Source organism: Aeromonas sp. HMWF017 (assembly GCF_003061465.1).
Taxonomy (GTDB): domain Bacteria; phylum Pseudomonadota; class Gammaproteobacteria; order Enterobacterales; family Aeromonadaceae; genus Aeromonas; species Aeromonas veronii.
Genome location: NZ_QAJD01000030.1, coordinates 15107 through 61470, shown reverse-complemented (window position 1 = coordinate 61470; position 46364 = coordinate 15107). Strand labels below are relative to the sequence as shown.

Sequence of the window (46364 nt, the reverse complement as noted above, 5' to 3'; positions counted from 1 at the left end):
GCACTTTGTTGCAGCGGGTCAGCAACAACCCGATGGCGAGCCCTGAGCTGCTGGGGGTGAGCGGCGGCACTTTTATGGGGGTGATAGCGACGGCGCTGTTGCTGCCTGCATTGCCCCTGCCGCTGATGCTGGTCGGTGGCCTGCTCGGTGCCTTCGCTTGTCTCTTGCTGCTGGTGCTGGTCAATCGCAAGCACGGCTTCCAGCCGGAGCGGATCTTGCTCTCAGGTATCGCCATCACAGCGTTGTTTGAGCCGCTGCAGGCCATCGCGCTGGCCAACGGCGACATGCGGGTGCAGCAACTGCTCTCCTGGATGTCCGGCTCCACCTATTACGTCACCCTGCCGGTGGCTTATGGGTTGGTGGGGCTGGCGCTGTTGATGCTGTCCGCCTGCCTGTTGGTGAGCCGCTGGCTCGATCTGATGCCGATGGGGAGTGCTGTAGCGACTGCGCTTGGCATTCGCCTCAACCGTGCCCAGCTTGCCATCCTGCTGCTGGTGGCCGTGCTCACTGCCAGCGCCACCCTGGTGGTCGGGCCGCTCTCATTCGTCGGTCTTCTGGCGCCACATATGGCCAAGCTGATGGGGTTGGTGCGGGCACGCTGGCACCTGCTTGGGGCCGCCACTTCCGGCGCCCTGTTGATGGTGTCGGCGGACTGGGTCGGCCAGCAGATCCTCTTCCCGCAGGAGGTGCCGGTCGGGCTGGTATCCACCTTGTTAGGGGGCGCTTACTTCATGTGGTGCCTGCGTCGCCTCTAGGTTTGCGGACAAAAAACGCACAACAAAAAGCCCGGGATGAACCCGGGCTTTTTGTTGCCTGCTGTGCGGAGAGTTACTTGCCGATGCAGAAGCTGGAGAAGATGCGGCCCAGCAGATCGTCGGAGCTGAATTCGCCGGTGATCTCGGAGAGAGACTCCTGCGCCAGGCGCAACTCTTCGGCTACCAGCTCGCCGGCCACGAACACTTCCAGCTGCTCTTTGGCCACCAGCAGGCGCTCGGCGGCGCGCTCCAGCGCATCCAGATGGCGGCGACGGGCCATAAAGCCCCCTTCGGTGTTGCCCTGGAAGCCCATGCAGGCTTTTAGGTGCTCGCGCAGGGCAGGCAGCCCCAGCTCGGTCTTGGCGGAGATGCGGTAGACGGCGTGGCCCTGCTCCTGACTCGGTGCCAGATCTTCGCCAGTCAGGTCAGCTTTGTTGCGAATGACGGTGAGACCGATGTTTTTTGGCAACCGATCAACAAATTCCGGCCAGATCTCCCGCGGGTCAACCGCGTCTGTGGTGGTGCCATCCACCATAAACAGCACCCGGTCGGCCTGTTCGATCTCGGCCCAGGCGCGTTCGATACCGATCTGCTCCACCTTGTCCTGAGTGTCGCGCAGACCGGCGGTGTCGATGATGTGCAGCGGCATGCCATCGAGATGGATGTGCTCGCGCAGTACGTCGCGGGTGGTACCGGCAATCTCGGTGACGATGGCCGACTCGCGCCCAGCCAGGGCGTTGAGCAGGCTCGATTTGCCGGCGTTGGGACGACCGGCGATAACCACCTTCATCCCTTCCCGCAGCAGGGCGCCCTGTTTGGCTTCCCCGCGCACGTCGTCCAGATCGGACATGATGGCGTAGAGGTCGCCCGCCACCTTGCCGTCGGAGAGGAAGTCGATCTCCTCGTCCGGGAAGTCTATGGCCGCTTCCACATAGATGCGCAGCCGGATCAGGCTCTCCACCAGTTGCTGAATTTTGCTGGAGAACTGCCCCTGCAGGGAGTGCATGGCGCTGCGGGCGGCCTGTTCGCTGGAGGCTTCAATAAGGTCAGCGATAGCTTCGGCCTGGGCCAGATCCAGCTTGTCGTTGATGAAGGCGCGCTCGCTGAACTCGCCGGGGCGGGCAGGACGAATGCCGTCGATTTTCAGAATGCGGCGGATCAGCATGTCCATGATGACGGGGCCGCCGTGGCCCTGCAGCTCCAGCACATCCTCGCCGGTGAAGCTGTTGGGAGCTTTGAACAGCAGGGCGATGCCCTGATCCAGTACCTGGCCTTGCTCATCCTTGAACGGCAGATATTCGGCGTAGCGCACCCGCGGGAGCTTGCCGAGCACTATCCCGGCGACCTGTTCGGCGGCGGGGCCGGAGACCCGGACTATGCCGACGCCACCACGGCCTGGCGCGGTGGCCTGGGCCACGATCGTATCTGTTGTCATCTTGCTTGGCTCGTTTGTTCGCTGATAGGAAAACGTAGTGGGGACATTGTAATAAAAAAGGCGGCCCGAAGGCCGCCTCTTTTGTCATCACGGGAAGATTAGCTGCGTGAATGCAGTCCTTTCTTCTCCAGCTGACGATAGATGATGGTCTGCTGGATGATGGAGATGACGTTGCTCACCAGCCAGTAGAGAGTCAGGCCAGCCGGGAACCAGAGGAACATGAAAGTGAAGATGATCGGCATGAACTGCATCACTTTCTGCTGCATCGGGTCGGTTACGGTGGTCGGGCTCATCTTCTGCAGATACCACATGGAGGCACCCATGAGGATTGGCAGCACGAAGAAGGGGTCCTTCACTGACAGGTCAGTGATCCACAGGGCAAACGGCGCGTGACGCAGTTCAACGGACTCCATCAGTGCCCAGTAAAGGGCGATGAAGATCGGCATCTGAACCAGGATCGGCAGGCAGCCACCCAGCGGGTTGACCTTCTCCTTCTTGTACAGCTCCATCATGCCCTGAGACATCTTCTGGCGGTCATCGCCGAAGCGCTCGCGTAGGGCCGCAATCTTGGGTTGCAGCATGCGCATCTTGGCCATGGAGGTGTACTGGGCCTTGGTCAGCGGGAACATGATGCCGCGCACCAGCAGGGTCAGCATGATGATGGCCAGACCCCAGTTCTGGACGAAACCGTGGAACACGGTCAGCAGCCAGTGCAGCGGTTGGGCGATGAACCACAGCCAGCCGTAGTCGACGGTCAGGTCGAGGTGGTTAGCCACCTTGGCCATCTGGTCTTGCAGCTTGGGACCGACCCACAGCTTGCTGGTCACTTCAGCCTGTTGGCCGGCAGCCACGTCAACCAGCGGCGCCTTGTAACCGATGATGGCCTGGCCTTTGCCCGGGATCACACGGCTGTAGAAGCTGTTGGTATCGTCGGCATTCGGTGCCCAGGCAGAGACGAAGTAGTGTTGCAGCATGGCGACCCAACCACCCTTGGTGGTCTTGTTCAGGTCGGCATCCTTCATCTCGTCGAAGGTGTACTTCTTGTAGCGGGTATCTTCAGTGGAGAAGGCACCACCACGGTAAGCGCTGGCTACCATGGCATGACCTTCCTGATCCTTCGGCGTTGCTACGGTCTGCTTCAGCTGACCATAGAACTGCACCTGAACCGGCTCGGCAGATTTGTTGTCGATCTTGTAATCAACGCCAACGGCATAGTCGCCACGCTTGAGGATGAACTCCTTGGTGAAGACAACGCCCTTGCTGTCGGTCCAGGTCATCGGAACGACGACTTGATCCTGACCATCGGCCAGCTGATAGCTGGTCTGGGCGGCTTCATAGGTAGGACGACCTTCGGCCTGGCTGTCCGGACCGTTGCGACCCACCAGACCGCTCTGGGCGATATAGAGGTGCTCAGGCTTGCTGGTCAGCAGCACGAACGGTTGGTCCTTGCCCTCTTCCAGTTTGTGAGACAGCAGTTCGGCAGACACGACGTCACCACCCTGGGTATCCAGGGTCAGCTTGAGCACGTCAGAGGAGACGGTGATCAGCTTGCGTGCGGCAGTCGCGTTGGCTTGCTCGGAAACCTGAGGAATATCACCGGTCTGACCGGCTTCAGGTACGAAATGTTCGGTTTGGGCCACGGTAGTCGGGGCCGGCTTCGGAGCCTTGTCGGACTCCCACTGTTGCCAGAGCAGAAAGCTCACGAACAGCAAACCGATCAGGAGTAGATTGCGTTGTGATTCCATAGTCTTCAGTTTCTTCGCTTTGGTTGCGGAACCGGGTCATAACCACCCTCGGATAAGGGATGGCATTTTAATAGACGTTTGCTAGCTAACCAAACGCCTTTTATGAAACCGTGAAGTCGGATGGCTTCTATCGCAAATTGGGAACAAGTTGGAGTAAAACGGCAGCGCGGCCCGAGCAGAGGGCTAATGATTAGCTGATACAGGCGTATCAGTTTGATAGCTACCCATTGCAACGGCGTGACAGAGTGCGCCATAGCTTTTCCAGTAACTTGAACAGTTCCTCGTTATCCATCTCTTTCACACCTGCCTTGGCGATCACCACGATGTCGATAGCGGGCAGCTGATGTTGTTTGAGGCGGAAACTTTCCCGGACCACCCGTTTGACACGGTTACGCCAGACGGCACGCTTGAGTGCTTTTTTGGGCACAGCGAGACCAAGACGAGAGTGTTCGAGTGAATTGGGGCAGGCGAGAAGCGTAATTTGCGGGGAAGCAGCCCGGACAGGCTCGGCGAAAACGCGTTTGAAGTGTTCGGGAGTTAACAGACGTAACTCCCGAGAGAAGGTGTGCTGGGTAGGCATTAAACTACCAGACGGGCACGACCCTTGGCACGACGAGCGGCCAGAACTTTACGACCGTTGGCAGTTGCCATGCGGGCGCGGAAACCGTGAGAGCGCTTGCGCTTCAGGTTGGACGGTTGAAAAGTACGTTTCATGATTCGATTCCGTATTTCTGTACAGTTTTGATTGTCACACTTAGCCGACGCGCCAGCTATAGCGTGTGACGACTAGCAAAAGAGGCCGAATTCTAAACAGAGTTCGGCTTTTAGTCAATCCGCCGTTCCCTCTCATCCTGCCATGGTCTTGAAAAGGCCACTGCCGAGCGTGAGGATCCAGAGGATCAAGGGCTCCGGATTATACTGGCAACCCGGGGTTAAACAAGGGATCCCTCAATAAAAAAGGCGGCCAGGCCGCCAAAGAGAGAGCTATTTAAGGACTTTCCGCAAGAACTCCCGGGTACGGGGATCCTTGGGATCGACCAATATCTGATCCGGCGGGCCCTGCTCGACGATCCGCCCTCCTTCCATGAAGATCACCCGATCGGCAACATCACGAGCAAATTCAATCTCATGAGTCACCACCACCATAGTCTGGTGCTGGCGGGCCAACTCCTTCATCAACCCCAAAACCTCGTCGACCCACTCGGGATCGAGGGCCGAGGTGGGCTCATCAAACAGGATCACCTTGGAGTGGGCCGCCATGGCGCGGCCAATGCCGACTCGTTGTTGTTGGCCGCCGGAGAGGGAGGCCGGATAGGCATCCTGCTTGTCGGCAAGACCTATATCCTTGAGGATGCCGAGCGCTGTGGCTCGGGCCTCCGCTTTTGGCTGCTTCCAGACGGTGATCAGCCCTTCGGCGATGTTGTCGAGCGCCGTCTTGTTGGCAAACAGGGCGTAATTCTGGAACACGAAGGAGGCCCGTTTGCGCAGCTCGATCGCCTGCTGTTCGCTGGCCTTGGCCAGATTCAGCTCGAGATCGTCGATGGCAAGGGTGCCCGCATCCGGGGTCTCCAGCAGGTTCAGGCAGCGCAACAGGGTCGACTTGCCGGTGCCGGAGGGGCCGATGATGACGACAATTTCCCCCTTTTTGACCTCCAGATCGATACCGTTGAGCACCTGATTGCCGTGATATGCCTTGGAGAGGCCGGTTAGCTTGATCATGAGAGCCCTCCTTTAATAGGCACGGTTGAGACGGACTTCCAGCAGATGCTGCAAGCGGGTAAAGAAGATCACCACTACCCAGTAGATCAGCGCCACCGCCATAAAGCTCTCGAAGAACTTGAAGGAGGAGGAGGCTTCCATCTGCGCCTTGCCCATGATCTCGGCCACTCCCAGGGTGAACGCCAGCGAGGTGCTCTTGATCATGTCGATGAAGTAGTTCATCAGCGACGGGGTGGCGATGCGGGCCGCCTGCGGCAGGATGATCCGCTGCATCGCCTGATAACGGCTCATGCCGATACTGAGCGCCGCTTCCATCTGGCTTTTGTGAATGCCGAGGATGGCTGCGCGGATCGACTCGGCCATATAGGCGGCGAAGTGCAGGGTCAGACCGACGATGGCGGCGGTAAAGGCATCCATTCCCACGAAGATCGGGAACAGTTGCGGCAATCCGTAGTAGAGCAGGAACAGCTGAACGAGTAGCGGTGTACCCCGAAAGAACGAGATATAGAGCATCGCCAGCCAGTGAATCGCAGGGACGCGAAACACCCGTACTATCGCCAGGGCCAGCGAGAGTACGAGTGCCAGCACGAATCCCCACAGGGCCATTTCCATCGTGGTGCCCAGGTATTTGAGCAGGATGGGAAACAGCCCCAGCGTGTATTCGAGGTCAAATTCCATCATTTATTTGTCGGTGATGTCGGAAGCGAACCATTTCTCGGAGATCTGACGCAGGGAGCCATCCTTGCGCATGGCAGTCAGGGCCTCGTCGACCTTCTTCAGCAGCGCCTGTTTCTCCGGGGTCTTCAGGAAGGGCAGGGCGTTCTCGATAGTCTCGAAAGGTGCGCCAGCCTGTTGCAGTGGCAGCTTGGACTCTTTGATCAGCTGGGCGGTGGAGACGCGGTCCATCACGAAGGCATCGATGCGACCCAGGGCGACATCCTGCTCGAAGGCGGAGTCATAGGTGCGGATGTCGATCTTCTTGTTCGGGTCATTCTTGCGCAGCAGCTCTTCAAAGTTTGAACCCAGGTTCACGGCCACCTTCTTGCCTTCCAGATCCTTGATGCCATGAATGGTGCTGTTGCCCTTGCGTACTACGATCTGGGCGCCGTCATAGACGTAAGGCTGGGAGAAGTCGTACTTCGCCTTGCGCTCGTCGGTGATGGTGATCTGGTTGGAGATGGTATCGATGCGGCCGGTTTCCAGCATGCCGAACAGGCCGGAGAAGCTGGCGGTCACGAATTCGACCTTGTAGCCGGTGCGCTCGCCGATCTGGTTCCACATATCCACTTCAAAGCCCTGCAGCTTGTCCTGCTTGACGAAAGTGAACGGGAAATATTTGCCAGACATGCCGACCTTGATGGTCTCCTGGGCGATGGCCTGACCGGACAGGGTGGCGAGCAGGATGGCTGCGCCGGAAATCAGTTTGATGGATGTTTTCATGGTGTTTCTCTCTCTCAATGTCTTGTATTTGTAGTTGTAATAACTGGTTTGGCCCTGATGTTATTGGAATAAAATTTAAAAAATAAATGACATTTGGTTATATGAAATAACAGGAGAGAAGCACGGGATCGACCAATCCGGACGGTGGATCAAGCTGTGGGTAACTTTGGGGATGAAATCCGATCCAAAGGCGCTGGATCCTTGAAAGTCAAGGATCTTATTTGCTGGATCCACCGGGCGATGGCTGGAGATCCGGCGGCTAAAAACGTAGAATAGCCGGTCTTTAGTTAATCAATCGACAGGAGTTTAGAGTGACTGCTTCGCTATGGCAGCAGTGCCTTAACCGGCTGCAAGATGAGTTGCCCTCGGCAGAATTCAGCATGTGGATCCGGCCGCTTCAAGCGGAGTTGAGTGACAATACTCTGACCCTGTATGCACCGAATCGCTTTGTTCTGGACTGGGTACGAGACAAGTATCTCATCCGGGTTAACGGCATCATCAACGAACTCTGCGGGGTCGACGGCCCCGCCCTGCGTTTTGATATAGGCAATCGTCCTCATCCTGTTGCTGTCGCCAGAGCGCCGGTACAGGGTGCCGCGCCTGTGAATAACTTGCAGAAGAGCTGGGAAAGCAAGGCTGAAGCCAAGCCCGAGCCGAACCACAAGAGCAATACCAACGTGAACTATACCTTCGAGAATTTCGTCGAGGGTAAGTCCAACCAGTTGGCGCGTGCGGCTGCCCGCCAGGTAGCGGACAATCCGGGTGGTGCTTACAACCCGCTGTTTCTCTATGGCGGCACTGGCCTGGGTAAAACCCACCTGTTGCACGCCGTTGGCAATGCCATCAAGGAGAGTAAAAAAGATGCCAAAGTCATCTATATGCACTCCGAGCGGTTTGTTCAGGACATGGTGAAAGCGCTGCAAAACAACGCCATTGAAGAGTTCAAGCGTTACTACCGCAGCGTCGATGCCCTGCTCATCGATGACATCCAGTTCTTCGCCAACAAGGAGCGCTCCCAGGAGGAGTTCTTCCATACCTTCAATGCCTTGCTGGAAGGTAACCAGCAGATCATCCTGACCTCGGATCGCTATCCGAAGGAGATCAACGGTGTCGAGGATCGCCTCAAGTCCCGCTTCGGCTGGGGCCTGACCGTGGCGATCGAACCGCCGGAGCTGGAGACCCGCGTCGCGATCCTGATGCGCAAGGCAGACGAGAACCAGATCCATCTGCCGGACGAAGTGGCCTTCTTCATCGCCAAACGTCTGCGATCCAACGTCCGTGAACTGGAAGGTGCCCTCAACCGGGTGATCGCCAACGCCAACTTCACCGGCCGTGCCATCAATATTGATTTCGTGCGCGAAGCGCTGCGCGACCTGTTGGCACTGCAGGAGAAGCTGGTCACCATCGACAATATCCAGAAGACGGTGGCGGAGTACTACAAGATCAAGCTGGCGGATCTGCTCTCCAAGCGTCGTTCCCGCTCCGTTGCCCGTCCGCGCCAGCTGGCGATGGCACTGGCCAAGGAGCTGACCAACCACAGTTTGCCGGAGATAGGTGATGCCTTTGGTGGCCGTGACCACACTACCGTTCTTCATGCCTGCCGCAAGATCGAGCAGCTGAAGGAGGAGAGTCACGACATCAAGGAGGACTATTCCAACCTGATCCGTACCCTTTCTTCCTGATAACGGAATCGAGTGGACAGATGCAGCGCGAATATTCCAACCTGATCCGAATCTTTTCCTCCTAATCACAACGGAGAGCACAGATGCAGCTCGAAATTAGCCGTGAGGCCCTGTTACGTCCTCTGCAACTGGTGTCCGGCGCCCTCGGCGGCCGACCGACCCTGCCGATCCTCGGCAACGTGCTGCTTGATGTCAGCAACGGTCTGCTGTCACTGACCGGTACCGATCTCGAAGTAGAGATGATCGGTCAGGTCTATCTAAATGGGGCCAGCGAAGATGGCCGCACCACAGTACCGGCGCGCAAGCTGCTGGATATCTGCCGTGGTCTGCCGGAAGGCGCCGAGATCCGTCTCAATACCGAAGGGGAGCGCCTGATCATCCGCTCCGGTCGTTCCCGCTTCAACCTCTCGACCCTGCCGGCGACCGAGTATCCGAACATCGAGGATTGGGAATCCGTGCTCGAGTTCGATATCAGCCAGCTGGAGCTGAAGAAGCTGATCGATGCGACCCAGTTCTCCATGGCCAGTCAGGACGTGCGTTACTACCTGAACGGCATGCTGTTCGAGAGCGAAGGTCACGGTCTGCGCACCGTGGCGACCGACGGTCACCGTCTGGCCACCTGCCGCCGCGAGGTAGTAGGGGAATCGCTGCCCGATCATCAGGTTATCCTGCCGCGCAAAGGGGTACTGGAGCTGGTGCGTCTGCTGGAAGCAGAAGATAAGCCGGTACGTCTGCAGATCGGTCGCAGCAACCTGCGTGCTGCGCTGGACGGCTTCATCTTCACCTCCAAGCTGGTGGATGGCCGCTTCCCGGATTGGCGCCGCGTCATTCCGCGCAACAGCGACAAGGCGCTCATCGCCGGCCGTGAGGATCTGCGTCAGGCGTTTGCCCGCGCCGCCATCCTCTCCAACGAGAAATTCCGTGGGGTGCGTCTCAATCTGCAGGAAAACCTGCTGCGCATCACCGCCAACAACCCGGAACAGGAAGAAGCCGAAGAGCTGCTTGACGTACAATATGCCGCTGGCGAGATGGAGATCGGCTTTAACGTCTCTTATGTGCTCGACGTGCTGAATACGTTAAAATGTGACCAAATTCGGATTAGCCTGAGCGATTCCATCAGCAGTGCCATTATTGAGGATTTTGAACATCAGGATGCTCAGTACGTGGTGATGCCGATGCGGATCTAGTCGTGTCCCTGGTCAAACTCCAGCTCAGCGACTTTCGCAATATCCAGCAAGCCAGTCTCAAGCTGTCGCCCGGCCTCAACATTCTGGTCGGGTGCAATGGCAGCGGCAAGACCAGCGTGCTGGAAGCCATTCACTACCTTGGTCTGGGGCGCTCCTTTCGCACTCATTTGACCGGGCGGGTCATCCGCCAGGGGGAGAGGGCATTTACCCTGTTTGCCCAGTGCGAGCTGGAGGGGCGTCAGGTACCGATCGGTCTTGCCAAAGACAAGAGTGGCGAGACCCAGCTCAAGATTGCCGGGGCGCAGGCCCAGCGGCTGGCCGATTTGGCGGAGCTGTTGCCGGTGCAGTTGATCCATCCCGATGGCTTCAATCTGCTGACGGGCGGGCCCCAGGCTCGCCGCGCTTGGCTCGATTGGGGAGTCTTCCATCAGGAGCCGACCTTCTTTGCCCTGTGGGGACGAGTGCGGCGGCTGCTGAAACAGCGCAATGCGCTGCTGCGCCAGAGTACCCAGTACCGCCAGCTGGCGTTCTGGGATCAGGAGTTGGTACGGCTGGGTGGTGAGCTGGCCGAGTTTCGCGCCAGTTATTGTCAGGCCATTACGCCCCTGATCAAGGAGATGACGGCGGATTTTCTGCCGGAATTCGATATCAGTCTCGGCTTTTACCGGGGCTGGGAGAAAGATACTCCCCTCGGCGATCTGCTGGAGGCGGGGTTTGAGCGGGATCGGGCGCTGGGCTATACCGGTGTCGGTCCACAGAAAGCCGATGTGCGCCTCAAGGCGAACGGGGTACCCGCTCAGGATATTTTGTCCCGGGGTCAGCTGAAGTTGCTGGTCTGCGCCATGCGACTGGCCCAAGGGCTCTATTTGAATCAACATAGCAGCCGTGGCTGTATTTTTTTAATTGACGATTTTGCCTCTGAACTGGATGTCGACAAGCGCCGCTTGCTGGCCGCAAGGCTGAAGCAGTGTGCGTCCCAGGTGTTTATCACCGCCATCGACACCGGTCAGCTCGCAGACATGATGGATGCGAATGACTGCAAGTTGTTCCACGTGGAACAGGGTAAAATCTCCGAAACGTTAGAGAAGGCAGAGAGTAAGCTATGAGTGAAAATACTTACGACTCCTCGAATATCAAGGTGCTGAAGGGCCTGGATGCGGTCCGCAAGCGCCCGGGGATGTATATCGGCGATACGGATGATGGCTCGGGTCTGCACCACATGGTGTTCGAGGTCGTCGATAACTCCATTGACGAGGCGCTCGCTGGCTACTGCTCCGATATTCTGGTCAAGATCCATTCCGACGGTTCTGTCTCTGTGCGTGACAATGGCCGGGGTATCCCGGTAGACATGCACGAGGAGGAGGGCCGCTCCGCCGCAGAGGTCATCATGACCGTGCTGCACGCTGGCGGTAAGTTCGATGACAACTCCTACAAGGTATCCGGCGGCCTGCACGGTGTGGGTGTCTCCGTCGTTAACGCCCTCTCTGACAAGCTGTTGCTGACCATTCGTCGTAACGGTCACGTCTACGAGCAGACCTATCATCTGGGTGAGCCACAGGCGCCGCTCAAGCAGATTGGCGACAGTACCGGCACCGGTACCGAAGTTCGCTTCTGGCCGAGCCCGGCCATTTTCAGCGATACCCTGTTCCACTACGAGATCCTGGCCAAGCGCCTGCGCGAGCTCTCCTTCCTCAACTCCGGTGTCTCCATCCGTCTGCAAGACGAGCGTGATGGCCGCGAGGCGCATTTCTGCTACGAGGGTGGCATCAAGGCGTTCGTTGAGTACCTGAACCAGAACAAGACCCCGATCCACCCGAAGGTGTTCCATTTCACCACCGAGCAGGATGGTATCGGCGTTGAAGTGGCGATGCAGTGGAACGACGCCTATCAGGAAGGGGTCTACTGCTTCACCAACAACATCCCGCAGCGGGATGGTGGTACTCACCTCGTTGGCTTCCGTACCGCGCTGACCCGTACTCTGAACTCCTATATGGACAAAGAGGACTACAGCAAGAAGGCCAAGTCTGCCGCCAGTGGCGACGACGTGCGTGAAGGTCTGATTGCCGTTATCTCCGTCAAGGTGCCGGATCCCAAGTTCTCCTCCCAGACCAAGGACAAGCTGGTCTCTTCCGAAGTGAAGACTGCTGTAGAGCAGGCGATGGGTGAGAAGCTGGCCGACTTCCTGCTGGAAAACCCGGGTGATGCCAAGATCGTGGTCAACAAGATCATCGATGCGGCCCGTGCCCGTGAAGCGGCCCGCAAGGCCCGCGAGCTGACTCGCCGCAAAGGCGCGCTGGATATCGCCGGTCTGCCCGGCAAGCTGGCTGACTGTCAGGAAAAAGACCCGGCTCTCTCCGAACTCTACATAGTGGAAGGGGACTCTGCTGGCGGTTCCGCCAAGCAGGGTCGCAACCGTAAGAACCAAGCCATCCTGCCGCTCAAGGGCAAGATCCTGAACGTAGAGAAGGCCCGTTTCGACAAGATGATCTCCTCGCAAGAGGTGGGCACCCTGATCACCGCACTGGGCTGCGGTATCGGTCGTGACGAGTACAACCCGGACAAGCTGCGTTATCACAACATCATCATCATGACCGATGCGGACGTCGATGGTGCGCACATCCGAACCCTGCTGCTGACCTTCTTCTATCGTCAGATGCCGGAAATCATCGAACGTGGCTACGTCTACATCGCCCAGCCGCCGCTCTACAAAGTGAAGAAGGGCAAGCAGGAGCAGTATCTGAAAGACGAAGACGCGCTGCTGCAGTACCAGACTGCCATGGCGCTGGATGGTGCGACCCTGCACGTTAACGAGTCTGCCCCGGCCATCGGTGGCGAGGCGTTGGAGCGTCTGGTCAACCAGCATCGCTCGGTGACTCACCTGATCACCCGTATGTCTCGTCGTGCGCCGGAAGCCGTGTTGACCCAGCTGATCTATCAGCCGGAGCTGAACGAAGCGCTGCTGAACAGCGAGAGCGATCTGCTGGCCTGGTGTCAGGGTATGGAAGCCGTGCTCAACGAGAGCAACCACGGTATCCAGTACCAGATCCAGGTTCGTCGTGATGAAGAGCGCAGCCTGTACGTGCCGCACGCCGTGGTACGTCAGCACGGTGTCGATCGCGAATATCCGCTTAGCTACGACTTCCTGCAGTCCGGTGAATACCGTCAGCTGGTTTCGCTGGGCAAGGAGATCGCCAACCTGATTGAGGAAGGTGGTTTCATCAAGCGTGGCGAGAAGGTGAAGCCGGTTGCCAACTTTGTGGAAGCCGTCGAGTGGTTGATGGGCGAAGGCAAACGCGGCATCTACATCCAGCGCTATAAAGGGCTGGGTGAGATGAACCCGGACCAGCTGTGGGAAACCACCATGGATCCGGAAGCCCGTCGCATGCTGCGCGTCACCATCGACGACGCCGTCGGTGCTGACCAGCTCTTCTCCACCCTGATGGGTGATGCCGTTGAGCCCCGTCGTGACTTTATCGAGACCAACGCCCTGCGCGTAGCCAACCTCGACGTCTAATCGACGCAGTCAGACAGCAAAAAGCCGCTCCCTGTGAGCGGCTTTTTGTTTTTGGGCGAAAGAAGTTGCACGTTCCACGTGAAACATCGTGCTTTGGTATCAGGGGTTTTGGCCGCGAAAAGATCGTCGCCACTCGCTGGGGGAGATGGCAAAGCGGGCGCGGAAGTGATTGCGCAGAGAGGTGGCACTCTTGAAGCCAACCAGCTCGGCGATGCGATCGATGGAATGGCCGCTTACCTCCAGCAGCTCCTGACTGCGCCTGAGCCGTTCCGCCAGCAGCCATTCACCCACCGAGAGGCCAGTTGCCTGATGAAAACGGCGGGTAAAGGTGCGCCGACTCATCAGGGTATGGGCCGCCAGAGAGTCCAGGGTGTGGGGTTCGGCCAGATGGGCACGCAGGTGATCGAGCAACTGGTTCATCCTGACATCGCGAGTGGAGGCGGGCACCGGCTGTTCGATAAACTGGGCTTGGCCCCCTTCCCGGTGAGGCGGGATCACCAGCCGCCGCGCCACCTTGTTGGCGATGGCCGAGCCGTGGTACTGGCGTACCAGATAGAGGCAGCAGTCCAACCCGGCGGCAGTGCCTGCCGAGGTGACCAGCCCATCGTCATCCACATAGAGGGCGTTGGTATCGAGCTGCACGCAGGGAAAGCGGCGGCAGAAATCCTGTTCGTACTCCCAGTGGGTCGATGCTTTGCGACCATTAAGTAGTCCGGCGTAGGCGAGCACATAGGTGCCAAGACAGAGCCCGACCAGCCTGGCACCTCTGGCTCTGGCTGCAATCAGGGCATCGAGCAGCGCAGCGGGTGGCCGTGCTGCCGGGTCGTGCCAGAAGGGGATAACGATGATCTCCGCCTCGGCCAGCACCTCCAGCCCATGGGGCGCCTGAATGGTGAAGCCTTGCGCCGAGTGTGAATGAGGGTTGCCATCACCGCAGCAGATCTTGAGCTCGAACAGCGGCTGGCTAGGCAGGATATCGCCGAAGATGAGGCAGGGGACGGCGCAGTGAAAAGGGCTGAAGTGATCGAAGGTCACCACGGCAACGATCGGGGTGGGCATTATGTTGGCTCCTCTCTGCGCGCAGACCACTCATCATAAGCGTTCGGCAGTGAAAGCCGAAGGGCCATGTCTGGCATGGCCCTCCTGCGGATCACAGTGATATCGCCTCGCCATCTTCTGGCACCCGTACCCGATCCGTCATACCCCGTACCGCCAGATAGTCGCGCAGCTCCTGGCGTGACAGCACGGCGTGATTGACCGCCTCCATATGGCTGGCGATCAGCGTGGCTTGCGGTGCGGCCTGATAAACGGCGGCGACATCCTCCTTGCCCATGATGATGGAACCGAGCCCGGGCACCTGTGCATCGCCACAGTTGAGGATGATGACATCGGGCTGATGCTGTTGCAGGGCTTGCTCGACCCAGGGATGCCAGATGGTATCACCGGCCAGATAGAGGCACTGTTCATCGGGATGGGAGAAGACCACGCCGCATACCTCTCCCATGCGCTCGCCCAGCACCGCCATCAGTTGATCGCTGCCGTGCTGGCCACCGGTCTGCTGCAGGCGAATACCGGCAAATTCGGGCTGGTCGCTCAGCAGGCGCACATCCTCAAAGCCACTGGCACGAATGGCATCGGCATCTTTCTGATGTTGCACCAAGAGCGGCAGATGTTTGGGGATTAGCGCTCTGGCTGCGTCATCCCAGTGGTCGGGATGGTCGTGGGTGACGATCACGGCGTCCACATCGACCAGCTCATCGATCGGTAGCGGCAGCTCGACCAGCGGATTGCGCAGATGGCTGTTGGCGGTGCCCTCAAAGCCGGGGAAAGCCCCCTTGGCCGAGAGCATGGGGTCGATCAGAAAGCGGGTGCCGGCATAGTCGAGCAGCAAGGTGGCGTTGCGAACCTGGGTAATCTTCATGGGATGGCTCCATGTTGACTGGTGGATATGCAACCAATTATGGGGCGCTAAGCGAGTTGCCATCAGTGGCCCACGGGTCGATTATCATCACTATCGGGCCAACAGGTTGATGTTCTACAGGTCGGTGCGGCCATTTAAAAAATTTGAAAAAAAACCCTTGAAAGGAAAAAGTGAGCCCCTATATAGGTAACAAGGCCGGAACGCTCGACAGAGGTTTCGACCAGGTGCCCGTCCATTAGGAGGGCAAACAATCAGTTATCGCTCACAAGAGGGTAATACTATGCGTTCTATCGACTTTTCTCCGCTCTATCGTTCTGCCATCGGTTTCGATCGTCTGGCCAATCTCATCGAATCTGCGGCCAGCAATGGCAATGCCGGCTATCCCCCCTACAACATCGAGCAACTGGGTGACAACGACTACCGCATCAGCATGGCGGTGGCAGGCTTTACCCAGGAAGAGCTGGAGCTGAGCTTCCAGGAAAATCTGTTGACGGTGAAGGGCAACAAGCAGGCCGACACCGGGCGCAACTATCTCTATCAGGGGATTGCCGAACGTGGTTTCGAGCGTCGCTTCCAGTTGGCCGACTATGTGCGGGTGAAAGGGGCCGACCTGAAAAACGGCTTGCTGCACATCGAACTGGTGCGTGAAGTGCCCGAGGCTATGAAGCCGCGCAAGATCGAGATCAACGGCTGATAGCCTGAATTCACAGCGATTTTAAAATTTCCCGGGTGCCGATGACGGGCCTGTGGAAAGTTGAACCTGTTGCTTGTTAGAAGGATAGGATTATGCGTAACCTCGATTTTTCTCATCTCTATTCCAACGCCGTCGGCTTCGAGCGGATGGCCCGTGAGCTGGAAGGTCTGTTCGAGCAGAAGACCGCCGCTTACCCCCCGTACAATATTGAAAAGCGCGATCAGGATGGCTATCGCATCACGGTCGCCGTGGCTGGCTTCGAGCGCGAAGAGCTGGAGCTGGAGACCGAAAATGGCACCCTCAAGGTGAAGGGGCGCAAAGGGGCTGTAGCCGGTGAGCGTCAGTTCCTCCATCAGGGGATTGCCGAGCGTGACTTCGAGCTCGCCTTCAAGCTGAGCCAGCACGTGGAAGTGCAGGGCGCCAAGCTGGAGCATGGTCTGTTGACCATCGATCTGGCGCGCGAACTGCCGGAGGCGCTCAAGCCCCGGGCCATCCCCATCGGTAAGCCCGAGCAGCTGGCGCTGCCCGGTTAAGCAAACCGGATCGCGATAAACAACAAAGGCCTGCATCTGCAGGCCTTTCTGTTTTTGTATCGCCGGATTGGATTAACCAGCGTAGAGGGCGTTTATCTCGTCGGCCAGAATGGCGATGCCGCGGCGCACCAGCTCCTTGCTCTGGGAGTAGTTGAGGCGAATGCACTCCTGGCTGTGGCGCCACTCGGGGTCATCAATGCCGGGGAAGAAGTAGTGCCCCGGCACGATCAGCAGGTTCTTCGCCTTCAGTCGCTCGTAAAGTTCCTGACAGTGGATCGGCAAGCCTTCAAACCAGAGCCAGAGGAAGAGGGCGCCTTCCGGCTTGTGGATATGGAAGCGCGGGTCGGGGATCGCCTCGCGCAGCAGTTGCACCGCCAGCTCCGCCTTCTGCTGATAGAAGGGTTTCACCACCTGTTCGCTGAGGGCAATGATATCACCGCTCTCGATCATCGGGATGGTGATGGCGGGGCCCAGACTGCCCGGCGCCAGATTGATGATGCCGCTGAGGTTGGTGATGGCCTGGATGATCTTCTCGTCGGCAATGACGATGCCACAGCGGGTGCCTGGCAGGCCGAGCTTGGAGAGGCTCATGCAGAGGATGGTGTTGGCGTTCCAGAACGGCTTAGCTTCGCTGAAGATGATGCCCGGGAAGGGGACACCGTAGGCGTTGTCGATCAGCAGCGGAATCCCCTTGTCGCGGGCGATCTGATCGAGATGTTCGATCTCTTCGTCGGTCAGCACGTTGCCGGTCGGGTTGGTCGGGCGGGAGACGCAGATAACCCCGATGTCGTCACCTACCTGCAGACTCTCGAAATCCACGTGGTATTTGAACTGGCCATCGGGCAGCTTCTCAATGGTGGGTTTGTAGGCCACGAAGTAGTCGTCGGCCAGCGCCGAGTCGGCATAGCCGATGTATTCGGGGGCGAGCGGGAACAGCACCTTCTTCTTGCGGCCATCGGCAAATTCGCCGGCCAGCAGGTTGAACAGGTAGAAGAAGGCATTCTGGCTGCCGTTGGTTAGGGCGATATTACGGGCCGAGATATCCCATCCCAGCTCCTTGCTGAGCAGGGCTGCCAGCGCTTTAGTGAACCTGTCTTTGCCCTGTGGGCCGTCGTAGTTGGCCATCGCTTTGACCAGCTCGCCGTTGTCGAGCAGGCTCTTGGCCTCGGCCTGAAAGCGTTCCAGCATGGCGGGGATGGGGGCCGGATTGCCGCCACCCAGCATGATGGCGTCCGGATTGGTCAGCCCCTGATTGAGGTCATCCATGAGTTGGGTAATACCGGCGTGGCGAGTGAACTTCTCGCCGAACAAGGAAAATTCCATTCAGTGACAGATCCAGATTTGAGTTACGGGGATGTAGCACCATAGCTCAGTTTAAAAGCGGGTGTCGATCAAAAAGATGGGACGTTCCACGTGGAACATGGTGCAAAAATCAAGCGTGGTTAAAAGCACCAACTGTTGGTTTAAAAATGACCGAGCGGAATGCATTTTGCGACTCAATTTGGTATCGAAAGATAGTTAATTTAAACAAAATCATCATGTTATGAATTGCATGAGGATTGGCACAACTATTGGAATAGCTATCTGGTCATCTCAACCATACCGGAGCAAACCAGATGAAAAGCCTGATCGCTACCCTGATTGTGAGTGCCCTGAGCCTGAACGTGATGGCCAACGAAAACCCGCGGCCCGAGCTGGAGAGTGCCCAGCTGGAGCAGGATGTGCAGAGCGAGTTGCAACAGGCATCCCATGCCGTAGTGCAGGATGCGTTGCATAACCTCAAACCGCTGGCGCTGGATACCTTGGTGGTGGAGGCGAGTCAGGCTGTGGCGACTCACCCCGAGAGCTGAGGTAGCGCAGGGGGGTCTGTCCCGTATGTTGTTTGAAGAAGCTGATGAAGGCGCTGTCGCTGGAGAACTCCAGCGCAGCGGCAATCCGACTGATGGACTCGCTTTCGGCCAGCAGCTCCATGGCGCGCAACAGCCGCCACTGCTGACGCCACGCCTGATAGCTCATGCCGGTCTCCCGCATGAAGATGCGGCCAATGGTCTTGTCACTGGCACCCACCCGCTCGGCCAGCCGGTTGAGCCGATCGGGCAGGGCATCCCCCCGTTTCAACTGCTGTAGCCAGTCGCCCAGTCTGGGATCGGTCGGCAGCGGCAACTGCCACGACTCACGCGGTGCCTGCCTCAATTCTTCCATAAACAGTGCCACCGTCCGCTGTTGCTGCTCTTGCGGCTTGTCCCACGGCCAGAGTGCCATCCGCTCGATCAGTTCGTGCAGCAGCGGATTGACCGCCAGCACCTCCACCGTGCCGGGCAACTCGGGGTGCGTCTGGAAGTAGAGTGAGCGGTAGGCCACCACACCGCGCATCAGTACCCGGTGGGCAGTGCCTGCTGGCAGCCAGGCGGCGCGGGTGGGCGGCAGCAGGCAGACCCGACCTTCCAGCTCCATGGTCATGCAGCCGGATTGGGCGAACAGTAGCTGATGGCGCTGATGTTGATGCAGGCCCGAGTCGTGCCAACCGAGGGCGGAGGCGATGCCGATCACGCTGCCCGTCAGCTGGTCGGGGTCAAAAGGGTGATCGGGAAGAATAAAGGCCATATGTCCGATTTTTGATGTTTATAGTCCTGCTTATTGTAATCAGACAAACGGCATCTCTCTAGAATGACGACCTCTTGTGAAGGAGGTTTGTCATGAATAACAAGTTGCCACCGCTCTGGCTGGTGGTGGGATTGATGATGTTTCCCCAGATTGTGGAGACCATCTACAGCCCGGTCCTGACCCACATCGCTACCCAGTTTCAGGTGAGCGAAGGGCAGGCATCCCAGACCCTGTCGGTCTATTTTCTGGCGTTTGCGGTAGGCGTGGTCTGCTGGGGGCGGCTCTGCGATCTGATCGGGCGCCGTCCCGCTATGTTGGCCGGGTTGCTCACCTATGGCGTCGGCACCCTGCTGGCGCTGCTGGCCAACCAGTTTGAAACTCTATTGCTGGCCCGGGTCATCTCGGCCTTTGGCGCCGCCGTGGGCTCCGTGGTGACCCAGACCATGCTGCGCGATAGCTATCAGGGCAGCGATCTGACGCGGGTCTTCTCGGTGATGGGCATAGCGCTCTCCCTCAGTCCGGTGCTGGGGCTGCTCAGTGGCGGCCAGCTGGCGAGCGGGTTTGGCTATCTCGGGGTATTCAGTGGTCTGCTGATACTGGCGGTAGGCTTGCTGCTGGTGGCCTGCTGGCAACTGCCGGAAACCCGTCCGGCCACCACTCGGCAAGTCGCACTCTGGCCGCTGGCGTGCCGGATGATGAAGGATGGCGGGCTCTGGCGCAGTGCCATGCTGGTCGCCCTGTTCAACACCATGCTGTTTGGTTACTACAGTCTGGCGCCGTTCCTCTTTGCCGGATTGGGATTGAGCACCGGCGAGTTTGGCTATTCGGGGATCTTGCTGGCGCTGGCGACTCTGCTCGGCAGCCTGCTCAACAAGCATCTGCTGGGAAGGGGGTGGCTGCCGTCCTCTCTGAGTAGACTGGCTTGCGCTCTGGCGCTGGTCGCCGGGCTGCTGGTCTGGGCGAGTCAGTCCAGCCTCTGGTTCCTGTTGCCCATGATGGGTGTGGTGGTGGCCTTCGGGCTGGCTATCCCCAATGTGCTGAGTCAGGCGCTGCTGGCTTATCGCGAAGTAGCGGGCAGTGCTGGCGCTCTGTTCGGGCTTGGCTACTACCTGCTGCTCAGTCTGGGGTTGGCGGTGGCGGCCGGATTGCAGGATCTCGGCCTGTTGCTGAGTGGCTGCGGTCTGCTGGCGCTGATTTGCAGTGGGCGTCGTTCCACGTGAAACGTCAGTTGCCGATAAAGCGGTAGCCGATACCGGATTCGGTCTCGATAAGCGTCGGTTGCTGGGGGTTATCCCCCAGCTTTTTGCGCAGACTGGCGATGACGATGCGCAGGTAGTGGGTGTCCTCCTTGTGGCTCGGCCCCCAGATATCGTTGAGCAGTTGGGTTTGCATTACCAGCTTGCCCGGGTGGCACACCAGCGCCTGCAACAGGGCGAACTCCTTGCGGGAGAGGGGGATCTCCTCCTCCTTCATGGTCACCTTGTGGCTGCTGATATCGAGCGTCAGGCCACATTGGGGGAAGTGGCGCCGCTCGCCGCTGCTGACGCCAGCTCGCTGGCGCAAGAGCACGCGAATGCGAGCCATCATCTCGCCGATGCCGAACGGCTTGCTCATGTAGTCGTTGGCACCGGCATCCAGCAGCCGTACCTTCTCCTGCTCCGAATCGCGGGCCGACAACACCAGCACCGGATTGGGGTGATGCTCGCGAATGGCCTGCAACACCTGAATGCCATCGCCATCCGGCAGACCGAGATCGAGGATCACCAGATCGGGGTTGAGGTGGCGATACTGCTCCAGCCCTTCATTGACCCCCACCGCCTCACTCACCTGATGCCCCTCGGCAATCAGGCTGATCCGCAGAAAGCGACGGATCGCCGCTTCATCATCTATGACCAGAATGTGTGCCATCGAACCTCCAGAGGCGAATGGTGGGAGGGGCTGATTGACCCGATCTGGCGGTCAGCCATCAGACCTCCGGTGAATTGAGGGCGAGCGGCAGGGAGATGCGCATGCAGGTTCCGTTGCCATTGGGACCGGAGAAGGCCCAAATCTTGCCGCCGTGGGCCTCTATCATAGCGCGGGAAATGGCGAGGCCAAGCCCGGTGCCACGGCTACCGCAATCGCCAACCGGCTGGGTGTAGAAGAGGTTGAAGATCTTCTCCCGATCCGACTCGGCGATACCGACCCCGATATCGATGATATCGATGATGAGGTCGGGTTCGGCCACCATCACCTTGAACTCGATGGGAGTGCCAGCCGGCGAGTAGCGGGAGGCGTTGTCGAGGATGTTGACCAGCACCTGTTCGATCAGGGCGCCATGGACATAGAGCTGGGGCACATGCTGATCGATGTGTACCAGCAGCTTGTGCTGGCGCCAGGAGGAGTCGAGCCGCTTGCGGGCGCTCTCCACCAGATCGGTCAGGTCGACCCAGTCCCGCTTCAACTGAAAGTCGGGGGAGCCGATACGGGTCATATCCAGCAGATTTTGCACATAGCTGTGCAGACGGCGCGCCTCGTCCTGTACCGAGTGGAGCAGTTCGTTGCGATCATCCGGCGGGATCCGGTCACCATATTCCAGCAGGGTGCTGCCGGCACCCATGATGGTGGCCAGCGGCGTCTTCAAGTCGTGGGAGACCGAGGAGAGCAGGGCGGCGCGCATCCGATCGGTCTCTGCCTGCAGCTGGCTGTCGGCCAGCCGCTCGTTGAGGTCGATCCGCGCCAGCGCGGCGCGAATGTCGGTGAGCAGCGCCTGCAGCTGATGCTCGGCAGATGAGGAGAGCGGATTGGCCAGCGTTATGCCGATCACCAAATCATCGCTGAGGTGGTGATACTGCGCCTCGGCGGCATTGAGGGTGGCGGTGTGGGCTCCGGCACTCTGCTTCTGGGCCAGACACCAGTCGATGGCCGCCTTGTCGGTCTGGCCGGGTCTGTGCTTCTCGTTGCCGAGGCGGTCGTGAAAATCCTTGTCGATCACTACGGTCGGCTGGCCCAGCGCCAGCGAGATCGCTTGTGCCCCTTGTCTCAGCACCTCCTCCGGACTGTTGGCGGTCGCCAGCCCCTGACTGAGGGAGAGCAGGGCATTGCCCAGCTGCTGGGTCTCGCGCAGGCCGATCAGCTGCTGGCGCTGGCGGGAGGCGAGGCGCCCCGCGGTCATGCCGACGATAAGCAGCACGAACAGGGTGAGCAGGTCGCTGTGGTTGGCGACGCTCAGGGAGAAGTAGGGGGCGGTGAACAGCAAATTGTGAGCGATAAAGCCCAGCACAGCTGCCAGCGTGGCGGGCACCAGACTGGTGGTAAGGGCAGTTGCCAACACCCCCAGCACGAAGATGAGCGGCAACGCTGCTGGTGGCAGCCAGTAGGAGAGCCCCCAGGCGGCGGCCGAGGTGATCCCCATGATGGTCACCGCCAGCAGGCTGTGGTGAATATCCTTCGGGGTCGGGACGCGCATTCCCACTTCGGGCTTCTGCTTCTCGGTATCGACCAGCGTGATTTCGAGCCCCTGCGCCTGCTTGAGCAAGTGCTGCACCAGCGAGCGGCGCCATGGCGCCTTGTGAGGTTTGCCGAGCAGCAGCTGGGAGACCTGCTGTTGTTCGGCGGTCTCCAGCAGGGTGTTGGCGACCGCCGGGCTGGATAGCGTCAGCACCTTGGCGCCGAGGTGAGAGGCGAGCGCCAGCGCCTGCTCCACATCGGCAGAGCGGCGGCCATTGCTGTCGACATGCACCACCAGCCACGGGAGCTGACGGCGCTGGGCAAAGCGGTGGCCGTAGCGCACCAGCGCCGAGCCGTGCAGGTCACCGAGGCAAACCATCAGCTTGCCCCGCAGCGGCAAGGTGCTCTTGCCTGCTGCCTGCCACTGCAGTTGCAGATCTCCCTCCACATGGCTGGCGGCAGTCTGCATCGCCAGCTCCCGCAATGCGGTGAGGTTGTTGAGGGAGAAGAAGGATTGCAGCGCCGCCTTGGCCTGATGGGGCACATAGACCTTGCCCTCCTTGAGGCGGCCGAGCAGCTCCTTGGGGGGCAGGTCGATCAGCACCAGACTGTCGGCTTCCAGCAGCACCTGATCGGGCAGAGTCTCCTTCACTCTGACCCCGGTGAGCTGCCACACCAGATCGTTGAGACTCTCCAGATGCTGCACGTTGAGGGTGGTGTAGACGTCGATCCCGGCGTTGAGCAGCTCCTCCACATCCTGCCAGCGCTTCTCGTGGCGGCTGCCGGGGGCGTTGCTGTGGGCCAGCTCGTCCACCACGGCGATGGCCGGTTTGCGGGCGAGCAGGCCGTCGAGATCCATCTCCTCCAGTCGCTGCTGGCGGTGCATGTGGATCTTGCGCGGCATGATGGCGAGCTTGTCGAGCAGAGCCAGAGTCTCCTGACGGCCGTGGGTCTCCACCACGCCGATCAGGATGTCGACCCCCTCCTTGGCCTGTTCCCGCACCGCCTGCAACATGGCGTAGGTCTTGCCGACGCCGGGAGCGGCGCCGAGAAACACCTTCAGCTTGCCCTTGTGCTCCTGTTCCAGGCTCGCCAGCAGGGCGTCGGCCCTTACCTCATCACGCATCCCCATGCTCCTGCATCAGACTCGTCAGCAGGGCATCAGCGCTTGCTACATCAGCCATTGTTATCCCTATCGAGCCAACCGCCCGTTTCGAAAATCGAGGTCATCACCAAACCGGAATGGGCGCCATCAGGCGCCCTTTTTATGATCCAGTTGCAGATTCAGCTGGAGAATGTTGACCACCTGCGGGCCAAGGATACCAGCTTGTGTGGCCGACTTGACCTGCTCCGTCAGTTGGGCGGGATCCAGTCCACGTTCTTTGGCGACGCGGTCGACCTGAGCCAGCACCGCATCCAGCGGCAGGTGGGGATCGAGGCCGGAGGCGGAGCGGGTCAGCATGGCGGGGGAGCGGGTTCCCGGCTGTGCCTTGGCGGCCTGTTCGGCAAACTCTGCCCGCAGCGGTGAGCTCATCCCCAGATTGCTGGCGCTGCCGCCTATGGTGTTGAAATCGCTGGCGGAGGGACGGGGATGGAAATAGTCAGCCCGCTCGAATTTCTGCCCCAGCAGGGCGCTACCGATGAGTTGCTGCTTGCTGTCGGTGAGCTGGCTGCCGTTGGCCTGCCAGGGGAACAGCAGTTGGGCCAGCCCGGTCACCGCCAGCGGATAACCCACGCCCAGCAGCAGGGTCAGGGTCAACAGGGTTCTGATTGCTATCATGATTCTCTTGCTCCAAAAGGATGGCTGGGGATGCGGGTCTGACTCGCATCCCGGTTATGTCGTTACACCAGACCCAGGCCGGTAATGACCAGATCGATCAGCTTGATGCCGATAAACGGCACCAGCAGGCCGCCGACACCGTAGATCAGCAGGTTGCGGCGCAGCAGGCTGGCGGCCGAGCCTTTCAGGTCGACACCACGCAGCGCCAGCGGCACCAGCGCCACAATGATCAGGGCGTTGAAGATGATGGCCGACAGGATGGCGCTCTGCGGGCTGCCCAGCTGCATCAGGTTCAGTGCCCCCAGTTGCGGGTAGGCGGCGATGAACAGGGCTGGCAGGATGGCGAAGTACTTGGCCACGTCGTTGGCGATGGAGAAGGTGGTCAGGGCGCCACGGGTCACCAGCAGCTGTTTGCCGACCAGCACCACATCCAGCAGCTTGGTGGGGTTTGAGTCGAGATCCACCAGGTTGCCCGCCTCCTTGGCGGCCTGGGTGCCCTCGTTCATGGCCAGCCCCACGTCAGCCTGCGCCAGTGCGGGCGCATCGTTGGCGCCGTCACCGCACATGGCGACCAGACGACCATCGGCCTGCTCCTGCCGGATATAGGCGAGCTTCTTCTCCGGCGTCGCTTCGGCGATGAAGTCATCCACCCCGGCTTCGGCGGCGATGGCGGCGGCGGTTTTCGGGTTGTCGCCGGTGATCATCACGGTGCGGATCCCCATGTGGCGCAGGATCTGGAAGCGGGCTTTGATGCCGGGCTTGATGATGTCCTTGAGGTAGACCACCCCCAGCAGTTTCTCCTGAGTGCAGACCAGCAGCGGAGTCCCACCCTGACGGGCGATGCTGTCGACTGACTTGAGCACCAGCTCAGGCACCGCCTTGCGGTCGAGGCTGAGGTAGTTCAACACGGCATCCACCGCACCCTTGCGATATTGATGACCGTTGCGATCCAGTCCGCTCAGACGGGTCTCGGCGCTGAAGGGGATCACCTTGTCATCATCCAGCTGGCTCGGCTTGGCCATGCTCTTGCTGGCCAGAGTCAGGATGGATTTACCCTCGGGAGTGTTGTCACCCAGCGAAGCCAGCATGGCGGCTTGCGCCAGCAGGGCCGGGTCAACGCCGGGGGCCGGGATCAGTTCGTCGGCCATCCGGTTGCCGAAGGTGATGGTGCCGGTCTTGTCCAGTAGCAGGGTGCGCACGTCACCAGCCGCTTCCACGGCACGGCCAGACTTGGCGATGACGTTCAGCTTCACCAGTCGATCCATACCGGCAATGCCGATGGCGGAGAGCAAGCCGCCGATGGTGGTCGGGATCAGGGTAATGAAGAGAGCGATCAGGTAGAGACGCGGTACCTGAGTGCCGTTGTAGTCGAGGAACCAGGGCAGGGTAGCAACCACCAGCAGGAAGATCAGGGTCAGCCCCACCAGCAGAGCGTCCAGCGCCATCTCGTTGGGGGTCTTCTGACGTTTGGCCCCTTCCACCAGTGCAATCATCCGATCCAGCGTGCTTTCGCCCGGATTGTTGCTGACGCGCACCCAGATCTCGTCGGAGACGACCGTCGTGTTGCCGGTCACGCCGCTGCGGTCGGTACCCGACTCGCGGATGACGGGGGCGGATTCGCCGGTGATGGCCGCCTCGTTGACCGAGGCGATACCGGCGATTACCTCGCCGTCGGCCGGGATCATCTCGCCGCTGCGTACCAGCACCAGATCCCCCTTCATCAGGCTGGTGGCGGGGACCCATTCGCCCTGACCATCTTTGGCATTCGCCACCCGGCGGGCCTTGAGCTGGCTCATGCCCGCTTTCAGGCTGTCGGCGCGGGCCTTGCCGCGACCCTCGGCCAGGGTTTCCGCGAAGTTGGCAAACCAGAGGGTCAGCCAGAGCCAGGCGGTCAGCTGCCAGGCCAGCGAGGGAACAACCCCCGAGAGGGGTTGCCCCATCAGGGATTCCACGGTCGCCATCACGGCGGCCAGCCAGAGGGTGAACAGGATGGGGCTGCCAAACAGCGCCTTGGGATTGAAGCGATAGAGGGCCTCAACCATTGCCTGGATGATCTGTGATTTCTGTTTTTTGCCCTTCACCTGAATGGTGTCGGTGCTCATTGCAGTGGACTTGCTCATTGGAAAGCTCCCAGCATCAGATAGTTGGCCATTGGCATCCGGATGGTGATCGACAGGGTCAGGTTCATCAGAATGCCCCTCCAATCAGGCTCAGATGTTCGGCCACCGGGCCCAGTGCCAGCACCGGCAGGAAGGAGAGGCCACCTATCAGCAGGACGGTGATGATCAGCAGGGTAACGAACAGCGGGCCGCTGATGGGGAAGTCCCCTTCGCTCGTCTCTTGACGGGGCGCGCGGGCTAGCTGACCGGCAATCGCCAGTACCGGAATGATGTAGCCGAAGCGACCGAGCAGCATGGCCAGACCGATGGCGATGCACTGCCAGTTGTCACCGGCGGCAAAACCGGCGAAGGCGGAGCCGTTGTTGCCGGCAGCCGAGGCATAGGCATAGATGAGGCGTGACAGACCGTGCGGGCCATCATGGCCGATGATGGTGCTGGCATCCGGCATCAGCAGGGTGACACCACCGATCACCAAAACCCCCACCGGCATGACCAGCATGCTGGCGACGACCCACTTCATCTCGGTGATACCGAGCCGTTTGCCCAGATAGGTCGGGGTGCGCCCCACCATCAGGCCGCACAGGAATACAGTCAGCAGCACGAACAGCATCATGCCGTAGATACCGGAGCCGACGCCGCCGAAGATGACCTCACCCAGCAGCATGTTGATCATGCCAACCATGCCGCCGAGCGGAGTAAAGCTGTCGTGCATGGCGTTGACGGCACCGTTGGAGGCGGCAGTGGTCGCCACTTCCCAGATGCTGGAGAGCACAGGGCCGAAGCGGCTCTCCTTGCCTTCCCAGTTGCCAGTCTCGGTGGTGAGGTGGACAAGGCCAGGATCCAGTTTCAGCTCCTGGGAGAGGGAGATGAAGAGCCCCAGCACCAGCATGAGGGTCATGGCACCGAGAATGGCGCGGCTGTGGGCCATGTCTTTCACATAGCGGCCCAGAGTGAAGACCATGGCTGCGGCGATGGTAAGCAGGGTGACCATCTCCAGCCAGTTGGAGAGGGCTGTGGGGTTCTCGAACGGATGTGCCGAGTTGATGCCGAAGAAGCCGCCGCCGTTGGATCCAAGCTGCTTGATGGCGATCTGCGAGGCTGCCGGGCCGAGCGGCAGCAGCTGCTCCTGACCTTCGATACCATGGAACGGCAGATAGGCGGAGAGGCTTTGCGGCACCCCTTGCCATACCAGCACCAGCGCCATAATCAGCGCGATGGGCAGCAGCACGTAGAGGCAGAAACGCACCAGATCCTGCCAGAAGTTGCCAAGGTTGATGGTCTGCTGGCGGGCGATACCGCGGAACAGGGCAATGGCGACGGCGGCACCCGTCCCTGCGGAGACGAAGTTCTGGGTGGTCAGGCCCACCATCTGGCTGAAGTAGGAGAGGCTGGCCTCACCGGAATAGGCTTGCCAGTTGGTGTTGGTCATAAAGCTGACCGCGGTGTTGAAGGCGAGTTGCCAACTCAGACCCGGCAGTTGTTGCGGGTTGAGGGGCAGCAATCCCTGCGCCATCAGGATCAGGAACAGCAGACCGAAACCGGCGCCGTTGAAGGCCAGCAGGCTGAGGGCGTAGGACTTCCAGTCCTGCTCCCGTCCATCGGTGCCACAACAAGCCAGCGTGGCGCGCTCGACCGGTGCCAGCCAGTGGATTTTGCCTTCAAATACCCGGTAGATGTAGTTGCCCAGCAGCGGTGCCGGCAGTAGAACCAGCAGCACGAAGGCCACCGGATAGATTATTTCTTGCCACATGTTCTAGTTCCTCACTCGTGGTCACGGTGCGTCAGGGCACGCATTGGATTGCTCACGAGGCTCGGTAGTTTGCTGGCCACCGGGTAGATAATTTCTTGCTGCATATAGGTAGTCCCTCACTCGTGACTGCGCGTGAGTGCGCGCATCAGATAGGCCATCAAGGCGAGGACGAGCAGCAGATATAGCCAATTCATATCGACTCCATTGAGATAATTAGCTGCGAGAGCCGATGTAAAACCATATCGACTCTGTTGGTGTCATTGACGTTGAAAAGGGTATGTAAAACAGGCGTAAAGGCGCCATAAAGCGCCATGTGGCAGGCGTAAAATCGGCGTAAAGAACGACGGATTTGCGAGAGAAATAGCGAGGAGGGAGTAAAAACCCGGCCTGAGCCGGGTTTGGGTGGAGGGATTACATGGTTGTCGAAGCCGGCTGCTCGTGACAGGCCAGCTTCAAACGTGCCTATCGCATTGTCACGAACTCTTCTGCGCTGGTGGGGTGAGGTGTGGGAACGCAGTTGTTGAAGTTGGCCTGATAATGACAGGCCAACTTCAAACGTACCTATCGCATTGTCACGAACTCTTCTGCGCTGGTCGGGTGAATGGCAACGCAGTTGTCGAAGTCTGCCTTGGTGGCGCCCATCTTCATGGCGACGCCGAAACCTTGCAGGATCTCGTCCATCGCAAAGCCGATGCCGTGCAGACCGACCACCTTCTCTTCCGGGCCGACACAGACCAGCTTCATCCGGGTGGGCTGGCGATGCTGGGTCAGCGCAGAGTACATGGCGGTGAACTGGCTGCGGTAGACCTTCACCTGATCCTCGCCGTATTCGGCGATGGCTTCCGGTTCGGTCAGGCCGATGGTGCCGATGGGCGGGTGGCTGAACACCACGGTCGGCACCAGATCGTAGTTGAGGTGCTCGTTCGGCTTGTTGTTGAACAGCCGCTCCGAGAGGCGGCGGCCTGCAGCGACAGCCACCGGGGTGAGCTGGATGCGACCCGTGTTGTCACCTACCGCATAGATGTTGGCGACGGTGGTGTTCTGGAACTTGTCGGTCGGGATAAAGCCCTTCTCGTCCAGCGTGATGCCTGCGGCGGCAAGATTGAGGTTGTCGGTAGCCGGTACCCGGCCGATGGCCCAGATCAGGCTGTCGACGGTGAGGTGGCGACCATCTTCCAGTTGCAGGGTCAGGCTGTTGTCAGCGTTCTTGAGCACGGCTTTGGGAATGGCGTGGGTGTGCAGCTTGGGCCCTTCCTGCGCCATGATTTCGACCAGTGTCTCGTGGATCATGGGGTCGAAGTTGCGTAGCGGTGCGTGCTTGCGCACCACCAGATGGGTCTCGGAGCCGAGCGCCTGCATCACGCCAGCGATCTCGACTGCGATGTAGCCAGCACCCACTACGGCAACCCGCTTGGGTTGGCTTTGCAGATCGAAGAAACCATCGGAGTCGATACCCAGCTCGGCACCCGGGATCGCCGGAATTTCCGGGCAGCCACCGGTAGCGATCAGAATGTGATCGGCCGTGTAGTGCTCGCCATTGACCTCGATGGTGTGGCTGCTGACGAAGCGGGCGAAGCCCTTGATGACGGTGATCTGGTTCTTGCCCAGCACGTTCTGATAGGACTGGTGAATGCGGCCGATGTAGGCCTGGCGGGACTCGACCAGCTTGGCCCAGTTGAAGTGGTTGAGGGTGGTGTCAAAGCCGTAGTCGGCGCCATACTTCAGGGCATCGGCGATCTGGCCGGCATACCACATGGCCTTCTTCGGTACGCAGCCTACGTTGACGCAGGTTCCACCCAACTCTTTGGCTTCAATCAGGGCAACTTTCTTACCGTACATGGCAGCCCGGTTGGCAGACGCAATACCGCCGCTGCCGCCGCCGATGGCGATATAGTCAAAATGCTGTGCCATTGCGAGGTTCTCCGCTCATTAAGAATGCAATCACAGCATGATGGGGATAAAGCGGCTGGCTCACAAGAGCCAGCACTCAGTTATGTTGGATCGGCAGGCGAATATGGAACTGGGCGCCCTGGCCTGGTTCGCTGGCACAATTGATACGGCCTTTCAGCAGTTGCACCACCAAGTTGTAGATGATGTGGGTGCCCAGACCGCTGCCACCCTGACCCCGCTTGGAGGTGACGAAGGGATCGAAGATGCGCGGCAAGATTTCTGGTGGGATGCCGCGGCCGTTGTCCGAATAGTCGATAAACAGCTCCTCTCCCTGCTGTTCCACCTTGATGGTGATCTTCTTCGGTTTGTCCCAGCTGTCGAACCCGTGGTTGATAGAGTTGAGGATCAGGTTCGAGTAGATCTGGGTAAAGCTGCCCGGGAAGGAGAAGATCGACAGCTTGGGATCGCACTGGATATCCACTTCGCACTGGCTCTTTTTCAGTTTGTGACCGAGAGATACCACCACCTGATGAAGGTTGTCGGCGAGGCTGAAGTTGTAGCGTGCTTCCGATGACTGGTCGACAGCCACCTGCTTGAAGCTGGCAATCAGCTCCGAGGCGCGCCGCAGGTTGCTCTGCAGCAGTTGCATCGATTCGTCGAGGTTGACGGTGAACTCGTTGAGATAGGAGCGCGAAAGCTGCTTGGAGTCGATATGGGACTTGAAGTCGGCGACCCGCTCCTGCAGGTAGGAGGAGGCGGTCACGCTGATGCCGATGGGGGTATTGATCTCGTGTGCTACCCCGGCCACCAGCGAGCCGAGGGAGGCCATCTTCTCCGACTCCACCAGGGTCTGCTGAGCCTGTTTCAGGTCGTCGTACGCCTTGCCGAGCTGGTTGTTGGCTTCGCTCAGGCTGCGGGTACGTTCCACCACCTTGCCTTCCAGCTGTTCGTTGAGCTGGATTATCTCCCGCTCGACCTTTTTCAGCTGGGTGATGTCGTAGCCGAAGCCGATCTGGTACTTGAGGTTGGGGCCATCGTAGAAGGGTACGAAGGTCCATTGCAGTACCAGCTCATGGGCCTGCTGGTCATGCATGATGACCTCTTTGTCGGCCAGTGAACCTTCCGCTGCCAGAATATCGTTCAGCTCTTCCCGTTGCGCCGGGCTGACAAAGAGATCCAGCCAGTTGTGCTGTAACAATTCTTGCTGGTGGTAGCCGGTCAGCAGTATGGCTGCCGGGTTGATGCTGGCGATGGTCAAATCCGGCTCCATGCAGCAGATGACCATGTTGGCGGAGTTGATCAGGGTGGCGGAGAAGTCCCGTTCCTTTTGCAGTTGTTCGACCGCCTGATGGCGAGCAACCAGCTCGTCACGCAGTCGGGTACGCATCTGGTTGAGGGTGGAGACCAGGGTATCCAGCTCATCGGGTTTCTTGCGTGGCTGCGGGCGGCCTTCCAGCTCCAGCGCCATGTCGAGCCGATCGAGGTTGAACTTCTGGGCGTAGTTGGCGATGCGGTTGATATGCCTGACCACCAGATAGTAAATGATGATCAGGATGCAAAATGAGACCACCAGGGTCTTGATGGTCTGGCTGACCATGATCAGCACCGATTTTTCGATGAGGCGCTGGTAGATCTGCTCGAGAGAGGCGGCAACGAACAGCTTGCCGACAATTTCACCCTGATAGGTGAGGTTGAATTCGCGGGAGATATCATAGCTTTCCCGCTCGACCCCCTGGGTCAGCAGCGGGACTTCGGAGTTGCCGAGCATCTCCTTGACCATCACGAACTGCATGTTGGGCAGGTTCATGATCCCTTCAATTTGCACTTTGACCTGCTCTTCATCCAGGTTCCACAAGCTGGCAGCGATGGGTTGCAGGAACGAGGCCTCGATCTGGCCGATGCTGTCTTCGATGACGGCGACATCCTTGCGGTAATCCCACGCGAGTTGCAGCGCCGTAATGATCATCGCCAATACGGTACTGCAGACCAGAATGTAGGAGAGCAGGCGATATGAGAGTCCGTTGCGGCCTACGGCCCTGGCGGTCTTGGTGAAGAGTCCTGACATGGCGTCCTTGCGGTCTGGATGTGGTGTTTTTTAGTTTAACTGCTTCATGCACTTATGTCGTCTTTCCTGCGAAGCATAAAAAAGGCCCCGTATCGGGGCCTTTGCATGTGATTGATGATTAATGTCCGCCGTTTGCTTTGGGCGGAATGGTTTCATCGAATACCGGCAAGGGTTTGTGCTCGGAAGCCAGATAGGTGTAGATCACCGGCAGCACGAACAGGGTGAACAGGGTCCCGATGGCAAGACCTGCCACGATGACGATACCGATACTGAAACGCTGTGCCGCACCGGCGCCAGCGGCGTAGAGCAGCGGGATCAGACCGGCAATCATGGCCGCCGTGGTCATCAGGATCGGACGCAGACGCACCTTGGCGGCCTGCATCACGGCTTCCATCCGGTTCATGCCGCGCAGCAGCTGCTCTTCCTTAGCTACTTCACAGATCAGGATACCGTGCTTGGTAATCAGACCCACCAGGGTGATGAGGCCCACCTGGGAGTAGATGTTCATGGTCGCCATACCCCATGCAAGGGCAATCAAGGCCCCGCTGATGGCGAGCGGTACAGAGACCATGATGACCAGCGGGTCACGCACCGACTCGAACTGGATTGCCAGCACCAGGAAGATGATGGCCAGTGCCAGCGCGAAGGTGGCATAGAGCGCATTGCCTTCGGTGACGAACTGACGGGCTTCACCCATGAAGTCGTAACGATAGCCTTGCGGCAGCTTCTCGTCGGCGGTGGTCTGGAACCAGTTGATCGCATCACCCATGGCCACGCCCGGAGCCGGAACGGCGCCTATGGTGGCAGAGTTCAGCTGGTTGAAGTGGGGCAGGGCGCGGGGCTCGCCAACCACTTCAATGCTGATCAGGCTGCCGAGCGGGATCGACTTGCCGTCGGCGGCCCGCACGTAGTAGCCCTTGATGGACTCCGGATTGAGACGGTACTTGCGCTCGACCTGCGGGATCACCTCGTAGGAGCGGCCATCCAGGTCGATACGGTTGACGTAACCGTCCGCCATCATGGTGCCCATGGTGATACCGATATCCTGCATGGTGATGCCGTAAGCACCCGCCTTATCCTTGTCGATGCGGATTTTCATGGTGGCGGAGTCGTAGTTCAGATCGAGATCCGAATAGACGAACTGACCGTTACTCTGCGCCGCTGCCAGAATTTCCCCGGCCACCAGGAACAGGCTTTCGAAGCTGTTGGGGGTGGTGATGACGAACTGGATCGGCAGACCACTCGATGCACCCGGCAGTTCCGGGAACTGGAAGGTGGTGATGGCCATGCCCGGGATGTCTTTCACCAGATTGGCGACCCGGTCCAGCACCTCTTTCTGGCTCGCTTCACGCTGGCTCCAGGGCACCATGGAGGCGATACCGAACGCCTGGTTGGCGTTGAACACCCCGGAGAAGACCTGGGAGAAGGCGATCTCGGGCTGGTCGTCCAGGATCTTGTTCACATCCGCCATGGTGTTTTCGATGTAGTCCAGGTTGGCGTTGGACGGTGCGGTACCCAGCACGGCCATTACCCCCTTGTCCTCTGACGGTGCCAGTTCGCTCGGGATGAACTTGAACAGCAGCGGCAGGCTGGCGAAGACGATGACGGCGAACACCACGATGACGGGGCGCTTTTTCATCACGGCGTGCAGCATGCTGTCGTAGCGATCGGTCATCCGCTCCAGCAGGTGGTGGACTGTGCTCTCGAATTTGCCCGGCTTCTCGTTGGCCTTGAGCATCTTGGAACACATCATCGGTGACAGAGTCAGGGCGATGATGCCCGAGACGAACACGGCGCCAGCCAGCGTCAGGGCAAACTCCTTGAACAGGGAGCCTGTGATGCCCCCCATCAGGGCTATAGGCGCGTATACCGCCGCCAGAGTAACCGTCATGGCGATAACCGGCACCGCAATTTCACGGGTACCGATAATGGCGGCCCGGAACGGTTCTTCCCCCTCCTTGATATGGCGGTCGACGTTCTCCAGCACCACGATGGCGTCATCCACCACCAGACCGATCGCCAGCACCATCGCCAGCAGAGTCATCAGGTTTATCGAGAAGCCGAACATATCCATCATCATCACCACGCCGATAAGACTGAGCGGAATAGTGATGATCGGGATGATGACCGCGCGGAACGAACCGAGGAACAGGGTGATGACCACCAGAACGATGGCGGCTGCCTCCAGGATGGTCTTGATAACCTCGTGGATGGACTCGTTGATCGCCACGGTGGAGTCATACATCACGTTGAGACGCATGGTGCTCGGCATGTTGCGCTCAAGGCTCGGCAGCAACGCCAGCACATCGTGGGCGATGTTGATGGGGTTGGCTGTCGGCGCGGCGTTGACCGCCATGACCACTGCTTCGCGGCCGTTGGCGCTGGCGCGATAGATGTCGTGGCTCTTCTCGAGGGTCACCTTGGCAATGTCGGAAAGGCGGATCACCTTGCCGTCACGGGTAGCAACGACCAGACGCTTCAGCTCGTCGACATCCTTGACCTGGGTCTCGGCGTTGCCGTTGAACAGGGTGAAGTAACCGGTCGCCTGACCTGTCGCGGACTGATAGTTGTTGCTGTTGAGCACCGTCATCACGTCGCTGGCGGTCAGGTTGAAGGCCGCCATCTTGGCCGGATCCAGCCATACCCGCAGGGCAAACTCGACACCGCCGTAGAGGTCAACCTTGGAGACCCCGCCCACGGTAAAGAGCTGCGGCTTGATAACCCGCTCCAGATAGTCGGTGATCTGGCTGGAATTGAGCTCCGGGCTGGTAAAGCCGAGGTAGAGCACTGCCGTGGTTGAACCGGTGGAGGAGGTGACCGACGGGTCTTCCGCCTCTTTCGGCAACTGGGATCGCACCGAGTTCACCTTCGCCAGGATGTCGGACAGCGCGGCGTTGGGGTCGGTGTTGAGCTTCATGTACGCGGTGATGGTGGAGCTGCCCAGCTGACTGGAGGAGGTCATGAAGTCGATGTTGTCAGCTTGCGCGACCGCCTGTTCCAGCGGTTGGGTGATGAACCCCTGGATCAGATCAGAACTGGCGCCATAGTAGCCAGTGCTGACGGTGATCACCGTGTTGGTCACCTCGGGGTATTCCCGTACCTGCATCTTGAAGATGGCCTGAAAGCCCAGCAAGGCGATCAGGAAGCTGAGCGAGATCGCCAGCACAGGCCGTTTTATAAATATGTCAGTAAATCGCATCGCAGATCTCCGCGCTTACAGCATCGGGGTTTGTGCCGGAACGGCCAGAGCATCGTTCTCGACCACATGCACCTTGGTGTCGTTGCTCAGGCGAACCTGACCCGACAGTACGATCTGGTCACCGGCCTGGATGCCAGAGAGCACATGCACATCGTTGCCACGGCGCTCACCGGCCTTGACCACAACCTGCTTGGCTCGCAGCACTTTCACCTTGTTACCCTCTTTGTCGGTCTCTTCGCCCTCTTTGAGCACGTAGACGTTCTGACCGTAAAGGGTGAAGGAGATAGCGGTTTGCGGGATCACAATCTGATCTTTCACCGTCGGCAGAATGATGCTGGCGCGGGCGAACATACCGGAACGCAGCTGACCGTCGTTGTTCGGAATGTCTGCCTGTACCTGGATCAGGCCGCTCTGGAAGTTGACCGCAGGCTCGATGGCGGTGATGTGACCATCAAACTGGGTTTGCGGATAGGCATCCACATTGATCTTGATGGTCTGGCCCAACTTGATTTTGGAGATATCGGTCTGGGGCACGGTGAAGCGCAGGCGCATCACGCTGGTATCTTCCAGGCGCACGATATCTGTGCCCGGCTGCAGATACTGACCGAGGAACACATTGCGCAGGCCGACCACGCCGCTAAAGGGCGCACGGACTTCACGACGGGCAATGGTCGCCTTCAGACTCTCGATATCTGCTTCCAGCGAGCGATAGGCCGCTTCCGCCTCATCCAGCTGCTCTTTGGAGATGGAGCTGGTCTTGTAGAGGTTCTGGAAACGATCGAACTTGGCTTTTGCCGCCGGCAGCTTGGCCTGGGAGGCGCGCAGATTGGCCCGCTCCACGGTGGAGTCCAGGCTCAGCAGCAGCTGGTCTGCCTTGACCGGTTTGCCTGACTCGAAGGTGATGGCGTCAATGGTACCTGCCAGTTCGGTGGAGAGGGTCACCCCCTGATTCGGTTCGATGAAGCCGATTGCTTCGATGGTCGGTACCCAATCCTGCGCCTTGGTCACCATGGCGGTGACGGGGAACTCGGGTTCCGGCCGGTTGGCCATGTACTGGGCAATCATCTTCTGTTTGAACAAATTGAAGCCGATGACGCTGCCAAACAAGGCGAGCGCTATCAGCAACATAATGGCCATCCACTTTTTCATGAACAGGCTCCTGAGGTGGAAAGATTGGGGGATAAAATGGCATTCCAGCTGGCCCGGATCGCGGTTTCCAACTGCGATTCGGTCAGCGTGATGTTGTGCACCCTGCACTGCAGGGCCAGATGCATGACACTGTCCAGACTCAACACCTGGAGTGCCCGTATCGGTAAATCAATAAACAATCCTTGTTCAACGCCCTGTTCAAAAAATCGGTCCAGAGGCTCCCAGGCAGCCAGAATGACAGGATTGGTCTCCAATTCTGCCCCTAGCGGAGAGCTCTCGTACTGCAATTTGCACCGGATAGCGTTGGGTTCGTTAACAAAAATGGCATGAATATTGAGCCATAATTGGCGAAATTGTTGAAATGAAACTTTATCGATTGCTACATCGGCCATGACCATGGGCACACACTGCAAGATAGTGTGCTGGTGCAGTTGCCGGATCAGATCATCCTTGTCGCCGAAGTAGCGATAGATGGTGCCGGTGGCAACATTGGCCTTCTTGGCGACTTCTGCAATCGACAGACCATGAAAACCCCGTTCACCCAGCACCTCATGGGCCGCGTTGAAGATGCTCTCTTTTTTATCCAGAATCATCAGTGTGACTTTCGATTGAATGAACGTTCATTCATTCTAGATGGGCATCAAATCAAGTCAAGGCTGCAAGGCGATTTGCGACTGCGATCTGCCCCTTTTCGGCTGGCAGCAGGGGAATAGTGGAAGAAAAGTGCGCAATGTGCTTGAAAAAACAACGAACAGTGTTTCGGTGACAGAAAAGTGTAGACAAACCAGCAACCATCATTAATAATGCGCCCCGTTCGACAGCGTAGCGCCCGTAGCTCAGCTGGATAGAGCGCTGCCCTCCGGAGGCAGAGGTCACAGGTTCGAATCCTGTCGGGCGCACCATCAAAAGTGCGTCGGTTAAACGGGCGTTGTTGTGGAACGAAAACAGCTGTGGTGGCTGTAGCTCAGTTGGTAGAGTCCCGGATTGTGATTCCGGTTGTCGTGGGTTCGAGCCCCATCAGCCACCCCATTTTACAGCTTGTCAGGTACGCGAAGGTGGCGGAATTGGTAGACGCGCTAGCTTCAGGTGTTAGTGCCCCCCGGGTGTGAGGGTTCGAGTCCCTCTCTTCGCACCATACTTGCTGTATGACGAGGATGACCATCAGGTCGTCTTTGTTTTTTTGAAGTAAACTATTTTGAAAGAAATAGCCTCGGTGATTAGCGCAGTCCGGTAGCGCATCTGGTTTGGGACCAGAGGGTCAAAGGTTCGAATCCTTTATCACCGACCACATTTAGAAAAACCTCGCTTCGGCGGGGTTTTTTGCTTTCTGGCCTCCGCTGGGCCAGCACTCTCTCCCTGTTACGTCTGTTTACACTCTATTTGGGCAGCGTGCCCCGCCTTTCGGTTATGCTTCAGCCTCGAGTCACTGACAACCGGATGTCATCGGCCCATTTCAGGCATTTTTCCATGAATAACAAAATTTCCTTTGCTTGCTCACCTGCCATGCTGGCGGCCTTGCTGCTGGGTGGCTGTACCATCAAGCCGCCATCCACTGATGTGATGATGGGCTCCATTGCTTCACAACCGCAGGAGGAGCGTTCTCTCTCCCCCTTGCTGACCAGCGGTGATTTTTGCGTTGCGGTGTCCCAGCAGAAGGTGTTGGCACAACCTTGCAGCGGAAAAGACGATCAACTGTTCGAGTGGGATCTGGGTGAGTTGCGCTTGCAGGATCTCTGTTTGCAAGCCAAAAACGACAGCGAGGTGATGCTGGCACCCTGTGACGGTCAGGCACAGTGGGAGTGGCAGAAAGACAAGCTGTTCAACAGCAAGGTTTCCCGCTGCCTCGATGTGGCCGGGCGACGCCATACCCCCGGCACGCCGCTGCGGCTGGCTGAATGCTACGGCGGGGCGAACCAGAGCTTCAGCTGGCAGCGGCCCAATCCCTGGCTGGAGACCCTGAAAAAACAAAGCCTCACATGGTGAGGCTTTGTTGAATCGAATGTCGGGATGAAGAGGATCAGGCGGCGCTGATGCTCTCCAGCTCGAACAGCTTCTCCAGATAGACGGCGACGCCATCTTCGTCGGAGGTGAGGGTCTGCTCATACTCCGGCAGCGCCATTTTCAGGCGGTCATGGGCGTTGCCCATGACGATGCCGCGTCCCACCATGGTCAGCATCTCGAAGTCGTTCATGCCATCTCCGAAGGCGATCGCCTCGGACATGTCGAAGCCGTTCTGCTCCAGCACGGCACGCACCGCATTGCCCTTGTGTACCCCGGCATGCATCACTTCGAGGCAGTCCGGCAATGAGAAGGTGACGTTGAGCTGATCGCCGTAGCGCTGGTTGAGGTGCGCCTCGATCTTCAGCAGTTTCTCGTGGTCACCGATGTAGAACACCTTGTTGATCTGCTCTTTCGGTTCCTGCTTCAGGTCATCGACCAGACGGTAGGTGAACCCTGACTCGTCGTGGAACTGCAGCAGCCAGGGCAGCTCCTCTTCCACCACCCAGTCATCACCCTGATAGACATTGAGGTGGATAGAGGGGTCGCGCTCCAGCGCAATCAGTTCGGCGGCGATCTCGGTCGGCAGCGGCTGGTTGAAAATCAGCTGATCCTGTTTGTCATGGACCACGGCGCCATTGGAGGTAATGAGGTAGATGTCCATCCCCAGCGCATCGCGGAAGCTGCGTACGTCAACGTGATGACGGCCGGTGGCGACCACGAATTTCACACCTTGTTCTACCAGGCGGTGCAGGGTATCCCGGGTACGGGGAGAGATCTGGTGCTGCTTGTTGAGCAGAGTGCCATCGAGATCGGATACAACTACCTTGAACATCATTACCTCGGCATCGATTGAAAACAGGGGCAGTTTACCTTAGCCCGCACTGTCACCCCATTTATTTAGGGTTACAAAAAATAGCCAGCTCAGAAGCGGGCGAAAAAGTCGACCGTCGCGGTCAGGGCGGGCTGGCGCTTGTCATCGGATTCGATAAACAGCTCGTGCCAGGCACCCTCGATGCGCAGTGGCTTGCCCCCTTCGCACCTGGCAATGGTGCAGAAGCGATCCTGAGCGGCATTGTCCACCACGCTGTCGTTGCCAGCCTGCAGCACCAGCAGCGGGGTTTTGATGGCGCCCGCATCGGCGATGGCGGCATCGGCACCTGTGATCCCCTGATAAATCCAGTGGGCGGTCGCGCCACCCAGCTTGATCTGCGGGTGCTGTTCGTAGATTTGGCGGAACGCTTGATAGCGGGGCTGGCTGTGAGTCAGTTCGTTATCGGCAAAGCCGTGATCCTGATAGGCACCCTGACCGGGGCCGTAGGGAGGCTCGCCAAGCCAGCCGCCGACCGTGCCTATGGTGCTCGCCAATCCCTTGGCCAGCCACTTGGGCAGACCGCCGAGATTGATGCCCAGCATGGGGGAGGAGAGCACGGCCGCCTTGATATCATCGGGCCAGCGCTCCAGATAGCGGGCCGAGATGGCGCCGCCCATGGAGTGGGCCAGCAGGAACAGCTTGGCAGGCTGGTCCGCCATGATGATCTGGTCGTGAAACTGCTTGAGATCGACCACATAATCGTCGAACTGGTCGACATATCCCTTCTGCGGGTCATCCAGCATCCGGTCGGACATCCCCTGACCGCGATGGTCGATAAGGTAGAGGCTGTAGCCCTGACGCCAGAGATCCCACGCTAGCTCCTGATACTTGAGGTAGCTCTCGACCCTGCCATTGACGATCAAGATGGCGCGATCGACCTTGGCTTGCCGTAGCGCAGCATAGCGGATGGTCACCCCATCCTTGCCCTTAAACTCTCTTTCCACCGCATGCTGGCGCCAGAAGTCTGGCAGGGTTTGCTGGTAGAGGCTGGGTACATCGGCTTCGCTGGTGAGCTGATAGGGATTGGTCACGGCAAGGGCTCCGGCAGAAAACAGGGTCAGGGCCAACAGGGAAAGAGAGAGGGGTTTCATTAGGCACACTCCTGTTGCCAATGGTGATAAAGGGCGGCGATATCTCCCGAGCAGAGCAGCGCCATGCTGGCTTGCAAGCGGGGCAGGGGCCAGTCCCACCACTGCATCTCTTGCAGCATGAGGATCTGCTCATCGCTGAAGCGACGGCGGATCGACTGGGCCGGGTTGCCGCCGACTATGGTGTAAGGGGCCACATCCTTGGTCACCACGGCGCGGGTGGCGATGACGGCGCCGTCACCTATGGTGATGCCGGGCATGATCATCGCTTCCGAGCCGATCCAGACATCGTTGCCAATCCGGGTGTCCCCCTTGCGCAGAAAGCCGCTGCGAGCCCCTTCGCCAAAGGTGTCGGGATTGAACGGGAAGGTGGAGACCCAATCCAGCCGGTGGCCCTGATTGCCCGCCAGCATGAAGGTGGCGCCCGAGCCGATGGAGCAGAATTTGCCGATGATCAGCCGATCCACCTCGCCCCAGAGGCCGCTCTCCCAGGTGTCACGGGTCGAGCCATCGCCGAGCAGGTAGCGGACGCAGTGATCCTCGAACGGCTTGCCGTGGTAGTAGCCGGAGTAGTAGCTGTAGTCGCCGGCCTCTATGTTCGGGTTGGTCAGGTGATCCCGGATGATTTGCGATTCCAGCCAGCTGCCAAAAGGGTTCTCCATCACTCCTCCTGCGGATTGTCCTGTTCGCTCTGCTGCGCCCACCCTTTGCGGGTCAGCTGCATCCGTTGCCACCACTCTTCGTCCGCCAGAATTTCACCGGCCGGGCCGAGCTGGGGGTAGGGCATCTCTTTCTCTTTGCAGAGCTGGGCATAGATAGGATAACCCCCCTCGAACAGGATGCTGTTCTGCTCCTCCAGCGTGAGCGGGCAGCCGCGTTGATAGCCGCCGGCCAGCTCGCGCTGGCGCTGCGCCTCGTAGAGGATGGCGGCGGCAGCCACCGAAACGTTGAGGGACTGCACCATGCCCACCATGGGGATGACGATATGGTGGTCGGCCAGGGCCAGCGCCTCTTCACCGATGCCGTGCTTCTCCTGACCCACCAGAATGGCGGTTGGTTTGGTGTAGTCAATGGCGCGAAAATCGACCGAGCTGTCGGAGAGGTGAGTCGCCAGGATCTGCATGCCGGAGGCTTTCAGCTCGGCAACGGCTGTGCCGATATCCGGGTGCAGTTTTACATCCACCCAGTTCTGGCTGCCGCGGGCGGTGCCTTTGCGCTTGTGGATCCAGGTTTTGGGCCAGACCGCGTGTACCCGGTGGATGCCGATGGCATCGGCGGTACGCACGATGGCGGCCAGATTGTGAGGTTTATGGACCTCTTCCATACAGACGGTCAAATCGAGCTGACGCTGGGCCAGCATATCGGTGATGCGCTTGAAGCGTTCGGGGGTCATGGCTTGTCTCTATAAAAGCAGCAGGCGGCTTGCGCCGCCTGTGTTCAGTTCTTCTGTCGGCTCACCTTGAGCACGTTGGGCATCACGCGGATCTTGCGCATGATGTTGGCCAGGTGGAGGCGGCTCTTGGTGGTGATGAGCAGGCTGACCTGATAGACCCGGCCATCCTTCTCTTCGGTGCTGATGGCGTGAATGTTGGCGCCGGTGGCGGCAATCACGTTGGCCAGCTCGGCCAGCGCACCCTGATGGTTGACGATTTCAATGCTGATGCCGGTGCGGAACTCCTGTTCCTGCTCCTTGTCCACTTCCCACTGCACCGGCAGGTACTTGTCCGGCTCCTTGCTGTAACCCTTGATGTTGCGACAAGCTTCCTGGTGGATCACCAGACCCTTGCCCGGGCTGATGTGGGCGATGATGGCATCCCCCGGGATCGGGCGGCAGCAGTTGGCGAAGGTGACCAGCATGCCGTCGGCACCCTTGATCGGCATCTTCTTGCTGCTGGACTTGGGTTGCTCTTCCGGCGGCAGTTCATCCCCCAGCATGCGGCGCGCCACCATGACGCTCATGGCGTTGCCGAGGCCCACATCGGCCAGCAGCCCCTGCAGGTTCTCATGCTTGGTATCGGCCAGCACCTGCTTGATGCGCGGCTCGGGAATGTCTTCGATATTCTTGGCGCCCAGCGCATGGTTGAGCAGGCGGCGACCCAGCACCACCGACTCTTCGGTACGCAGGTTCTTGAGGAACTGGCGGATCTTGGAGCGTGCCTTGGTGGTCACCACGAAGTTGAGCCAGGCCGCGTTGGGGCGAGCGCCCGGCGCCGTGATGATCTCCACCGTCTGACCCGAGTGCAGCGGGCTGCTGAGCGGGTAGGGGTGGCGGTCGACCCGCGAACCGACGCAGGCGTGGCCGATATCGGTGTGCACTGTGTAGGCAAAATCCACCGGCGTGGCGCCAGCGGGCAGCTCCATGATGCGCCCTTCGGGGGTAAATACGTAGATTTCGTCGGGGAAGAGGTCGGTTTTGACCCCTTCGATGAATTCAAACGAGCTGCCGGCGCTCTGCTGCAATTCCAGCAGGCTCTGCATCCAGCGCTGGGCGCGGATCTGGGCGGTAGTGCCCGAGCTGTCGCCATCCTGCTTGTAGGCCCAGTGGGCGGCAACCCCTTTGTCGGCCATCTGATCCATGAACTCGGTGCGAATTTGCACCTCCACCGGTACCCCGTGCGGCCCCACCAGAGAGGTGTGCAGCGACTGGTAGCCGTTGGTCTTGGGGATGGCGATGTAATCCTTGAAGCGGCCGGGGCGCGGCTTGTAGAGGCTGTGCATCTGCCCCAGCACCCGGTAACAGGTATCTATGTCCTTCACTTTTACCCGAAAGGCGTAGATATCCATTACCTCATGAAATTGCAGCTCTTTTTTCTCCATCTTGTTGTAGATGGAGAAGAGATTCTTCTCGCGGCCACTGACCTGATGTTCGATCCCAGCCTCACGCAGGCGCCCGCTGATCTCGCTCTGGATGGAGTCGATAATCTCGCGGCGATTGCCACGGGCGCGGCGCACCGATTCGCGCAGCACGCGGGATCGCATCGGATAGAGCGCCTCGAAGCCCAGCTCTTCCAGCTCGTTCTTCATGGTGTGAATACCGAGGCGGTTGGCGATGGGGGCGAAGATTTCGAGGGTTTCCCGGGCGATACGGCGGCGCTTGTCCGGTCGCAGCGAGCCCAAGGTGCGCATATTGTGGGTGCGGTCAGCCAGCTTGATCAGGATGACCCGGATATCCTGGGTCATTGCCATCACCATCTTGCGGAAGTTCTCGGCCTGCGCCTCTTTGCGATCGCGAAATTTCAGCTTGTCGAGCTTGGAGACCCCGGCCACCAGTTCTGCAACCGCATTGCCAAACTGTTCGGCCAGATCGGCCTTGGTGACAGAGGTGTCTTCGATGACGTCGTGCAGCACGGCGGCCATCAGGGTTTCATGATCGAGGCGCATGTCACCCAGGATTCGGGCAACGGCAACGGGGTGGGTGATGTAGGGTTCGCCACTGGAACGCATCTGGCCCTGGTGGGCATCACGGGCCACCACATAGGCTTGCTTGAGCTTCTCAACCTGCTCTGGCGGCAGGTAGGAACTGGCTATTTCTTTAAGGTTTTCAAATAAATACAAGACAGTCCCCGCAGCGGTGAAACGGCAATTCGTGGAATTGAGGGTATAGCCCTGAGTTTGCGAGGTTTTCGAGCGGTTGTAAATGGGGATGAACAGTCGGCACCCGGGCGGGTGCCAACCGGAGGAATAACTTAACCGCGGCCTTCGGCGATGGCAGCAACGGCAGCCAGCTCGGCGGCTTCCTGCTCTTGCTGTTCGTAGCGGTCCTGGGTGTCCATCACTTGATTGTTCACCAGACCCAGCTCGATCTCACGCAGGGCGATCACAGTCGGCTTGTCGTTCTCTTCGTCGACCAGGGGATCTTTGCCTTGTACCGCGATTTGACGAGCGCGGCGCGCGGCGACCAGCACCAGGTCAAAACGGTTACCTACCTGTTTTACAGCATCTTCTACAGTAACGCGTGCCATGCAGGACTCCAGTGTTTAGGCTTTCTGTATTTAGAAAAGCAGTGTTTAAAAATGACGCAAAAGTTTACTTGTTTTTGGCTTACTCTGCCAGTAGCTGTTGCAGCAAGTTTTTTTGAGCCTGTTGCTGGTGACGCATCTCCAGCCGTTGGCACTCAATAATGGACCTGAGCTGGAACAGCGCCTGCTCGAAGTCTTCATTGATAATGACATAGTCATACTCGTCGTAGTGCACCATTTCGGCAATGGCTTTCGCCATCCGGCCGGCAATCACTTCGGCGCTGTCCTGACCGCGCCCAATCAGGCGGCGTTCCAGCTCTTCCCGGCTGGGGGGCAGGATGAAGATGGATTTGGTCGGCATCTGCTCGCGGATCTGGCGGGCACCTTGCCAGTCGATGTCGAGGAATACGTCGATCCCCTTGGCCAGACAGGCTTCGATGGCGGCGCGGGAGGTGCCGTAGTAGTTGCCGAACACTTCGGCCCACTCCAGAAAATCACCGCGTTCGATCAGCGCCTTGAACTCTTCCACCTGAACGAAGTGGTAGTGGACGCCGTGCTCTTCGCCAGGACGGGTGGCGCGAGTGGTGTGGGAAACCGATAGCTGCATCTTGCCAGCTTGATTGTGGTTGGTCAGCAAGGCATTGAGCAGACTGGATTTACCCGCGCCGCTCGGAGAAGAGATGATATAGAGAGTGCCTTGTTGCGCCATATTATTACCTTTAATCGAAACCGCTGTTTTGGTTGTAGCAGAGACCGCCGTCTTGTGCCCGAAAGGGAGACAGCCAAACGCAAAACGCGGAAAATTCTTGAGTCAGGAGGATGTAAAGGCGGCGAATTTTACCAGAATGCGGCGAATAAAAAAACGGCCGGAATCATATTCCAGCCGATCAAAGTATTCGTAGCTTGCTGCGGGAGCGTAACCCACATCAGCCTGCATTGTGCCTTTGGCTGAGGGCAGAGGCTATCAGGTTATCCCTGCCTGATGGCTCGGAATTCCCGAGGTGCCCTGTCACTACGGCAGCTGACGATCGGCACTGAGCCGATCGAACGCGGCGATCACCTGCACGCTGGTGATTTTTCGCATGGCCTCCGGGTCCTTGAGGCGGGTGCGCCAGCTCAATTCGGCCAGCGACTTGCCGGTCTCCTGCTCGACCAGCTCCTGATAGACGCTGACCACGTAGTCGCGGCAGAGATATGGGCCGGTACGCGCCGGATTGTGGTGGGCATAGAGGCCGATCACCGGCGTGCCGACAATGGTGGCCATATGGGAGGGGCCGGTATCGGGGGCCAGTACCAGACTCGCCTCGCCAATCAGTGCCAATAACTGCTTGAGGTTGGTTTGCCCCACCAGATCGACCGGCTTGCTCTGGCTTAAGCGCTGGATGTCGGCAGCCAGATCCCGCTCCAGCTTGGCCGGCCCGCCACAGAGATAGACCTGAAAGCCCTTGCTGGCGGCGTGATCCGCCAGCGCGGCATAGCCTGCGGCCGTCCAGTTCTTGAAGGCCTTGCTGGCGGCGGCGCAGATCAGCAGGGTCGGTTTGCTGCCAATTTTCTCCTTTGCCCACGCCTGATGTTCGGCGCTGATGGGCAGTTGCCAGTCCGGGGTCAGATCCTTGATGCCGAGCTCTTTGGCGAAGGCGAGGAAACCATCCAGCACATGGGGGGAGGCAGGCGAAGGCACCTTGTGGTTGGTGAACAGCCATTGGCCGTCGTTGGCCCGTTCCCGATCAAACCCGAGTTTGACCTTGGCGCTGATGCCGAGGGTGGCGATGCTGGCCCGCATCGCCGCCTGCAGGTGGAGCAGGGCATCGAATTTGCGTCCCTTGAGGGTCTG

General features: G+C 59.3%; 40 protein-coding genes and 4 tRNA genes. 14 read left to right on the top strand and 30 right to left on the bottom strand.

Going from position 1 to position 46364, the window contains the following annotated elements; genetic code table 11:
* A partial coding sequence (locus DBR30_RS21510; protein WP_258224257.1) for an iron chelate uptake ABC transporter family permease subunit occupies positions 1-755 on the top strand: 755 nt, incomplete at its 5' end.
* 73 nt (positions 756-828) lie between these two features.
* Here DBR30_RS21510 and mnmE read toward each other — a convergent pair.
* The 8 genes from mnmE to DBR30_RS02430 all read right to left on the bottom strand — a co-directional run bounded on the left by mnmE (position 829) and on the right by DBR30_RS02430 (position 7094).
* Entirely contained in the window at positions 829-2190 is a 1362-nt protein-coding gene (mnmE, locus tag DBR30_RS02465; RefSeq protein ID WP_108542508.1) for a tRNA uridine-5-carboxymethylaminomethyl(34) synthesis GTPase MnmE, read from the bottom strand.
* Between the two features lie 98 nt (positions 2191-2288).
* Positions 2289-3935: a membrane protein insertase YidC gene (gene yidC, locus DBR30_RS02460; RefSeq protein WP_005355794.1), complete on the bottom strand. Its 1647-nt coding sequence runs from the start codon at positions 3933-3935 to the stop codon at positions 2289-2291.
* A gap of 5 nt (positions 3936-3940) precedes the next feature.
* A complete protein-coding gene (gene yidD, locus DBR30_RS02455) occupies positions 3941-4189 on the bottom strand; it encodes a membrane protein insertion efficiency factor YidD (protein WP_010672280.1) in 249 nt (82 codons plus the stop codon).
* Positions 4156-4515, bottom strand: coding sequence for a ribonuclease P protein component (gene rnpA, locus DBR30_RS02450; RefSeq protein WP_005339313.1), 360 nt, complete (start codon positions 4513-4515; stop codon positions 4156-4158). Before rnpA ends, yidD begins: the two co-directional genes overlap by 34 nt.
* Positions 4515-4649, bottom strand: coding sequence for a 50S ribosomal protein L34 (gene rpmH, locus DBR30_RS02445; protein ID WP_005307156.1), 135 nt, complete (start codon positions 4647-4649; stop codon positions 4515-4517). The genes rnpA and rpmH overlap by 1 nt, the downstream gene beginning before the upstream one ends.
* 270 nt (positions 4650-4919) lie before the next feature.
* Entirely contained in the window at positions 4920-5654 is a 735-nt protein-coding gene (locus tag DBR30_RS02440) for an amino acid ABC transporter ATP-binding protein (RefSeq protein ID WP_005339311.1), read from the bottom strand.
* Positions 5655-5666: 12 nt separating this feature from the next.
* Positions 5667-6335, bottom strand: a complete 669-nt coding sequence (locus tag DBR30_RS02435) for an amino acid ABC transporter permease (protein WP_019445518.1) — start codon at positions 6333-6335, stop codon at positions 5667-5669.
* Positions 6336-7094: an amino acid ABC transporter substrate-binding protein gene (locus DBR30_RS02430; RefSeq protein WP_005339308.1), complete on the bottom strand. Its 759-nt coding sequence runs from the start codon at positions 7092-7094 to the stop codon at positions 6336-6338.
* A 311-nt stretch (positions 7095-7405) separates the two neighbouring features.
* Here DBR30_RS02430 and dnaA point away from each other — a divergent pair, with 311 nt between their 5' ends.
* The 4 genes from dnaA to gyrB all read left to right on the top strand — a co-directional run bounded on the left by dnaA (position 7406) and on the right by gyrB (position 13477).
* On the top strand, positions 7406-8776 hold the full coding sequence (gene dnaA / locus DBR30_RS02425; protein WP_005339307.1) for a chromosomal replication initiator protein DnaA: 1371 nt from the start codon (positions 7406-7408) through the stop codon (positions 8774-8776).
* A gap of 83 nt (positions 8777-8859) precedes the next feature.
* A complete protein-coding gene (gene dnaN / locus DBR30_RS02420; RefSeq protein WP_005339306.1) occupies positions 8860-9963 on the top strand; it encodes a DNA polymerase III subunit beta in 1104 nt (367 codons plus the stop codon).
* Positions 9964-9965: 2 nt separating this feature from the next.
* Positions 9966-11069, top strand: coding sequence for a DNA replication/repair protein RecF (recF, locus tag DBR30_RS02415; protein WP_005339305.1), 1104 nt, complete (start codon positions 9966-9968; stop codon positions 11067-11069).
* Complete coding sequence (gene gyrB / locus DBR30_RS02410; RefSeq protein WP_005357188.1) at positions 11066-13477, top strand: DNA topoisomerase (ATP-hydrolyzing) subunit B; 2412 nt, start codon at positions 11066-11068, stop codon at positions 13475-13477. Before recF ends, gyrB begins: the two co-directional genes overlap by 4 nt.
* Before the next feature lie 99 nt (positions 13478-13576).
* Here the strand turns inward: gyrB and DBR30_RS02405 are convergent, their stop codons facing one another.
* The gene (locus tag DBR30_RS02405) at positions 13577-14536 is read right to left on the bottom strand and encodes a helix-turn-helix domain-containing protein (RefSeq protein ID WP_108542507.1); all 960 of its coding nucleotides are present in this window, start codon (positions 14534-14536) and stop codon (positions 13577-13579) included.
* 91 nt (positions 14537-14627) lie between these two features.
* On the bottom strand, positions 14628-15398 hold the full coding sequence (locus tag DBR30_RS02400) for an MBL fold metallo-hydrolase (protein WP_108542506.1): 771 nt from the start codon (positions 15396-15398) through the stop codon (positions 14628-14630).
* 280 nt (positions 15399-15678) lie between these two features.
* Here DBR30_RS02400 and DBR30_RS02395 point away from each other — a divergent pair, with 280 nt between their 5' ends.
* Both DBR30_RS02395 and DBR30_RS02390 read left to right on the top strand, forming a co-directional pair.
* Positions 15679-16092 (top strand): Hsp20 family protein, encoded by a 414-nt coding sequence (locus tag DBR30_RS02395; RefSeq protein WP_005339298.1) that lies wholly within the window; start codon positions 15679-15681, stop codon positions 16090-16092.
* Between the two features lie 92 nt (positions 16093-16184).
* Positions 16185-16625 carry an Hsp20 family protein gene (locus tag DBR30_RS02390; RefSeq protein ID WP_108542505.1) on the top strand — a complete coding sequence of 147 codons (441 nt, stop codon included), beginning with the start codon at positions 16185-16187 and terminating at the stop codon, positions 16623-16625.
* Between the two features lie 72 nt (positions 16626-16697).
* Here the strand turns inward: DBR30_RS02390 and DBR30_RS02385 are convergent, their stop codons facing one another.
* Positions 16698-17948, bottom strand: a complete 1251-nt coding sequence (locus DBR30_RS02385) for a valine--pyruvate transaminase (protein WP_108542504.1) — start codon at positions 17946-17948, stop codon at positions 16698-16700.
* Between the two features lie 293 nt (positions 17949-18241).
* Between DBR30_RS02385 and DBR30_RS02380 the strand changes: the two genes are divergently transcribed.
* Entirely contained in the window at positions 18242-18475 is a 234-nt protein-coding gene (locus DBR30_RS02380; protein WP_005342304.1) for a hypothetical protein, read from the top strand.
* Here the strand turns inward: DBR30_RS02380 and DBR30_RS02375 are convergent.
* The gene (locus DBR30_RS02375) at positions 18405-19229 is read right to left on the bottom strand and encodes an AraC family transcriptional regulator (RefSeq protein WP_108542503.1); all 825 of its coding nucleotides are present in this window, start codon (positions 19227-19229) and stop codon (positions 18405-18407) included. The genes DBR30_RS02380 and DBR30_RS02375 overlap by 71 nt on opposite strands.
* Before the next feature lie 92 nt (positions 19230-19321).
* Between DBR30_RS02375 and DBR30_RS02370 the strand changes: the two genes are divergently transcribed.
* A complete protein-coding gene (locus DBR30_RS02370; RefSeq protein ID WP_108542502.1) occupies positions 19322-20449 on the top strand; it encodes a multidrug effflux MFS transporter in 1128 nt (375 codons plus the stop codon).
* Between the two features lie 4 nt (positions 20450-20453).
* On the opposite strand, the gene DBR30_RS02365 is transcribed toward DBR30_RS02370, so the two are convergent.
* From DBR30_RS02365 to DBR30_RS02315, 10 genes are all read right to left on the bottom strand, one after another.
* On the bottom strand, positions 20454-21137 hold the full coding sequence (locus DBR30_RS02365; protein ID WP_005355774.1) for a response regulator: 684 nt from the start codon (positions 21135-21137) through the stop codon (positions 20454-20456).
* A 58-nt stretch (positions 21138-21195) separates the two neighbouring features.
* A complete protein-coding gene (locus tag DBR30_RS02360; RefSeq protein WP_108542501.1) occupies positions 21196-23784 on the bottom strand; it encodes a sensor histidine kinase in 2589 nt (862 codons plus the stop codon).
* 126 nt (positions 23785-23910) lie between these two features.
* The gene (locus DBR30_RS02355; protein ID WP_019446835.1) at positions 23911-24438 is read right to left on the bottom strand and encodes a potassium-transporting ATPase subunit C; all 528 of its coding nucleotides are present in this window, start codon (positions 24436-24438) and stop codon (positions 23911-23913) included.
* 62 nt (positions 24439-24500) lie between these two features.
* Positions 24501-26558, bottom strand: a complete 2058-nt coding sequence (gene kdpB, locus DBR30_RS02350; RefSeq protein WP_108542500.1) for a potassium-transporting ATPase subunit KdpB — start codon at positions 26556-26558, stop codon at positions 24501-24503.
* Between the two features lie 67 nt (positions 26559-26625).
* Positions 26626-28308, bottom strand: coding sequence for a potassium-transporting ATPase subunit KdpA (gene kdpA / locus DBR30_RS02345; protein ID WP_108542499.1), 1683 nt, complete (start codon positions 28306-28308; stop codon positions 26626-26628).
* A 561-nt stretch (positions 28309-28869) separates the two neighbouring features.
* Positions 28870-30219, bottom strand: a complete 1350-nt coding sequence (gene gorA, locus DBR30_RS02335; RefSeq protein WP_108588173.1) for a glutathione-disulfide reductase — start codon at positions 30217-30219, stop codon at positions 28870-28872.
* A 76-nt stretch (positions 30220-30295) separates the two neighbouring features.
* Positions 30296-32263: an ATP-binding protein gene (locus tag DBR30_RS02330; RefSeq protein WP_108542498.1), complete on the bottom strand. Its 1968-nt coding sequence runs from the start codon at positions 32261-32263 to the stop codon at positions 30296-30298.
* A gap of 118 nt (positions 32264-32381) precedes the next feature.
* Positions 32382-35462, bottom strand: a complete 3081-nt coding sequence (locus DBR30_RS02325) for a multidrug efflux RND transporter permease subunit (RefSeq protein ID WP_005339270.1) — start codon at positions 35460-35462, stop codon at positions 32382-32384.
* 15 nt (positions 35463-35477) lie between these two features.
* Entirely contained in the window at positions 35478-36611 is a 1134-nt protein-coding gene (locus DBR30_RS02320) for an efflux RND transporter periplasmic adaptor subunit (protein WP_108542497.1), read from the bottom strand.
* Positions 36608-37204: a TetR/AcrR family transcriptional regulator gene (locus DBR30_RS02315; protein WP_005339267.1), complete on the bottom strand. Its 597-nt coding sequence runs from the start codon at positions 37202-37204 to the stop codon at positions 36608-36610. Before DBR30_RS02315 ends, DBR30_RS02320 begins: the two co-directional genes overlap by 4 nt.
* A gap of 232 nt (positions 37205-37436) precedes the next feature.
* Between DBR30_RS02315 and DBR30_RS02310 the strand changes: the two genes are divergently transcribed.
* The 5 genes from DBR30_RS02310 (at position 37437) to DBR30_RS02290 (ending at position 38594) form a co-directional block, all read left to right on the top strand.
* Positions 37437-37513: transfer RNA gene (locus tag DBR30_RS02310), tRNA-Arg, on the top strand.
* Positions 37514-37564: 51 nt separating this feature from the next.
* Positions 37565-37640, top strand: a tRNA-His gene (locus DBR30_RS02305).
* A gap of 20 nt (positions 37641-37660) precedes the next feature.
* Positions 37661-37746, top strand: a tRNA-Leu gene (locus DBR30_RS02300).
* A gap of 76 nt (positions 37747-37822) precedes the next feature.
* Positions 37823-37899: transfer RNA gene (locus DBR30_RS02295), tRNA-Pro, on the top strand.
* A gap of 179 nt (positions 37900-38078) precedes the next feature.
* On the top strand, positions 38079-38594 hold the full coding sequence (locus DBR30_RS02290) for a ricin-type beta-trefoil lectin domain protein (RefSeq protein WP_088868071.1): 516 nt from the start codon (positions 38079-38081) through the stop codon (positions 38592-38594).
* Between the two features lie 34 nt (positions 38595-38628).
* Here DBR30_RS02290 and DBR30_RS02285 read toward each other — a convergent pair whose 3' ends face one another.
* The 8 genes from DBR30_RS02285 to DBR30_RS02245 all read right to left on the bottom strand — a co-directional run.
* Complete coding sequence (locus DBR30_RS02285; RefSeq protein WP_031227636.1) at positions 38629-39444, bottom strand: Cof-type HAD-IIB family hydrolase; 816 nt, start codon at positions 39442-39444, stop codon at positions 38629-38631.
* Positions 39445-39533: 89 nt separating this feature from the next.
* Positions 39534-40574, bottom strand: coding sequence for an alpha/beta fold hydrolase (locus tag DBR30_RS02280; protein ID WP_108542496.1), 1041 nt, complete (start codon positions 40572-40574; stop codon positions 39534-39536).
* The gene (locus DBR30_RS02275) at positions 40574-41233 is read right to left on the bottom strand and encodes a CatB-related O-acetyltransferase (protein WP_108542495.1); all 660 of its coding nucleotides are present in this window, start codon (positions 41231-41233) and stop codon (positions 40574-40576) included. Before DBR30_RS02275 ends, DBR30_RS02280 begins: the two co-directional genes overlap by 1 nt.
* Positions 41233-41964 (bottom strand): tRNA (guanosine(18)-2'-O)-methyltransferase TrmH, encoded by a 732-nt coding sequence (trmH, locus tag DBR30_RS02270; RefSeq protein ID WP_108542494.1) that lies wholly within the window; start codon positions 41962-41964, stop codon positions 41233-41235. The genes DBR30_RS02275 and trmH overlap by 1 nt, the downstream gene beginning before the upstream one ends.
* A gap of 44 nt (positions 41965-42008) precedes the next feature.
* A complete protein-coding gene (gene spoT, locus DBR30_RS02265) occupies positions 42009-44126 on the bottom strand; it encodes a bifunctional GTP diphosphokinase/guanosine-3',5'-bis pyrophosphate 3'-pyrophosphohydrolase (RefSeq protein ID WP_108542493.1) in 2118 nt (705 codons plus the stop codon).
* A gap of 131 nt (positions 44127-44257) precedes the next feature.
* Positions 44258-44533, bottom strand: coding sequence for a DNA-directed RNA polymerase subunit omega (rpoZ, locus tag DBR30_RS02260; protein ID WP_005307060.1), 276 nt, complete (start codon positions 44531-44533; stop codon positions 44258-44260).
* 79 nt (positions 44534-44612) lie between these two features.
* Entirely contained in the window at positions 44613-45239 is a 627-nt protein-coding gene (gene gmk / locus DBR30_RS02255; RefSeq protein WP_005339253.1) for a guanylate kinase, read from the bottom strand.
* A gap of 303 nt (positions 45240-45542) precedes the next feature.
* On the bottom strand, positions 45543-46364 hold an 822-nt coding region (locus DBR30_RS02245; RefSeq protein WP_258224256.1), incomplete at its 5' end, for a glycosyltransferase family 9 protein.

What these genes read in the sequence shown, in the direction of transcription:
- mnmE (WP_108542508.1), bottom strand. Translation starts at nt 2,190, where the DNA reads ATGACAACAGATACGATCGTGGCCCAGGCCACCGCGCCAGGCCGTGGT.
- yidC (WP_005355794.1), bottom strand. Translation starts at nt 3,935, where the DNA reads ATGGAATCACAACGCAATCTACTCCTGATCGGTTTGCTGTTCGTGAGC.
- yidD (WP_010672280.1), bottom strand. Translation starts at nt 4,189, where the DNA reads ATGGCGCACTCTGTCACGCCGTTGCAATGGGTAGCTATCAAACTGATA.
- rnpA (WP_005339313.1), bottom strand. Translation starts at nt 4,515, where the DNA reads ATGCCTACCCAGCACACCTTCTCTCGGGAGTTACGTCTGTTAACTCCC.
- rpmH (WP_005307156.1), bottom strand. Translation starts at nt 4,649, where the DNA reads ATGAAACGTACTTTTCAACCGTCCAACCTGAAGCGCAAGCGCTCTCAC.
- DBR30_RS02440 (WP_005339311.1), bottom strand. Translation starts at nt 5,654, where the DNA reads ATGATCAAGCTAACCGGCCTCTCCAAGGCATATCACGGCAATCAGGTG.
- DBR30_RS02435 (WP_019445518.1), bottom strand. Translation starts at nt 6,335, where the DNA reads ATGATGGAATTTGACCTCGAATACACGCTGGGGCTGTTTCCCATCCTG.
- DBR30_RS02430 (WP_005339308.1), bottom strand. Translation starts at nt 7,094, where the DNA reads ATGAAAACATCCATCAAACTGATTTCCGGCGCAGCCATCCTGCTCGCC.
- dnaN (WP_005339306.1), top strand. Translation starts at nt 8,860, where the DNA reads ATGCAGCTCGAAATTAGCCGTGAGGCCCTGTTACGTCCTCTGCAACTG.
- gyrB (WP_005357188.1), top strand. Translation starts at nt 11,066, where the DNA reads ATGAGTGAAAATACTTACGACTCCTCGAATATCAAGGTGCTGAAGGGC.
- DBR30_RS02405 (WP_108542507.1), bottom strand. Translation starts at nt 14,536, where the DNA reads ATGCCCACCCCGATCGTTGCCGTGGTGACCTTCGATCACTTCAGCCCT.
- DBR30_RS02400 (WP_108542506.1), bottom strand. Translation starts at nt 15,398, where the DNA reads ATGAAGATTACCCAGGTTCGCAACGCCACCTTGCTGCTCGACTATGCC.
- DBR30_RS02395 (WP_005339298.1), top strand. Translation starts at nt 15,679, where the DNA reads ATGCGTTCTATCGACTTTTCTCCGCTCTATCGTTCTGCCATCGGTTTC.
- DBR30_RS02390 (WP_108542505.1), top strand. Translation starts at nt 16,185, where the DNA reads ATGCGTAACCTCGATTTTTCTCATCTCTATTCCAACGCCGTCGGCTTC.
- DBR30_RS02385 (WP_108542504.1), bottom strand. Translation starts at nt 17,948, where the DNA reads ATGGAATTTTCCTTGTTCGGCGAGAAGTTCACTCGCCACGCCGGTATT.
- DBR30_RS02380 (WP_005342304.1), top strand. Translation starts at nt 18,242, where the DNA reads ATGAAAAGCCTGATCGCTACCCTGATTGTGAGTGCCCTGAGCCTGAAC.
- DBR30_RS02375 (WP_108542503.1), bottom strand. Translation starts at nt 19,229, where the DNA reads ATGGCCTTTATTCTTCCCGATCACCCTTTTGACCCCGACCAGCTGACG.
- DBR30_RS02370 (WP_108542502.1), top strand. Translation starts at nt 19,322, where the DNA reads ATGAATAACAAGTTGCCACCGCTCTGGCTGGTGGTGGGATTGATGATG.
- DBR30_RS02365 (WP_005355774.1), bottom strand. Translation starts at nt 21,137, where the DNA reads ATGGCACACATTCTGGTCATAGATGATGAAGCGGCGATCCGTCGCTTT.
- DBR30_RS02360 (WP_108542501.1), bottom strand. Translation starts at nt 23,784, where the DNA reads ATGCGTGATGAGGTAAGGGCCGACGCCCTGCTGGCGAGCCTGGAACAG.
- DBR30_RS02355 (WP_019446835.1), bottom strand. Translation starts at nt 24,438, where the DNA reads ATGATAGCAATCAGAACCCTGTTGACCCTGACCCTGCTGCTGGGCGTG.
- kdpB (WP_108542500.1), bottom strand. Translation starts at nt 26,558, where the DNA reads ATGAGCAAGTCCACTGCAATGAGCACCGACACCATTCAGGTGAAGGGC.
- kdpA (WP_108542499.1), bottom strand. Translation starts at nt 28,308, where the DNA reads ATGTGGCAAGAAATAATCTATCCGGTGGCCTTCGTGCTGCTGGTTCTA.
- gorA (WP_108588173.1), bottom strand. Translation starts at nt 30,219, where the DNA reads ATGGCACAGCATTTTGACTATATCGCCATCGGCGGCGGCAGCGGCGGT.
- DBR30_RS02330 (WP_108542498.1), bottom strand. Translation starts at nt 32,263, where the DNA reads ATGTCAGGACTCTTCACCAAGACCGCCAGGGCCGTAGGCCGCAACGGA.
- DBR30_RS02325 (WP_005339270.1), bottom strand. Translation starts at nt 35,462, where the DNA reads ATGCGATTTACTGACATATTTATAAAACGGCCTGTGCTGGCGATCTCG.
- DBR30_RS02320 (WP_108542497.1), bottom strand. Translation starts at nt 36,611, where the DNA reads ATGAAAAAGTGGATGGCCATTATGTTGCTGATAGCGCTCGCCTTGTTT.
- DBR30_RS02315 (WP_005339267.1), bottom strand. Translation starts at nt 37,204, where the DNA reads ATGATTCTGGATAAAAAAGAGAGCATCTTCAACGCGGCCCATGAGGTG.
- DBR30_RS02290 (WP_088868071.1), top strand. Translation starts at nt 38,079, where the DNA reads ATGAATAACAAAATTTCCTTTGCTTGCTCACCTGCCATGCTGGCGGCC.
- DBR30_RS02285 (WP_031227636.1), bottom strand. Translation starts at nt 39,444, where the DNA reads ATGTTCAAGGTAGTTGTATCCGATCTCGATGGCACTCTGCTCAACAAG.
- DBR30_RS02280 (WP_108542496.1), bottom strand. Translation starts at nt 40,574, where the DNA reads ATGAAACCCCTCTCTCTTTCCCTGTTGGCCCTGACCCTGTTTTCTGCC.
- DBR30_RS02275 (WP_108542495.1), bottom strand. Translation starts at nt 41,233, where the DNA reads ATGGAGAACCCTTTTGGCAGCTGGCTGGAATCGCAAATCATCCGGGAT.
- trmH (WP_108542494.1), bottom strand. Translation starts at nt 41,964, where the DNA reads ATGACCCCCGAACGCTTCAAGCGCATCACCGATATGCTGGCCCAGCGT.
- rpoZ (WP_005307060.1), bottom strand. Translation starts at nt 44,533, where the DNA reads ATGGCACGCGTTACTGTAGAAGATGCTGTAAAACAGGTAGGTAACCGT.
- gmk (WP_005339253.1), bottom strand. Translation starts at nt 45,239, where the DNA reads ATGGCGCAACAAGGCACTCTCTATATCATCTCTTCTCCGAGCGGCGCG.